The organism is Klebsiella sp. 1SOBk5mer (assembly GCF_046603115.1).
GTDB lineage: Bacteria > Pseudomonadota > Gammaproteobacteria > Enterobacterales > Enterobacteriaceae > Klebsiella > Klebsiella quasipneumoniae.
Genome location: NZ_JBKIUU010000004.1, coordinates 1 through 54,714, shown reverse-complemented (window position 1 = coordinate 54,714; position 54,714 = coordinate 1). Strand labels below are relative to the sequence as shown.

General features: G+C 60.1%; 56 protein-coding genes (1 of these 56 only partly in view). 26 read left to right on the top strand and 30 right to left on the bottom strand.

Annotated features, from left to right (window positions below; all coding sequences use genetic code 11):
• On the top strand, positions 1-2,596 hold the 3' portion of the coding sequence (sbcC, locus tag ACLH1U_RS11270) for an exonuclease subunit SbcC (RefSeq protein WP_411299249.1). It extends 542 nt beyond the left edge of the window; 2,596 of the gene's 3,138 nt are visible here — the last part of the coding sequence; its start codon lies beyond the left edge, outside the window; the stop codon is at positions 2,594-2,596.
• Between the two features lie 74 nt (positions 2,597-2,670).
• On the opposite strand, the gene mak is transcribed toward sbcC, so the two are convergent.
• Complete coding sequence (mak, locus tag ACLH1U_RS11265; protein WP_411299248.1) at positions 2,671-3,585, bottom strand: fructokinase; 915 nt, start codon at positions 3,583-3,585, stop codon at positions 2,671-2,673.
• 91 nt (positions 3,586-3,676) lie between these two features.
• Here mak and rdgC point away from each other — a divergent pair, with 91 nt between their 5' ends.
• On the top strand, positions 3,677-4,588 hold the full coding sequence (gene rdgC / locus ACLH1U_RS11260) for a recombination-associated protein RdgC (RefSeq protein WP_002890285.1): 912 nt from the start codon (positions 3,677-3,679) through the stop codon (positions 4,586-4,588).
• A gap of 72 nt (positions 4,589-4,660) precedes the next feature.
• Here the strand turns inward: rdgC and ppnP are convergent, their stop codons facing one another.
• The 4 genes from ppnP to aroL all read right to left on the bottom strand — a co-directional run bounded on the left by ppnP (position 4,661) and on the right by aroL (position 6,749).
• Positions 4,661-4,945 carry a pyrimidine/purine nucleoside phosphorylase gene (ppnP, locus tag ACLH1U_RS11255; protein ID WP_002890284.1) on the bottom strand — a complete coding sequence of 95 codons (285 nt, stop codon included), beginning with the start codon at positions 4,943-4,945 and terminating at the stop codon, positions 4,661-4,663.
• 77 nt (positions 4,946-5,022) lie between these two features.
• Positions 5,023-5,703: an AroM family protein gene (locus ACLH1U_RS11250; RefSeq protein ID WP_072096489.1), complete on the bottom strand. Its 681-nt coding sequence runs from the start codon at positions 5,701-5,703 to the stop codon at positions 5,023-5,025.
• 249 nt (positions 5,704-5,952) lie between these two features.
• Positions 5,953-6,144: a YaiA family protein gene (locus ACLH1U_RS11245; protein WP_008805350.1), complete on the bottom strand. Its 192-nt coding sequence runs from the start codon at positions 6,142-6,144 to the stop codon at positions 5,953-5,955.
• A 71-nt stretch (positions 6,145-6,215) separates the two neighbouring features.
• Entirely contained in the window at positions 6,216-6,749 is a 534-nt protein-coding gene (aroL, locus tag ACLH1U_RS11240) for a shikimate kinase AroL (protein ID WP_023288577.1), read from the bottom strand.
• 328 nt (positions 6,750-7,077) lie between these two features.
• On the opposite strand from aroL, the gene ACLH1U_RS11235 reads away from it, so the two are divergent.
• Positions 7,078-7,767: a DUF2076 domain-containing protein gene (locus tag ACLH1U_RS11235; RefSeq protein ID WP_102003404.1), complete on the top strand. Its 690-nt coding sequence runs from the start codon at positions 7,078-7,080 to the stop codon at positions 7,765-7,767.
• On the opposite strand, the gene ACLH1U_RS11230 is transcribed toward ACLH1U_RS11235, so the two are convergent.
• Positions 7,764-8,222 carry a YaiI/YqxD family protein gene (locus ACLH1U_RS11230; protein WP_004204870.1) on the bottom strand — a complete coding sequence of 153 codons (459 nt, stop codon included), beginning with the start codon at positions 8,220-8,222 and terminating at the stop codon, positions 7,764-7,766. The two genes, ACLH1U_RS11235 and ACLH1U_RS11230, sit on opposite strands and share 4 nt — an antisense overlap.
• A 116-nt stretch (positions 8,223-8,338) precedes the next feature.
• Between ACLH1U_RS11230 and proC the strand changes: the two genes are divergently transcribed.
• Positions 8,339-9,148: a pyrroline-5-carboxylate reductase gene (proC, locus tag ACLH1U_RS11225; RefSeq protein ID WP_023288574.1), complete on the top strand. Its 810-nt coding sequence runs from the start codon at positions 8,339-8,341 to the stop codon at positions 9,146-9,148.
• A 67-nt stretch (positions 9,149-9,215) separates the two neighbouring features.
• Here proC and psiF read toward each other — a convergent pair whose 3' ends face one another.
• From psiF to ACLH1U_RS11200, 5 genes are all read right to left on the bottom strand, one after another.
• A complete protein-coding gene (psiF, locus tag ACLH1U_RS11220) occupies positions 9,216-9,533 on the bottom strand; it encodes a phosphate starvation-inducible protein PsiF (RefSeq protein ID WP_023288573.1) in 318 nt (105 codons plus the stop codon).
• A gap of 91 nt (positions 9,534-9,624) precedes the next feature.
• Positions 9,625-11,055: an alkaline phosphatase gene (gene phoA / locus ACLH1U_RS11215; RefSeq protein ID WP_032428614.1), complete on the bottom strand. Its 1,431-nt coding sequence runs from the start codon at positions 11,053-11,055 to the stop codon at positions 9,625-9,627.
• An 89-nt stretch (positions 11,056-11,144) separates the two neighbouring features.
• A complete protein-coding gene (iraP, locus tag ACLH1U_RS11210) occupies positions 11,145-11,405 on the bottom strand; it encodes an anti-adapter protein IraP (protein ID WP_004204875.1) in 261 nt (86 codons plus the stop codon).
• A 301-nt stretch (positions 11,406-11,706) separates the two neighbouring features.
• Complete coding sequence (locus tag ACLH1U_RS11205; protein ID WP_411299247.1) at positions 11,707-12,906, bottom strand: multidrug efflux MFS transporter; 1,200 nt, start codon at positions 12,904-12,906, stop codon at positions 11,707-11,709.
• 169 nt (positions 12,907-13,075) lie between these two features.
• The gene (locus ACLH1U_RS11200; protein WP_023288570.1) at positions 13,076-13,759 is read right to left on the bottom strand and encodes an extensin family protein; all 684 of its coding nucleotides are present in this window, start codon (positions 13,757-13,759) and stop codon (positions 13,076-13,078) included.
• Positions 13,760-13,858: 99 nt separating this feature from the next.
• Here ACLH1U_RS11200 and ddlA point away from each other — a divergent pair, with 99 nt between their 5' ends.
• Positions 13,859-14,956, top strand: a complete 1,098-nt coding sequence (gene ddlA / locus ACLH1U_RS11195; protein ID WP_023288569.1) for a D-alanine--D-alanine ligase — start codon at positions 13,859-13,861, stop codon at positions 14,954-14,956.
• Between the two features lie 31 nt (positions 14,957-14,987).
• Here ddlA and ACLH1U_RS11190 read toward each other — a convergent pair whose 3' ends face one another.
• Complete coding sequence (locus tag ACLH1U_RS11190; protein ID WP_004204881.1) at positions 14,988-15,191, bottom strand: DUF2754 family protein; 204 nt, start codon at positions 15,189-15,191, stop codon at positions 14,988-14,990.
• A gap of 252 nt (positions 15,192-15,443) precedes the next feature.
• On the opposite strand from ACLH1U_RS11190, the gene ACLH1U_RS11185 reads away from it, so the two are divergent.
• Positions 15,444-15,746 carry a YaiY family protein gene (locus ACLH1U_RS11185; RefSeq protein WP_023288568.1) on the top strand — a complete coding sequence of 101 codons (303 nt, stop codon included), beginning with the start codon at positions 15,444-15,446 and terminating at the stop codon, positions 15,744-15,746.
• Here the strand turns inward: ACLH1U_RS11185 and ACLH1U_RS11180 are convergent.
• From ACLH1U_RS11180 to ACLH1U_RS11170, 3 genes are all read right to left on the bottom strand, one after another.
• Positions 15,743-16,849, bottom strand: coding sequence for a DUF1615 domain-containing protein (locus ACLH1U_RS11180; protein ID WP_102002767.1), 1,107 nt, complete (start codon positions 16,847-16,849; stop codon positions 15,743-15,745). The genes ACLH1U_RS11185 and ACLH1U_RS11180 overlap by 4 nt on opposite strands.
• 18 nt (positions 16,850-16,867) lie before the next feature.
• Positions 16,868-18,088, bottom strand: coding sequence for a peptide antibiotic transporter SbmA (gene sbmA, locus ACLH1U_RS11175; protein WP_032453450.1), 1,221 nt, complete (start codon positions 18,086-18,088; stop codon positions 16,868-16,870).
• 117 nt (positions 18,089-18,205) lie between these two features.
• Complete coding sequence (locus ACLH1U_RS11170) at positions 18,206-18,718, bottom strand: isochorismatase family protein (protein ID WP_072096510.1); 513 nt, start codon at positions 18,716-18,718, stop codon at positions 18,206-18,208.
• A 219-nt stretch (positions 18,719-18,937) separates the two neighbouring features.
• Between ACLH1U_RS11170 and ampH the strand changes: the two genes are divergently transcribed.
• From ampH to ACLH1U_RS11150, 4 genes are all read left to right on the top strand, one after another.
• Entirely contained in the window at positions 18,938-20,098 is a 1,161-nt protein-coding gene (gene ampH, locus ACLH1U_RS11165) for a D-alanyl-D-alanine-carboxypeptidase/endopeptidase AmpH (protein WP_044521218.1), read from the top strand.
• A gap of 106 nt (positions 20,099-20,204) precedes the next feature.
• Positions 20,205-21,179: a porphobilinogen synthase gene (gene hemB, locus ACLH1U_RS11160; protein WP_002890201.1), complete on the top strand. Its 975-nt coding sequence runs from the start codon at positions 20,205-20,207 to the stop codon at positions 21,177-21,179.
• Positions 21,180-21,434: 255 nt separating this feature from the next.
• Entirely contained in the window at positions 21,435-21,926 is a 492-nt protein-coding gene (locus ACLH1U_RS11155; RefSeq protein ID WP_072013399.1) for an REP-associated tyrosine transposase, read from the top strand.
• A gap of 178 nt (positions 21,927-22,104) precedes the next feature.
• Positions 22,105-23,823 (top strand): lysophospholipid acyltransferase family protein, encoded by a 1,719-nt coding sequence (locus tag ACLH1U_RS11150; RefSeq protein WP_085551226.1) that lies wholly within the window; start codon positions 22,105-22,107, stop codon positions 23,821-23,823.
• Between the two features lie 161 nt (positions 23,824-23,984).
• Here the strand turns inward: ACLH1U_RS11150 and tauD are convergent, their stop codons facing one another.
• From tauD to ACLH1U_RS11115, 7 genes are all read right to left on the bottom strand, one after another.
• Positions 23,985-24,836 carry a taurine dioxygenase gene (gene tauD, locus ACLH1U_RS11145; protein ID WP_023288563.1) on the bottom strand — a complete coding sequence of 284 codons (852 nt, stop codon included), beginning with the start codon at positions 24,834-24,836 and terminating at the stop codon, positions 23,985-23,987.
• Complete coding sequence (gene tauC / locus ACLH1U_RS11140; RefSeq protein ID WP_032453385.1) at positions 24,833-25,660, bottom strand: taurine ABC transporter permease TauC; 828 nt, start codon at positions 25,658-25,660, stop codon at positions 24,833-24,835. The genes tauD and tauC overlap by 4 nt, the downstream gene beginning before the upstream one ends.
• Positions 25,657-26,424 carry a taurine ABC transporter ATP-binding subunit gene (tauB, locus tag ACLH1U_RS11135; protein WP_023288561.1) on the bottom strand — a complete coding sequence of 256 codons (768 nt, stop codon included), beginning with the start codon at positions 26,422-26,424 and terminating at the stop codon, positions 25,657-25,659. Before tauB ends, tauC begins: the two co-directional genes overlap by 4 nt.
• A gap of 11 nt (positions 26,425-26,435) precedes the next feature.
• The gene (gene tauA / locus ACLH1U_RS11130) at positions 26,436-27,398 is read right to left on the bottom strand and encodes a taurine ABC transporter substrate-binding protein (RefSeq protein ID WP_285203250.1); all 963 of its coding nucleotides are present in this window, start codon (positions 27,396-27,398) and stop codon (positions 26,436-26,438) included.
• 240 nt (positions 27,399-27,638) lie between these two features.
• Positions 27,639-28,571 carry a homocysteine S-methyltransferase gene (gene mmuM / locus ACLH1U_RS11125; protein WP_411299246.1) on the bottom strand — a complete coding sequence of 311 codons (933 nt, stop codon included), beginning with the start codon at positions 28,569-28,571 and terminating at the stop codon, positions 27,639-27,641.
• Positions 28,558-29,967: an S-methylmethionine permease gene (gene mmuP / locus ACLH1U_RS11120; RefSeq protein ID WP_004204899.1), complete on the bottom strand. Its 1,410-nt coding sequence runs from the start codon at positions 29,965-29,967 to the stop codon at positions 28,558-28,560. The genes mmuM and mmuP overlap by 14 nt, the downstream gene beginning before the upstream one ends.
• Before the next feature lie 82 nt (positions 29,968-30,049).
• Positions 30,050-30,178: a hypothetical protein gene (locus ACLH1U_RS11115; protein ID WP_176694371.1), complete on the bottom strand. Its 129-nt coding sequence runs from the start codon at positions 30,176-30,178 to the stop codon at positions 30,050-30,052.
• Between the two features lie 62 nt (positions 30,179-30,240).
• Here ACLH1U_RS11115 and eat point away from each other — a divergent pair, with 62 nt between their 5' ends.
• Genes eat through eutC form a run of 3 tightly spaced genes read left to right on the top strand, consistent with a single transcriptional unit; the run spans position 30,241 to position 33,791 of the window.
• Positions 30,241-31,620: an ethanolamine permease gene (eat, locus tag ACLH1U_RS11110; protein ID WP_032453381.1), complete on the top strand. Its 1,380-nt coding sequence runs from the start codon at positions 30,241-30,243 to the stop codon at positions 31,618-31,620.
• Positions 31,621-31,629: 9 nt separating this feature from the next.
• Positions 31,630-33,018 (top strand): ethanolamine ammonia-lyase subunit EutB, encoded by a 1,389-nt coding sequence (locus ACLH1U_RS11105; RefSeq protein ID WP_023288556.1) that lies wholly within the window; start codon positions 31,630-31,632, stop codon positions 33,016-33,018.
• Entirely contained in the window at positions 33,015-33,791 is a 777-nt protein-coding gene (gene eutC / locus ACLH1U_RS11100) for an ethanolamine ammonia-lyase subunit EutC (protein ID WP_275256641.1), read from the top strand. Before ACLH1U_RS11105 ends, eutC begins: the two co-directional genes overlap by 4 nt.
• Positions 33,792-34,230: 439 nt before the next feature.
• Here the strand turns inward: eutC and ACLH1U_RS11095 are convergent, their stop codons facing one another.
• On the bottom strand, positions 34,231-34,374 hold the full coding sequence (locus ACLH1U_RS11095; protein WP_032428606.1) for a hypothetical protein: 144 nt from the start codon (positions 34,372-34,374) through the stop codon (positions 34,231-34,233).
• Here ACLH1U_RS11095 and ACLH1U_RS11090 point away from each other — a divergent pair.
• Genes ACLH1U_RS11090 through ACLH1U_RS11070 form a run of 5 tightly spaced genes read left to right on the top strand, consistent with a single transcriptional unit; the run spans position 34,367 to position 38,898 of the window.
• On the top strand, positions 34,367-35,473 hold the full coding sequence (locus tag ACLH1U_RS11090) for an ABC transporter substrate-binding protein (RefSeq protein ID WP_072096492.1): 1,107 nt from the start codon (positions 34,367-34,369) through the stop codon (positions 35,471-35,473). The genes ACLH1U_RS11095 and ACLH1U_RS11090 overlap by 8 nt on opposite strands.
• Positions 35,474-35,492: 19 nt before the next feature.
• The gene (locus tag ACLH1U_RS11085; RefSeq protein ID WP_002890128.1) at positions 35,493-36,392 is read left to right on the top strand and encodes a branched-chain amino acid ABC transporter permease; all 900 of its coding nucleotides are present in this window, start codon (positions 35,493-35,495) and stop codon (positions 36,390-36,392) included.
• Positions 36,392-37,441, top strand: a complete 1,050-nt coding sequence (locus tag ACLH1U_RS11080) for a branched-chain amino acid ABC transporter permease (protein WP_008805324.1) — start codon at positions 36,392-36,394, stop codon at positions 37,439-37,441. Before ACLH1U_RS11085 ends, ACLH1U_RS11080 begins: the two co-directional genes overlap by 1 nt.
• Entirely contained in the window at positions 37,428-38,210 is a 783-nt protein-coding gene (locus ACLH1U_RS11075) for an ABC transporter ATP-binding protein (protein WP_023288553.1), read from the top strand. The genes ACLH1U_RS11080 and ACLH1U_RS11075 overlap by 14 nt, the downstream gene beginning before the upstream one ends.
• Positions 38,203-38,898 carry an ABC transporter ATP-binding protein gene (locus ACLH1U_RS11070; protein WP_032453291.1) on the top strand — a complete coding sequence of 232 codons (696 nt, stop codon included), beginning with the start codon at positions 38,203-38,205 and terminating at the stop codon, positions 38,896-38,898. The genes ACLH1U_RS11075 and ACLH1U_RS11070 overlap by 8 nt, the downstream gene beginning before the upstream one ends.
• 116 nt (positions 38,899-39,014) lie before the next feature.
• Here ACLH1U_RS11070 and ACLH1U_RS11065 read toward each other — a convergent pair whose 3' ends face one another.
• Positions 39,015-39,185, bottom strand: coding sequence for a hypothetical protein (locus ACLH1U_RS11065; RefSeq protein WP_002890108.1), 171 nt, complete (start codon positions 39,183-39,185; stop codon positions 39,015-39,017).
• Between the two features lie 329 nt (positions 39,186-39,514).
• Between ACLH1U_RS11065 and ACLH1U_RS11060 the strand changes: the two genes are divergently transcribed.
• Genes ACLH1U_RS11060 through ACLH1U_RS11045 form a run of 4 tightly spaced genes read left to right on the top strand, consistent with a single transcriptional unit; the run spans position 39,515 to position 42,572 of the window.
• Complete coding sequence (locus tag ACLH1U_RS11060) at positions 39,515-40,324, top strand: ABC transporter substrate-binding protein (RefSeq protein ID WP_002890106.1); 810 nt, start codon at positions 39,515-39,517, stop codon at positions 40,322-40,324.
• A 1-nt stretch (position 40,325) separates the two neighbouring features.
• A complete protein-coding gene (locus tag ACLH1U_RS11055) occupies positions 40,326-41,144 on the top strand; it encodes an amino acid ABC transporter ATP-binding protein (protein WP_023288551.1) in 819 nt (272 codons plus the stop codon).
• The gene (locus ACLH1U_RS11050; protein WP_044521207.1) at positions 41,141-41,893 is read left to right on the top strand and encodes an amino acid ABC transporter permease; all 753 of its coding nucleotides are present in this window, start codon (positions 41,141-41,143) and stop codon (positions 41,891-41,893) included. The genes ACLH1U_RS11055 and ACLH1U_RS11050 overlap by 4 nt, the downstream gene beginning before the upstream one ends.
• Positions 41,883-42,572, top strand: coding sequence for an amino acid ABC transporter permease (locus tag ACLH1U_RS11045; RefSeq protein ID WP_044521205.1), 690 nt, complete (start codon positions 41,883-41,885; stop codon positions 42,570-42,572). The genes ACLH1U_RS11050 and ACLH1U_RS11045 overlap by 11 nt, the downstream gene beginning before the upstream one ends.
• 3 nt (positions 42,573-42,575) lie before the next feature.
• Here ACLH1U_RS11045 and ACLH1U_RS11040 read toward each other — a convergent pair whose 3' ends face one another.
• The 6 genes from ACLH1U_RS11040 to ACLH1U_RS11015 form a co-directional block, all read right to left on the bottom strand.
• Entirely contained in the window at positions 42,576-43,286 is a 711-nt protein-coding gene (locus ACLH1U_RS11040; RefSeq protein WP_023288549.1) for a fimbria/pilus periplasmic chaperone, read from the bottom strand.
• On the bottom strand, positions 43,255-44,898 hold the full coding sequence (gene ecpD, locus ACLH1U_RS11035) for a fimbrial adhesin EcpD (RefSeq protein WP_194859298.1): 1,644 nt from the start codon (positions 44,896-44,898) through the stop codon (positions 43,255-43,257). The genes ACLH1U_RS11040 and ecpD overlap by 32 nt, the downstream gene beginning before the upstream one ends.
• The gene (locus ACLH1U_RS11030) at positions 44,888-47,413 is read right to left on the bottom strand and encodes a fimbrial biogenesis outer membrane usher protein (RefSeq protein ID WP_023288547.1); all 2,526 of its coding nucleotides are present in this window, start codon (positions 47,411-47,413) and stop codon (positions 44,888-44,890) included. Before ACLH1U_RS11030 ends, ecpD begins: the two co-directional genes overlap by 11 nt.
• A 25-nt stretch (positions 47,414-47,438) precedes the next feature.
• On the bottom strand, positions 47,439-48,107 hold the full coding sequence (locus tag ACLH1U_RS11025) for a hypothetical protein (protein ID WP_032453210.1): 669 nt from the start codon (positions 48,105-48,107) through the stop codon (positions 47,439-47,441).
• Positions 48,108-48,165: 58 nt separating this feature from the next.
• Positions 48,166-48,753 (bottom strand): common pilus major fimbrillin subunit EcpA, encoded by a 588-nt coding sequence (ecpA, locus tag ACLH1U_RS11020; RefSeq protein ID WP_023288545.1) that lies wholly within the window; start codon positions 48,751-48,753, stop codon positions 48,166-48,168.
• A gap of 73 nt (positions 48,754-48,826) precedes the next feature.
• Positions 48,827-49,369 (bottom strand): ECP biosynthesis operon DNA-binding transcriptional regulator EcpR, encoded by a 543-nt coding sequence (locus ACLH1U_RS11015; RefSeq protein ID WP_023288544.1) that lies wholly within the window; start codon positions 49,367-49,369, stop codon positions 48,827-48,829.
• 842 nt (positions 49,370-50,211) lie between these two features.
• Between ACLH1U_RS11015 and phnC the strand changes: the two genes are divergently transcribed.
• From phnC to phnE (ACLH1U_RS10995), 4 genes are all read left to right on the top strand, one after another.
• Positions 50,212-51,054 (top strand): phosphonate ABC transporter ATP-binding protein, encoded by an 843-nt coding sequence (phnC, locus tag ACLH1U_RS11010; protein WP_049013819.1) that lies wholly within the window; start codon positions 50,212-50,214, stop codon positions 51,052-51,054.
• 22 nt (positions 51,055-51,076) lie between these two features.
• The gene (phnD, locus tag ACLH1U_RS11005) at positions 51,077-52,015 is read left to right on the top strand and encodes a phosphonate ABC transporter substrate-binding protein (protein ID WP_032428601.1); all 939 of its coding nucleotides are present in this window, start codon (positions 51,077-51,079) and stop codon (positions 52,013-52,015) included.
• A 66-nt stretch (positions 52,016-52,081) separates the two neighbouring features.
• Positions 52,082-52,954 carry a phosphonate ABC transporter, permease protein PhnE gene (gene phnE, locus ACLH1U_RS11000; RefSeq protein ID WP_032453208.1) on the top strand — a complete coding sequence of 291 codons (873 nt, stop codon included), beginning with the start codon at positions 52,082-52,084 and terminating at the stop codon, positions 52,952-52,954.
• Positions 52,951-53,835, top strand: coding sequence for a phosphonate ABC transporter, permease protein PhnE (gene phnE, locus ACLH1U_RS10995; protein ID WP_086076573.1), 885 nt, complete (start codon positions 52,951-52,953; stop codon positions 53,833-53,835). The genes phnE (ACLH1U_RS11000) and phnE (ACLH1U_RS10995) overlap by 4 nt, the downstream gene beginning before the upstream one ends.
• Positions 53,836-54,714: the final 879 nt, after the last annotated feature.

Below are 54,714 nucleotides of genomic sequence, written 5' to 3'. Positions count from 1 at the left end.
CTACGGTCAGATTTCGGCGATGGTCTATGAGCAGCACAAAGCCGCTCGCCATACGCTGGAGAAGTTCGAAGCCCAGGCGGCGGGCATCGTCCTGCTGACGGAGGCCCAGCAGCAGGCGCTGCAGGAAAGTTTGCAGGTACTTACTGACGAAGAGAAAGCCCTGCTGGCGCAGCAGCAAAACCAGCAGCAGCAGCTTCAGTGGCTAACGCGTCGCGATGAGCTGGCGCAGCAGCAGCAGCAGGCGGTCAGCGGCCAGCAGCAGGCCCGTCAGGCGCTGGCCGACGCCGCGCCGGCGCTGGCCAGGCTTGAGCTGGCCCAGCCCGCCGCCCAGTTGCGCCCCTTATGGGAGCGGCAACAGGAGCACGCGGCAGGCCTGGCGCAAACCCGCCAGCGAATCAATGAAGTGAATGCTCGCTTACTTACCAGCACGGCGCTGCGCGCGCGCATTCGCCGTAGCGCCGTGCATGCCCAGCGGCAGCGTCAGGCTGAACTGGCCGACCTGGCGCAGTGGCTGGCGGCCCATGAGCGATTTCGCTTATGGGGCCAGGAGATCGCCGGCTGGCGGGCGCAATTTTCGCAGCTGACTCGGGATAAACAGCAGCTGACGGCCCAGACCACCCGCCTGGCCGCGCTGCGCCAGAAGCTGGCCGATCTGCCGGCCAGCCCTCTGTCGCTGACCGCCGATGACGTTGCGGCGGCGATGGCGCAGCAAACCCAGTCGCGACCGCTGCGCCAGCGGCTGCTCTCCCTTCATGAACAGCATCAGCTGCTGCGCAAGCGTCTGCGCCAGAACGCCGAAAGCGTACAGCAGGCGCAGGCGGAGCAGGCAAAACTCAACGCCACCCTGGCGCAGCGCCGGGAGCAGTACAAAGACAAAAACCAGCACTATCTCGACCTGAAGGCGCTCTGCCAGCGGGAAGAAACGATTAAAGATCTGGAGGGTTACCGCGCCCGGCTTGAGGCCGGTAAGCCCTGCCCGCTGTGCGGCTCCTGTGAACACCCGGCGATTGAACAATACGCCTCGCTGACGGTCACGGATAACCAGCGCCGCCGCGATGCGCTGGAAAAAGAGGTCGCCGCGCTGAAAGAAGAAGGTCTGCTGATCCTCGGGCAGGTCAACGCCCTGACGCAGCAGCTCCAGCGTGAAACCGAAGCGGCCGGGCGGCTCGCTGAGGAAGAGCAAGCGCTCACTAAAGCGTGGCAGGAAACCTGCGCCTCTCTTCAGGTCACGCGGGATATTGCGCAAGAGATAAACGACTGGATACAGGAGCAGGAGCGCTACGAGCAACAGCTCTACCAGCTCAGCCAGCGCCTGATGCTGCAGAGCCAGCTTAACGATCAGGAGGCGCTGGCGCGCCAGGCTCAGCAGCAGCTGACGGCCACGCGCCAGGGGCTGGAGAGCGCCCTGCAGACCCTGACGCTCAACCTGCCGGAAGAAGGGACAGAAGCCGCCTGGCTGAACGCTCGCGAAAGCGAATTTGCCCAGTGGCAGGCGCAACAGACCCGGCATGGCGCCATTCAGGAGCAGATTGCCGCCCTGCAGCCGCTGCTGGAGACGCTGCCAGCCAGCGACGAGGCAGAGGCTGAAGCTGAGCCGGTGGTTCCCGACAACTGGCGCGCTATCCATGAGGAGTGCCTGGCGTTGCACAGCCAGCTTGTCGCCCAGCAGCAGCTGGAGACCGAAGAGAAGGCGCGCCTGGACCAGTCGCAGGCGCAATTTACCGCCGCCCTGGCCGCCAGCCGCTTTAGCGATCGGCAGGCGTTTCTCGCCGCGCTGCTGGATGACGAGACCGTCCAGCGGCTGACGCGGTTAAAACAGACGCTGGAGCAGCAGCGCCAGCAGGCGACGGCGCTCTGCGAGCAGGCGACCCGTCAGCAGCAGGCGCACCTGGCGCTGCGTCCGCAAGGGACGGACGCGGACATCCCCGCCCTGCAAACCCAGCTGCAGGCCCTGGCGCAGCGGCTGCGGGACAACACCACCCGCCAGGGCGAGATCCGCCAGCAGCTCAGGCAGGACACAGAGAGCCGTCAACATCAGCAGGCGCTGGGGCGACAGATTGCAGAGGCGGCGCAGCGGGCGGATGACTGGGGCTATCTCAATTCGCTGATCGGCTCCAGCACCGGCGACCGGTTCCGCAAATTCGCCCAGGGGCTGACGCTGGATAATCTGGTCTGGCTGGCAAACCAGCAGCTTAACCGCCTGCACGGGCGCTATCTGCTGCAGCGCAAAGCCAGCGAAGCGCTGGAGCTGGAGGTTGTCGATACCTGGCAGGCCGACGCCGTGCGCGACACCCGCACCCTCTCCGGTGGCGAAAGTTTCCTCGTCAGCCTGGCGCTGGCCCTGGCGCTGTCAGATCTGGTGAGCCATAAGACGCGGATTGATTCCCTGTTTCTTGATGAAGGCTTCGGCACCCTCGACAGCGAAACGCTGGACACGGCGCTGGACGCGCTGGACGCGCTTAACGCCAGCGGCAAGATCATCGGGGTGATCAGCCACGTGGAGGCGATGAAAGATCGCATTCCGGTGCAGATCAAAGTGAAGAAGATCAATGGTCTGGGCTACAGTCGGCTGGACAGAGCGTTTGCGGTGGAGTGAGGTTTGAATCATTGCGATGTCCCCTCACCCTAACCCTCTTCCGGAGCGAGAGGGTCGGGGTGAAGGGGAGCGGTTCAGGTCCCCTGGAGCGGCCACAGCCATGCCGCGCCGCGTACTCCGCTGGAGTCGCCGTGCATCGCTTTGCGGATCGGCGTTTCACACTCGCCGCCGAAGACCCACTGTTTCACCAGGTCCGGCACCGTCTGATACAGCCGCTCGACGTTGCTCATCCCGCCGCCCAACACGATAACGTCCGGGTCGAGGAGATTCACCACGTGGGCCAGCGATTTCGCCAGCCGCTGCTCGTAGCGGCTCAGCGCCAGTTCGGCTTTTTCGTCACCTTCCCCCACCAGGCGCATAATCTCGCTGCCGGTTAACCCCTTGCCGCTCAGCCGCTGGTAGTCAGTGGCAAAGCCGGTGCCGGAGATAAAGGTTTCGATACATCCCTGTTTACCGCAGTAGCAAGGCACTTCCGCACGGTAGCGCAACTCATCGTCGTTCATCCACGGCAATGGGTTATGTCCCCACTCGCCGGCGTTACCATTGCCGCCGATATGCGCCCGCCCGTTGAGCGCCACGCCCGCGCCGCAGCCGGTGCCGATAATCACCGCGAACACCGTGTGCGCCCCCGCCGCCGCGCCGTCCACCGCTTCCGACACCGCCAGACAGTTGGCGTCGTTAGCCAGCCGCACTTCACGGTCGAGGCGCAGGCTGAGGTCCTTATCAAAGGGCTGGCCGTTGAGCCAGGTCGAGTTGGCGTTTTTCACCACCCCGGTATAGGGCGAAATCGTGCCCGGGATCCCCATCCCCACGGTGCCACGCTGTCCGGTCGCCTGCTCGGCCATCGCCACCAGGGTGGCGATAGTCTCGATGGTTTGCCGGTAATCCTCCCGCGGCGTGGGTAACCGATGGCGAAACAGCTGCTCTCCCTGGTCGCTCAGGGCTATCACTTCGGTTTTTGTGCCACCTAAATCAATACCAATACGCACGCTCAGCTCCTCACCCCGATTAACAATGCAAGCATAGCGACAATTCGCTATCATGCCCGCCTGATTTAACGACAAAGCCGTGGAAATTATCATGCTGTGGTTCAAAAATTTAATGGTTTACCGTCTCAGCCGCGATATCGAATTGCGCGCCGAGGAGATGGAAAAACAGCTGGCCGAGCTGACATTTACCCCTTGTGGCAGCCAGGATATGGCGAAAACCGGTTGGGTATCGCCGATGGGATCGCACAGCGACGCGCTGACGCATACGGCGAACGGCCAGATCATTATCTGCGCGCGTAAAGAAGAAAAGATCCTGCCGTCGCCGGTGATCAAGCAGGCGCTGGAGGCGAAGATCCAGAAGCTGGAAGCCGATCAGGGGCGCAAGCTGAAGAAAACTGAGAAAGATTCCCTGAAAGATGAAGTGCTGCACTCGCTGCTGCCGCGCGCCTTCAGCCGCTTCAGCCAGACGATGATGTGGATCGACACCGTCAACGGCCTGATCATGGTGGACTGCGCCAGCGCGAAGAAAGCGGAAGATACCCTGGCCCTGCTGCGTAAAACCCTCGGCTCGCTGCCGGTGGTGCCGCTGACCCTGGAGAATCCGATTGAGCTGACGCTGACCGAGTGGGTCCGCTCCGGCACCGTGGCGCAGGGCTTCCAGCTGCTGGACGAAGCCGAGCTGAAAGCGATGCTGGAAGATGGCGGCGTGATCCGCGCCAAGAAGCAGGATCTGGTGAGCGACGAAATCGCTGTGCATATTGAGGCCGGGAAGGTCGTCACCAAGCTGGCGCTGGACTGGCAGCAGCGTATTCAGTTTGTGATCTGCGACGACGCGTCAATTAAGCGCCTCAAGTTCTGCGATGAATTACGCGACCAAAACGAAGATATCGATCGGGAAGATTTCGCCCAGCGCTTTGACGCCGACTTTATCTTAATGACCGGCGAACTGGCTGCCCTGATCCAAAGCCTGGTGGAAGGGCTCGGCGGCGAAGCACAGCGCTAAGCGCCGCTTTCCTTCCTGCCTGGCAGGAAGGTAAAATACAACCCGGCGGCAAGCGCCGGGCGTTACGCTGGCTTACAGATAGCGGCACAGATAAGAGGTTGGCTCAGCCACCTGCAGATGGAATTCGCTGTTGCCTGGCACATTGAAGACTTCGCCGGCGGCGTAAACTTTCCACTCAGTCTCACCCGGCAGCAGGACATTCAGCGCCCCGCTGACCACCGTCATCTCTTCCGGCTGCGCCGTACCAAAGGTGTATTCCCCTTCCGCCATCACGCCAACGCTGGCGCGACCGGTACTGCTGCTGGTGAAGCCAATGGATTTCACTTTTCCGTCAAAGTATTCATTGCTTTGAAGCATAAACAAGCCCTTCTGATCGTCGTTGAAAGGCTCAATATAGGGGGCGCTCCTTGCCCCTGTCACGTGAAATTAACACATTAGACTAATAGTTCTGCCGCCAGTCGGGAAACCAGCACATTCGACAGCAAAACCGGGACATCAAGGGCTTTTTGTAACACATCGCGATGATGCTGATAGTAACCAAGACAGTCGAGGACCAGCACGTCGGCGCCCTGCTCCAGCAGCGCTTTACCGGCGGTTAACAGCTCGCTGTCGCTACCGGTAAACGGGTTGGCCAGCGCGTAGTACGGCGACTTCTCCAGTGAATGCCACTTTTGTCGCTGCATGGGCATGATCTCTTCCACCGGCACGATCACCCCGACCTGGTGCCCATCAACGATCGACGCCACCAGCGGCGGAATGATCCGCTGCGGCTCGAGGAGGATCGCGTGGTGGGTGGTAAAACCGGTCAGCTGTTCGGAGCTGAGCAGCAGGATCACATCAAAATGCTGTCGATCCAGCATGGCGATCACGCTGCGAACATCACGTTCAATTTTTTGTCGCGACACCATCACCAGCTGGTTATCGCTGAGCAGGGTCAAGAGACCCTGTTCGCCGTCACCCACGGCGTACTCTGCCATCACGTCATCACGCGTCATCTCGCCCAGCAGGCTGATGTGAGCGATCTGTTCTTCCCTGATATGTTCGGTCAGGAGCGGTAATACTCCCGCCAGCGGCACAACGCCGATGGTCAAAATTGCCATCGTTGCACTACTCATATCATGTACCTTTTCACTACCACTGCTTCAACACAGGCTTACCACACACAGCATTCGCCCCCCTGGTGAGTAAAAATCAACCGTCGAGAAGCGTAGCAGCTCCACGCCGCAGTAGAATGTAAAGATTGCCCGGCGGCGGCGGCGCGCCTGAAAAATCCGTGTGTTAGATATTCATTAGTACGACTGATAAATAAAAAGTGTGAGGTATGCCCGATATTGCCCGCAGAGCAGGCAATCCGGGCTCAGGGGTTACGACTTGTCAGGATCTTCGTAGCGCCGCTTGGCATCCACGGCTTCCTGCTCGGTAGGATGTTCGCTGATCAGCGAATTGGGTTCAGGATAGTCCGCGCGAAGTTGATACCAGGTGACCGTCTGACCCTGCGGGCCTTTCTCTACCGCAACCACGCGCGCTTCTCTCGGATATGGGGGCCTGTTTGGCATAGTTCTTCCTTCTTCTGGTATCAGAACTATCAAGTATAGGCGCCCCTCGCCGCCTTAATGTAAGTAAATTCTTAACTTACCGGGGTGGCCGCCGCGCCGCACAGCATGGTCATAATCTGTTCCACCACCCGATCCGGGGCGGCCGTAGCATCGACAATATGATGGGCAGCGTCACGGTATAACGCTTCACGCTGCGCCAGCACCTCGCCCACTTCCTCACGCACCGGTTTCCCGGTGAGCGTCGGCCGCTGTTCGGCTTTCGGGTAGGCTTCCAGACGGTCAATCAGCGCCGATACCGACGCCTGCAGATAGATCACCACGCCGTTCTCCCGCATAAACTGACGGTTACATTCCGCAAGGATGATGCCGCCGCCGGTGGCGATCACCGTATTCGGCAGGGTTACGGCCTTCAGCGACAGGGTCTCCAGCTCGCGAAAGCGCGCCCATCCTTCCGCCTGCACGATCTCCGCCACCGTCCGCTGCTCATGGGCCTGCAGCCGATGATCGGTATCGGAGAACTGAAAATGCCGCGCTCGCGCCAGCGCATGGCCGACGGTGGTTTTACCGCAGCCGCGTGGCCCGATGAGAAAGATTGGCTGTGTCATAACCGAAGACCCCCTGGTTCCGTCTGTCGCAAAAAAAGGAAAACGAAAGAACGTATTATCGCTGTCTGTTCCGCAACGCATACGTAAAGAAAACGTTACACAACTTCTTTACACCCCATCACCACAGTGAGACAAGGGGTTCTTGATGTAAACTTATCATTGCATGTACTGTTTAACCAGCTTTACTTTCTGCCGGGCGTTATTTTTTATCCGCTGCTGGCGTAAACGGTAACACATTTATGCATAGCTTTACGAAGCAACATATTTACAACATCGTGTTTCAGACGCACCCTGATGCCTATTCGACAGTGTGACAGAGGAATGTAACATGCAATCTGAAGAACAACGCCTTATTGATGGACTGTTTTCCCGGCTGAAAGAGGCTGAGGCGCACAGTGCATCGCGCGATGCCAGCGCCGAGGAGCGGATTGCCCAACACGTGAGCGCGCAGCCGGCGGCCCCCTACTATATGGCGCAAACCATTCTTATCCAGGAAGCCGCGATTAAACAGCTCAACGATCGCATCCAGGCGCTGGAGAGCCAGGTCAGCCAGCTGCAGGCGGCGAAGCCCAGCAGCGGCGGATTCCTCTCCGGCCTGTTTGGCGGCGGCTCGTCACGCGGTTCTGACCCGATCCCGGGCGCGGAGCAATACGGTCGCCCGCAGGCCAGCGCGCAGCCGCAGTATGCCCCACAGCAGCAGCAGAGCTATGCCCCGCAGGCTGCCGCACGCGGCGGCGGCTTTATGGCAGGCGCGCTGCAAACGGCCGCAGGCGTAGCGGGCGGCGTGGTGCTGGGCAATATGCTGACCAATATGTTCAGCGGCTCGCACCCGCAGGAGATTGTTAATATCATCGAAGAGAAGCCGCAGCCTGATGCGGCCGCGCAGGACGCCGCCGCAGGTGACGATCCGTTCCGTCAGGGAGACGATCAGTTCCTTGCCGACAACACCTGGAACGACGACTTCGACGCCGGCTTTGGCGATGATGATATCGGCAGCGATGACGACAGCTGGGTTTAACCCTGCTGACGTTTAACCGCCAGCAACCACTTCTCCAGCTCGGCGGCAAACTGTTGCCGATCGCGCTGCGATAAACTATCCGGGCCGCCGGTCTGAACGCCGCTGGCCCGTAATGTCTCCATAAAATCCCGCATCGTCAGCCGCTCGCGGATCGTCGCCTCGCTGTAGCGCTCTCCGCGCGGATTGAGCGCCGCCCCGCCCTTCGCCAGCACCTCCGCCGCCAGCGGAATATCGGCGGTGATCACTAAATCCCCCGCCGCGCACTGACGGACGATTTCGTTATCCGCCACGTCAAAACCCTGCTCAACCCGCAGGGTGCGGATGAAACGCGACGGCGGTACGCGCAGCGGCTGGTTCGCCACCAGCGTCAGCGGCGTCTGGGTCCGCTCTGCCGCGCGGAACAATATCTCTTTAATCACGTTCGGACACGCGTCTGCATCCACCCAAATGGCCATGCCAGCTCCTGTTACCTGCAATAAGTGCCGCCAATGTTACCTGCTTTTCTCCCCTATGAAAGCGCCAGGATGATAAGCTAATCAGATCGTAACGAAAAAAGCAGAGGGGAATGGTGATGGATAAGAAAATTGGCTTTATCGGCTGCGGCAATATGGGTAAGGCCATTCTGGGTGGACTGATCGCCAGCGGCCAGGTACAGCCGGGACAAATCTGGGTCTACACCCCGTCGCCGGACAAGGTTGCGGCTCTGCGCGACCAGTACGGCATCAACGCCGCCGATAGCGCCCAGGAAGTGGCGCAGATTGCCGATATCGTCTTCGGCGCGGTGAAGCCGGGGATCATGACCAAAGTGCTGGGCGATATCGCCTCCAGCCTGAATAAAGAGTCTCTGGTGGTCTCTATCGCCGCCGGCGTCACGCTTGATCAGCTGGCGCGCGCGCTCGGCCACGATCGCAAAATTATTCGCGCGATGCCCAATACGCCGTCGCTGGTTAACGCCGGCATGACCTCCGTTACGCCAAATGCGCTGGTGAGCAGCGAAGATGTAGCGGAAGTGCTGACCATTTTCCGCTGCTTTGGCCAGGCGGAGCAAATTGCCGAACCGATGATCCATCCGGTGGTCGGCGTTAGCGGCTCCGCGCCGGCCTATGTCTTTATGTTTATCGAAGCGATGGCCGATGCCGCCGTGCTCGGCGGAATGCCGCGCGCTCAGGCTTACAAATTCGCCGCTCAGGCGGTGATGGGCTCCGCCAAAATGGTGCTGGAGAGCGGTGAGCATCCGGGGGCGCTGAAAGATATGGTCTGCTCTCCTGGCGGGACCACCATCGAAGCCGTGCGCGTGCTGGAAGAGAAAGGCTTCCGCTCCGCGGTGATCGAAGCCATCACCCAGTGCATGGAAAAATCAGAGAAACTGAGCCGCTCCTGAAGCTGAGCAGGCGGGCTGCAAGCCCTGAGAGGTCAAAGAACAAGGGAGCGCGAGCGCTCCCTTTTTTTCAGGCTTTCTTCAGGCAGCTACTCATGAAGGTGTTGCGTTCATCGCCCTTCAGTGATTTTGCCGAAGCCGCTTTGTTGCAGTCGCTCATCTTCTGCTGCTGAGGCGTGAGGGTCTTTCCTTGCGGCGTGGTGGTCTCTTTTTTCAGGCACTGGCTCATAAAGGTTTTGCGCTCATCCCCCTTCAGCGCCTTGGCTGACGCTTGCTGATTGCAGTCCGTCATCTTTTGCTGCTGGGGAGTAGGCGTTTTTTCTGCCGCGCCAACCGCGCTGATAAAGATCAAGCCAAACAGTAGGGTCATCAGTAAGGTTATTTTCATCGCACCATCCTTCTGTGAGTGGAACGTTGTAAGTCTGGACGCAGATAGAAAAAAAACCAGCCGGTGACGCGAATTCGCCACCGGCAGCGACTTATTTGAGACTCAGGGCCGCTTTCATGGTCGAGAAGAGGTCGGTCTGGTCGGTCAGGCCGACGACGTTAGCCGCATGCGGACCGTAGGCCGCAATGCGCAGCTGGGTGCCGGTGTGCTCCATCGACTCTTCCTCGGAGTTACCGTAACTCATCACCATCACCGCGCCATCGTGCGTGTTCAGGGCCTGGGTCAGCCCCGGGGCTTTGCTATCCGCCGGGATAATCTGGCTGGCGTGCGCATGGTCGGCGGTGACGATCACCAGGGTATTGCCGTCTTTTTTGGCAAATTCCAGCGCCTTCTGCACCGCCTCGTCGAGGTCCACGGTTTCGCCGATCTGGCCGCACGGATTCGCCGCATGATCCTGCTTATCGATGGAGGCGCCTTCCACCTGCAGGAAGAAGCCTTTCTCGTTGCGGCTCAGCAGGTCAATCGCTTTCTCCGTCATCTGCGCCAGCGTCGGCACCGAGGCGTCGCGTTTCGGGTTTGGCGTACAGGTCACCGGCGGCTTATCGATATTACCGTGATAAGACGCCTTCGGCCCTTCCCAGCGTACCGGCATATTGCCGTCGGCGAAGAGTCCCAGCAGCGGTTTATCCTGGCTGGCTGCCGTCGCGGCGGCAAGAGAGGCCGCGTCGGTCACAATCTGGTAGCCGCGCGCTTCCGCCTGCTCGCGCAGGGTTTTGCCCTGCCACTCGCCCGCCGTCGCCGTTTCGGCAAAGGTCTTCGCGCCGCCGCCCAGGGTGACATCCGGCCGGGCGTTCAGCAGCTGTTCGGTAATGGAGCCTTTGCCCCCTTTCTCCAGCGCATTGCTGGGGCATTTTTCGCTGGTGACCGTGGGGCCGTAGCATTTACGCGATGTCACATGCGCCACCAGCGCCGCAGGGGTGGCGTCCTGCAGCTCGGCGGTAGAAACGTTGCCGGTGGCCAGGCCCGCCGCTTTCGCCAGCTCGAGGATGGTCTGATGCGCGTTCTCATGAATATCGACGCCCAGCGCGCCGTTATAGGTCTTCACGCCGGTGGTCCAGGCGGTGGCGGAGGCCGCCGAGTCGGTGACGTAGTCCGGTTTACCGGTTTTTTTATCCAGCGAATAGTGCGTGTACTGCCCGGTTAACGGCAGGGCGTCAATGCCTTTAAAGAAACCGCCCGCCCCTTCCGCATAATTTCGCGCAGCGGTAATTTCAGAATCACCCATGCCATCGCCAATCAGCAAAATAACGTTTTTGGCCGGCTTATTGATTATCGAGGCGCGCAGCGCTTCGGTTTGATCGCCCGTTAAACGACGCGCGCCGCCGGGAGTGGTGATATCTCCCTGGGCAGCGCGATTTTCCAGAACCGGCGCGGCAGTAGTTTCCGCATGAATAACCGGCGAGCCCAGCAGAGGCAGCAGGGCAATAAACAGGGCGCTTAATTTCACTTTTGTCATCTCCATGTAAAAAATACTTAAAAAAACAAAACGTGGGAGACTTTATAAAAGGGAGATGACAGAAAAATGACGGCATCCTTGTCGCGTCGCAAAGATTAGCTACGAGGATGCCGCAACAGCTTCTTTAGATATTGCTGCAGCAGGATGGCATCCTGGTCGTTGACCGGCGGACAGGGCGTCACCTGGTCTATCGCCTGCTCAATATCCTGAATCAATGCCTGCTGGGCATCATGCTCCATATGGCGCAATAATGCGGTGACCACGATCTCCAGCGCTTCAACCTGCACCGTCAGTTCCTTTGCTTCTTCTTCCTTTTGCGCCAGTTTAACCAGTAACTCAGCAATGAGATTCTTCATAGCACCAGTTCCTTATGCGAGGTCTGTTTTTCGATTGAGATGTCGTACCCGATGACGGACCTCAGAATTACTTAAAATAAGAATCGTCGCAACACCCAATATACAGCGAAACGTTTTACCACAACAAAATACCACTATAAATAGTATTGTTTAATCATGAGCGGCGCTGTTTATAACCAAAGTGCGTCGGAAATAATAAAACGGAATAGCGCTCACGCCATGGCGATAACAAAAAGTAATGATAAATCTACTGTCGGTGAAAAACGCTGACGGTATGGCGTTAAATACCGTCAGCCGAGGTTCAGGCCTTCGCCCGGCGGGTGCGGCGCAGCATCCATGCCAGCTGCCAGAGGTTGATGAAGACGATAATGGCGGTGGCAATAAATACCCAGCGGAAGCCGGCCATCGCCGATACGGAGGCGCCAATCAGCGGCCCGGCGACGTTGCCCAGATACATAAACGACTGGTTATAGCCAAAGATGCGCCCGGTGACGCTGTCGCTGCTGTATTTCAGCAGCAGGGTCTGCACCGCCGGAAGCATCGCGCCATCGGCAAAGCCGAGCAGAAAACGTAGCGTCCCCAGCTGCAGCGGGGTGGTGACAAAGGACATGGCGAAGAACATCACCACCGCGCAACAGAGCGTCGCCAGCAGGATCCGCGAGGTGCCGATGCGGTCACCAAGCTTACCCAGCCGTGGGGCAGAGATCAGCGCCGACACCCCGGGCACCGCGGCGATCATCCCGGCCAGAAAAGCGATATTGTTGCTGTCCGACGCCATAGACTTGATAAACAGCGCCAGGATCGGGCCAATTGAGCCGTTGCACAACTGGATCACCAGGGTGGTGAAAAAGAGGCTGATCACCAGCCCCGGATAGGGCAAGGAGGCAAAGACCTGTTTCCCGGTGAGACGATCGGTTTTGCTGACCGGCGGGCGGCCCCCCTCTTTGATCAGAAACAGGGTGACCAGAAAACTGATGGTCAGCAGGATCGCCGTAATAAAAAAGACCATCCGCAGCCCGACGTGGTCCGCCAGGAAACCGCCCAGCAGCGGGCCGCCGATCACCCCGCTGATTTGCGCCGTCGACAGGGTGCTCAGCGCCCAGCCGCTACGCTCGCGCGGCACCTGGGAGGCCACCAGCGCCATGGCGTTGGGGATATAACCGGAGGTTAAGCCCATGATCGCCCGCAGGATAAACAGCTGCCAGACATTGGTGGCGAAGGCCTGAAGTAAAATGGCGATCGCCATTCCCAGCGAGGCGCGCAGCAGCATCAGCTTGCGGCCTTTGCGGTCCGCGAGGCTCCCCCACATCGGCGAGACGATCGCCGAGACCAGGAAGGTGACGCTGAAGGTCAGTCCCGACCACATCGACAGCGCTTCATGCGAGGTGACGCCCAGCTGGGAGACGTAGAGGGGTAAAAAGGGGAGAATTTGACTGATCGCCAGGCCGGTAAAAAAGCACCCAAACCAGACGGAGATGAGATTAACCTTCCAGGATTCCATAACTACGCGTATTCATTAATGATTTGCCAATTATTACCTAGCTTAGCAATTTCATTCCACTGGTGTACTACCATAGATGCGCTGGCGGTGAGTTTGGTGTTTTATGAATGCGCATGAGAGGCTGACGAAGCATTTTCTGGTTATTCAGGCTGCTCACAGGGCTTTATGCTCAAAAGCAGAAGCCCTGCCCGCGCATGCCAAAGTGAAAATGGTTGGCGTGCGCCGCGTTGTACTCCGGCCCCAGCGCGTTGCCGAAGTAAGGGCAGCTGTTGCTCAACAGCGCCGCCAGCCAGGGGTGAGAGCGCTCGCTGCGCCAGCCCTGCAGGACGCTGATGCGTCTGCCGTCCGTCAGGCGGAAGCCGCTGACATCAAGGGCATCCGCCGTCGCGTGTTCACTGCGCCGCGCCTGTTCCCGATGGTAGATATTACGGCAGGCGAAGCTGCCGAGATGATCGATCTGGCGCAGATCGCTGGCCATCAGCTGACGGGTCAGCGGCTTCGCCTGCTGTTCGACGTACAGCGCGCTGCTGAGCGCCAGCGGGCAGCTGGCGAGGAAACTGCTGCTCAGCTGCACCGAGCCAAAATTAGCCACCCGCACCACGTTACGCAGCGGGCAGGCGCCCTCGCTGTCGGCCACCGGCTGGCTGGCGATGAGCCGCCGGCGGTTGGCCTCCGCCAGCAGAGAGGCGCACTGGTCGGCCGTCAGGCTGCGCAACTTGAACGACGTCAGCCAGCCCGGGGGATCGTCAAGGGCCAGCGGCGCCAGCGGATTCAGGTGTGGCGGCAGATAGCGATATCCCACCAGGCCCGCGCCGAGCAGCCCGGCCAGCACCAGCAGCGTCTTTCCTCTCACGCCCGCTCCCGTCAATTGATCAGGTAAATATTATGGCAGGCAGGCGGCGGTTTCACATGGTATGTTATGCCCTTTGATGTAATCTGGATGGAAGTTGAAATGGCAAAGATGAGGGTTGGGATCGTTTTTGGCGGTAAGTCGGCAGAGCATGAAGTGTCGCTGCAGTCAGCGAAGAATATCGTGGAAGCGATTGATAAATCACGCTTCGATGTGGTTCTGTTGGGGATTGATAAACAGGGGCTATGGCACATCAACGACGCCGGCAACTACCTGCTCAATGCTCAGGATCCTGCCCGCATCGCCCTGCGCCCTTCAACGGTGACTCTGGCGCAGATCCCGGGCCGTGAAGCGCAGCAGCTGATTAACGCCGAAAGCGGCCAGCCGCTGGCGGCCATCGATGTGATTTTCCCCATCGTCCACGGCACGCTGGGCGAAGACGGCTCCCTGCAGGGGATGCTGCGCATGGCCAATCTGCCTTTCGTCGGATCCGATGTGCTGGGCTCTGCGGCCTGTATGGACAAAGATGTGACCAAACGCCTGCTGCGCGACGCCGGGCTCGCCGTCGCCCCGTTTATCACCCTGACCCGCGCCAACCGCGCGCAGTTTAGCTTTGCCGATGTCGAAGCGAAGCTGGGCCTGCCGCTGTTCGTTAAGCCGGCCAACCAGGGATCGTCGGTTGGCGTCAGCAAAGTTAAAAACGAAGAGCAGTACCATCAGGCGGTGGCCCTGGCCTTTGAATTTGACCATAAAGTGGTGGTAGAGCAAGGCATTCAAGGCCGGGAAATTGAGTGTGCGGTGCTGGGTAACGACCACCCGCAGGCCAGTACCTGCGGCGAAATTGTCCTCAACAGCGAGTTTTACGCTTACGACACCAAATATATCGACGACCAGGGCGCGCAGGTGGTGGTCCCCGCCGCTATCGCCCCGGAGATCAACGACAAGATCCGCGCTATCGCGGTGCAGGCTTACCAGGCCCTGGGCTGCAGCGGCATGGCCCGCGTCGACGTCTTCCTCACCGCCGACAACGAGGTGGTGATCAACGAGATCAACACCCTGCCGGGCTTCACCAACATCAGCATGTATCCGAAGCTGTGGCAGGCCAGCGGCCTCGATTACACCAGTCTGATCACTCGCCTGATTGAGCTGGCGCTGGAGCGCCATGCCGCGGACCGGGCGCTGAAAACCTCCATGAACTAAAACGCGTTTACCCCGCCTGGCAGCGGCGGCCTCAGGCCTCTTCTGCCGGGCGGCGGCGGATCACAAAGCCCGCGATCCAGAAGCTTATCACCCAGGTGACCAGACCGACGGCGTAAGATTGCCAGCCCTGCGTCTCAAACCCCAGCAGCCCCACCACGCCATTTAGAATAAAAATTAACCCCAGCGCCACCGCGTAGTAGTGCCAGTCGCGGCGAATTTTATCAGTGAGCTTCATGCGGCCTCCAACAGCAAAAAACGCATCTTCGCATAGCCGCCCGCGGCGGTCTGTAGCGATATGGAGAATGTTGCTGGATTGCGACGCCGGTCTCCCTTTTCCCTTCCTGTGGCGCGGTTAACACAACGGCGAAAACAGGATTATTCCTGGAGGGCAATTACCAGCAATCTGATACTGGCGACGGCGTCGCACTGCCAGAATACCTGCCATAGAGCTGGAGAAAAAACCAGCAGTACAGAGGTGGGAGGGCCTATGGCTGAATTCAGTTTTTCAAAATCGCTTTTGGGAAATAAAAAAAGAGGGGCGCTGACCGGCAGCCATGTCGCTTACGGACTGTTCGTCCTGATCTGCTGCTGGGCCGGCGCGCAGATGCTCAGCATGCTGATCCACGCCCCGGGAGTCTTTGAGCGCCTGATGCAGGCCCAGGACGCCAGCCGTCCACAGGTCGACATCAGCCTCGCCGTTGGCACCCTCTTTGGCCTGATCCCTTTTCTGATCGGCTGCTCGTTCATCGGGCTGCTGGCGCTCATTGTGCGCTGGCGTCGGCGCCGTTAACGCCGCGCCATACAGCTTGCCCGCCGCTCATCGACCCGTTTCGCAAACCACGCCGTCGTCAGATTACGGGTGATTTTCGGACTCTCAAGCTGGATCCCCGGCAACATCTCCCGCGGCAGGGTTTTGCCCGCTTTTTTATCCGCGAGGCGGAAAACCTGTTGATAGAGGTCAGTCTTCTCAAACGCCAGGCTGTCGCCCTTTTTCAGCTGGCTATGGATCTCGCTGTCGCTCATCCCCAGCTGGCCCGCCAGGCGGCGCACCGCCAGCTCGGTGCTGCCCGGCTCATCGCTGTCATAGCGGATAAGGTCTCCGTCGAGCGCCAGTTTCACCCCGCTGGCTTTCACCACCGCGTTCTGGAAGGCGGCGTTACGGCTGGCATACCAGCCGGCGTTAAAGTCGGCAAAACGGTACAGCGGCACGCTGTAGCTGGCCGGGTAGTTCAGCAGATGATAGGTGCCAAACCACAGGCCGCCGCGCAGGCTGAAGACCTCCTGGCGCACCGTACCGTTCATTTTCCACGGGTAGCCGGAGGTGTGCTGCTCGGCAAAGGCGATGCTGACCTGCATTGGGCCGCCGGTGTGCACCGGGTTCAGGGAGCCGAACAGCTTCTGCCCCATCGGCACCATCCCGATAAAGTCATCAAAAATAGCGCTCAGCTGCTTTTCCGTCTTCACGTTGTCCAGACGGTCGCTGTAGCTTTTGCCGTTTGGCGAGGTGATCTTCAGCGTGGTATGGACCAGAAACAGCGGAATGTGCATTTTTTCCGCCCGGCGGTCGATCTCCTGCCAGGCGATTTTATTCAGCCCCGGCACCACCGGGTCGGACTGATAATTGGACTCCTGCTGCGCGACCGCCAGCACCGAGCAGACGTTCTCTTCCGTCGGCGCCAGCTTCTGGCTGTCAAAGGCGGTGGCGATGGCTTGCGCCCAGGCCTCCCGATCCTTCACGCTGGCGGGCATTTTCTGCCGCACCACCGACGCCACGTCAACGGGCTTCTCGCCCTCTTTCAACACCGGCGCCTGTTGGCTGGTACAGGCGCTTAGCACCACGGCCGCCAGCAGCGTCAATGAACCGGGTATAATGCGCGATAAACGTGCGGCCATCCTGCTTCCTTGTCTTGATTAACGTAATGTCGGGATCGCTTCCTGCAGCGGCTTGCCGTCCAGTTCGCGCTCAAAGCTGCGCAGACGTTTGTAGATGGACATCAGTTCCACCAGCGTCGTCCACGAGCTGATCAGGTACTGGAACGAACCGCGCACCTGGCCGAAAACGTTGGTAATTTGCGTCATCAGCCCGAGGGTAATCGTACCGGCAACGATCGACGGAAACAGCAGGAAAAGGCCGAAAACGTTATCCACCTGCAGATAGAGAATGCGGGCGATATTGAAATACATATAGTGGAAATAGAGACGGAAATAGTTGCGACGCACCGCGCTGAACAGCTCGCGCACCGTCGGCGGCGTGGCGCGGGTTTCATCGTCCTCGCCGTAGACCAGCTCTTTACGATAGGCCGCTTCCACGCGCTGGTTTTTAAACTCCAGACCCGGCAGCTTAATCCCCACCACCGCCAGCAGGCCGGTCCCCATCAGCGACCAGACGATCGCGGCAATCACCAGGCCATACGGCAAGTGACCGACGATGGGCAGGTCGGGAACGTGTTGCGAGAGCGTCACCAGCACAGGCAGGAAGGCGATCAGGGTCATCACCGCGTTGATAAAGCTCACGCCCATATCCTCCAGGGTGGAGGCAAAGCGCATGGTGTCTTCCTGCACACGCTGCGCGGCGCCTTCGATATGGCGCAGATGCTGCCAGTGGGCCATGTAGTGTTCGTTCATCGCCGTGCGCCAGCGGAAGACGTAGTGGCTGACGAAAAAGTTGTTCATCACGCCGATGATCACCGCGATGAGCGCGATGCCGAGAAAGATGCCGATCTCATGATAAAACTGGTTGATGCTGACCTTATGCGGGGTGGCCAGCGCGCTCTGGATCAGGTCATAGAACGGCGCATACCAGGCGTTGATCGCCACCCCCACTTCCACCAGAAACCAGGTGACGAAGATGATGAGCGACGTGCCGAGAATCGACCAGTACTGCCAGCGATGTGGGCAGTAGACAAACCAGAACAGCGCAAACACGCCGACGCAAAACAGATAGTAAGCGTAGAACACCAGATAGTTGAGCGACCAGAAGCGCGCCGCGCTGATCGCCACATCCTGCGATGCCCCGGTGACCCGCAGCAGCCAGTCGCCGCCGCCCGCCTGCCAAAAGATCACCGCCAGCAGCGACCAGATAAAGGCAGAAATAAAAAACGGCCCCGGTTTGGGGAAAAAAGATTTAAACATCATTGTCTCCTGCTAACTTCTTATCGTTCTGCTATTGCTGTATACGACGCATACGTCGGCCGCCGCGTGAAAGCGTTCTCGCGGGGCAGACGGATGATAAGACCGGATATCAACAGCTTAGTTCTGCTGCCAGGCGTGCAGAATTGTTTCTGTGGGTTTCACCTGTAAAGGATTGCCAGGAACGGTCAGCGTACGCCACACTTCATTGTAGTGGGCGATGAGCGTCGCGGCCTGCGCGGCGGGGCGGTTGGCGGTGGTGTGGGCATCCTCCGCGATAACAATACCGTATCCGCGGCTGGCGCCGTTTTTAATGGTGGTGTCGAGGCAGTAGTCGGTGGCGCAACCGCAGATGACAAACTGCTGAATGTCGTGTTCCCGCAGCACCTGCTCCAGCGAGGTGTGGTAGAAGGCGTCGCAGGCGGTTTTAGTGACATAGAGCGCGCCGGCCGGCTGCTCCAGCTCAGGGAGCAGGGCGAAGCCTTCGCTGCCGGCTTCGAGGCCGCCGGCCTCATCATGTTGAATAAAAATAACCTTATCCGCCGCGCGCACCAGACGATTAATTTGCGCGACGCAGCGCTCGCGCGCCAGACGCGGCGTGGCGAACACGCCGTTTTGCATATCCACGACCATCACTACCCGTTGAGCCGCCATTGTTTTCTCCCGCGAACCTTCAGCCAAACGGTCATCATACGCGCCGGCGAAAAAAGCCGATATCCGAAAGCGTAAAAAAGTCTTTTTTACGCACCGTTACCTTTTTCCTGCAGGAATGTCGTGAATCCCGCTTTGTTCTGCGCCACTTCGTAGTATAAATACCCTCTTCTCTTTTATTTATTTAATGGATGATTTCCGTTGAAACGTAGTTTGCTCATTTTTGCTGCGCTGTGCGCGGCGTCGTGGACCTCGGCGCAGGCCGCACAGCCCACCGTTGACCCGGTTTTCGCCTCGGATGTGGTCGATCGTTACGCCAATCATATCTACTACGGCAGCGGCGCCACCGGCATGGCGCTGGTGGTGATCGATGGCAATCAGCGTGTGTTTCGCAGCTTTGGCGAAACCCGCCCCGGGAATAATCAGCACCCGCAGCTCGACTCGGTGATCCGTATCGCCTCCCTCAGCAAACTGATGACCAGCGAGATGCTGGTGAAGCTGCTCGACCAGGGGGTGGTGAAACTCGACGATCCGCTGAGCAAATACGCCCCGCCGGGCGCCCGGGTGCCTGACTGGCAGGGAAAACCGATCACCCTGGTGAATCTCGCGACCCATACCAGCGCCCTGCCGCGCGAACAGCCTGGCGGCGCCGCCCATCGCCCGGTGTTTGTCTGGCCGACCCGCCAGCAGCGCTGGAGCTGGCTCTCTACCGCGACCCTGAAGACCGCGCCGGGCTCGCAGGCGGCCTACTCCAACCTGGCCTTCGATTTGCTGGCGGACGCGCTCTCCACCGCCGCCGGCAAACCTTATCCGCAGCTATTTGAAGAGCAGATCACCCGACCGCTGGGGATGAAGGACACCACCTTTACCCCGTCGCCGGACCAGTGCCAGCGGCTGATGATCCCGGAAAAAGGCGCCAGCCCGTGCAACAACACCCTGGCGGCGATCGGCAGCGGCGGAGTCTACTCGACGCCGGGGGATATGATGCGCTGGATGCAGCAGTTCCTGTCATCCGATTTCTATACCCGCGGCCAGCAGGCCGACCGGATGCAGACGCTGATTTATCAGCGTAACCAGCTGACCCGGGTGATCGGTATGGACGTGCCGGGCCGCGCCGACGCGCTGGGGCTTGGCTGGGTGTATATGAAGCCGAAGAATGGCCATCCGGGGATTATTCAGAAAACCGGCGGCGGCGGCGGGTTTATCACCTATATGGCGATGAATCCGCAGGCTAACGTCGGCGCTTTTGTGGTGGTGACCCGCTCGCCGTTAACCCGCTTCAACAATATGAGCGATGGCATCAACGACCTGGTCAGCGAGCTGAGCGGCGCGCAGCCCAACATGCAGACGGCCAGCCAGTAAGCCCGGGGGAGGTTTCGCCGATGCGACATAACGATCGTTTTGGCGAAACATCCCGCTGCCATTTCAGTTACACTACCGTCTTTCATTTCACAAAATCAGGCAAACCATGACAGATTTAATCACTCGCCCCCGCCGCCTGCGTCAATCCGCTGCGCTGCGCGCCCTGTTTGAAGAGACAACACTGAGTTTGAACGACCTGGTGTTGCCGATCTTTGTTGAAGAAGAAATTGATGATTACAAAGCGATCGAGGCTATGCCCGGCGTGATGCGTATTCCGGAAAAATATCTGGCGCGTGAGATCGAACGCATCGCCAATGCCGGCATTCGCTCGGTGATGACCTTTGGCATTTCTCATCACACCGACGCCACCGGCAGCGATACCTGGAATGAAAATGGTCTGGTGGCGCGTATGTCGCGGATCTGTAAGTCCACGGTGCCGGAGATGATCGTCATGTCCGATACCTGCTTCTGCGAATACACCTCCCACGGCCACTGTGGCGTGCTGTGCGACCACGGGGTGGACAACGACGCGACCCTGGAAAACCTCGGCAAACAGGCCGTTGTCGCCGCCGCCGCCGGCGCGGACTTCATCGCCCCTTCCGCCGCGATGGATGGTCAGGTGCAGGCGATTCGCCGCTCGCTGGACGCTGCCGGCTTCACCAATACGGCGATCATGTCCTACTCGACCAAGTTCGCGTCTTCCTTCTACGGCCCGTTCCGCGAAGCGGCCGGTACCGCGCTGAAGGGCGATCGTAAAACCTATCAGATGAGCCCGATGAACCGCCGGGAAGCCATTCGCGAGTCGCTGCTCGATGAAGCCCAGGGCGCCGACTGCCTGATGGTGAAACCGGCCGGCGCCTACCTGGATATTCTGCGCGATATCCGCGAGCGCAGCGATCTGCCGCTCGGCGCGTATCAGGTCAGCGGGGAGTACGCGATGATCAAATTCGCCGCCCAGGCGGGCGCTATCGATGAAGAGAAAGTGGTTCTGGAAAGCCTTGGCGCGATCAAACGCGCGGGCGCCGACCTGATCTTCAGCTATTTCGCCCTCGACCTGGCCGAGAAAAAAATCCTCCGTTAAGCCTCCCTCTCCCCGGTGGCGCTGCGCTTACCGGGGCGACCAAACCTCATCCCCGGTGCGCTGTATTTATCGCGACCACCACACCGTAGCCCGGATAAGGCGCTTGCGCCGCTATCCGGGGACAGGCGCTAACCAATATCTGTAGCTAAAACTTTGCGCGCCGCTTTCCACCTTCTGCGCCTTCTCCTTGGCGTACCGGATTTCGCCTTCTAACGTGTTAAACCACATCATAAATACCGAATTCCAGGAGATCCTGTGGTGGCTTATCGACGTTATTACATTAAGGGGGGAACCTGGTTCTTCACTGTTAACCTTAAAGACCGTAGAAGCATGCACCTAACTGAAAACATAGAATTATTGCGCTACTCTGTCGCCGTTGTTAAACAACATCGCCCCTTTATTATTGATGCCTGGGTGGTGTTGCCTGAACATCTGCATTGCATCTGGACACTACCTCATAATGATGACGATTTTTCTTCACGCTGGAGAGATATCAAAGGCTGTTTTACCAGAACGTTAAAACGACAACCCCTCTGGCAACCGCGCTTCTGGGAGCATGCCATACGCGATGAAGATGATTACCGCCGACACGTTGATTACATCCATATCAATCCACTTAAGCATGGCTGGGTCACCCGGGTGATCGATTGGCCATTTTCAACCTTTCATCGCGATGTCCAGCGCGGGCTATATCCCCCAAATTGGGCTGGCGATAGCTTTGATCTTAGCTGCGGTGAACGCCGATAGCCTCTCCCCGGTGGCGCTGACGCTTACCGGGGCTACAAATCGGCGCCAACCGTAGCCCGGATGAGGCGTTAGCCGCTATCCGGGAAACCTCCCCCGCTGCGAGCGAAACTTCACCCAACTGTAATCTGAACGACATCTCTACCTTCTACTGTCTGGGCAGGACGGAGGAGGAGCCACTATGTTTAGTCTCGACAACGTACTCGATGACCTGTGGCCTCAGGCGAGGCCCGCCCCCTGGCAAAAGAAACTGTTAAAAAAGCTATTTTATGAGGAAGAGTTTCAACAATTTGCCGACCGTCACCGCCACCTGAAGGGGCTTGATACGGTCGAACAGGTGCTGGAATACCTCAATATCCGCTGCGCTATCCCGGCGCACGATCTCGAACAAATCCCCGAATATGGCCCGCTGGTCATTATCGCCAACCACCCCACCGGCACCCTCGACGGCCTGGCGCTCCTGTATGCGGTATCCCGCGTGCGCCGCGATGTCAAAGTGGTCACCAACCGCATGCTCACCCATCTTGAGCCCCTGAGCTCGCTGTTTATCCCGGTGGATAATATTCATGGCCGCACCGCTAAAACGGCGCTGCAGCAGATGGACCAGCAGCTGCAGGCCGGCGGGGTGCTGATCTTCTTCCCGGCGGGGGAAGTCTCCCGCCTCACCCGTCGCGGCATCCGCGATAAAAAATGGCACTCGGGCTTTATTAAGCTGGCGGCAAAATATCGCGCCCCACTGCTGCCGGCGTGGATTAACGCCCACAACAGCGCCCTGTTTTACGCCAGCACCCTGGTCTCCGACAACCTGCCGCTGCTCCTGCTGATGCAACAGATGTTTCGCCGGCGCAACAGCAGCCTGCCGGTGCGTATCGGCCAGCAGATCCCCTGGTCGAGCTGGTTCGATGCCCAGTCCAGCGCTCGCGAACTTACCGGCCGCTGCTATCAGCACCTTGACCAGTTGCGCAAAGGGCTGCCGGGGCGGTTTAAAACCGAAAGCGCCATCGCCCGTCCGGAAGACCGGGCGCGGCTTAAACGCGAACTGCACAAGGCCGAATGCCTGGGCCGCACCGCCGACGGCAAAGTGATTTACCTCTGGCAGCGCAACGGCCAGGAGGAGGCGCCGCTGCTGCGCGAGCTGGGACGCCTGCGGGAAATCGCCTTCCGCGCGGTCGGGGAAGGCAGCGGCAAACGGCGGGATATCGACCGGTATGACGACGACTATCTGCATCTGATCCTGTGGGATGAAGAAGATTTGGAAATCGTCGGCGCTTACCGCTTTATGCCGACGGCTATACAGCTGGCAAAGCGCGGCCTGGAGGGGATCTACAGCTCCAGTCTCTTCCACTACGACGGGCGGATGGACGACATCCTGCAGCACGGCATTGAGCTGGGGCGCAGCTTTATCCAGCCGCGCTACTGGGGTCGACGCGGGCTGGACTATCTGTGGTCCGGCATCGGCGCTTATCTGGCGCGCTATCCACACTATCGCTATCTGTTTGGCCCGGTGTCGATTTCTGGCGGGCTGCCGCCCGCCGCTCGCGATCTGCTGGTGGCGTTCTACCGGCTGTGGTTCCCGGCGACGCATCCGCTGGCGGAGTCGCGTCGCCCTTATCCGGCCTCGCTGCCCGACGTGCTGGCGCAGTTTGGCGGGGAGGATTACAACGACGACCTGGCCCGGCTGAAGTCCCTGCTCGGCAATCTCGGCAGCGCGATCCCGCCGCTGTATAAGCAGTACTCGGAAGTGTGCGAGCCGGGCGGAGTGCAGTTTATCGATTTCGGCAGCGATCCGGATTTCAATAACTGCGTGGATGGTCTGGTGCTGGTGGATCTCACCTACCTGAAGGCGAATCGCTATCAGCGCTATATTGGCGCGCATCTGGGTGCGCAAAAATCGGCATAAACGCTTTTTCCCGGCTTGCGGCGCGTTGCGCCTTAGCCGGGCTACGGTTCACCGTTTCCGACGGTTCGGTCGCCCGGAAAAGCCGCGTCAGGCACCGCCTCCGGGAAGCAGCGGGCAATGCAGCATCCGCTTTTCTCCGCGGCTCGCGGCTAATACAAGCCTTACCCCGCCCGGTAATACGGCTTATCGCCAAGGATCGTCGCCCGGTGCATGATCCGCCGCTGCGGCAGATAGTCGGCGTTGGCGTAATGCTGGGTTACCCGGTTATCCCAGATAGCGACATCGTTCGGCTGCCAGCGCCAGCGCACCTGAAACTCCGGTTTGGTGATATGGGCAAACAGGAAGCTCAGCAGCGCCGCGCTCTCTTTCTCGGTCACGTCAACAATCCGCGTGGTAAAGCCTTCGTTAACGAACAGCGCCTGCTTGCCGGTCACCGGGTGGGTACGCACCACCGGGTGCAGCAGCGGCGGATGCTTCGCCACCGCCTCCTGCCAGCGCCGATGCTCGGCTTCCGTGTGGTTGTACTTATACTCCTGGAACGATTTACGGAAATCGTGTTCCGCATGCAGGCCACTCAGCAGCTGCCGGAAGGGCTCTGACAGCGCCTCCCAGGCGGCAATGCCGCTGGTCCACAGAGTGTCCCCGCCGGTCGTCGGCAACTCTTTCGCCGCCAGAATAGCGCCGGCGGGCGGCGTGTCGATAAAGGTGACATCGGTATGCCAGTTGTCATTATCCGGCGGATTATCGTTGTGGGTATCGAGGACGATAATCTCCTCGACGCCTGGGGCGTGAGGGTAGACCGGATGAATATGCAGGTCGCCAAACCGCAGCGCCAGGTCGCGCTGTTGCGCCGGGGTGATATTTTGCTCGCGCAGGAATACCACCTGATGACGCAGCACCGCGTGATACAGCTGCTCAAACTGGTTGTCGCTCAGCGGACGGGTTAAATCCGCCCCGGTCACCTGCGCGCCAATATACGGCCCCAGCGGGGTAATGCTCAGACGTTCACTCATTGTACTTCTCCATGCCAGGGCGTCAGGCGCCGCTGCAGCGCGCGCAGACCCAGTTCCAGTAAAAAGGCGATAATGGCAATCACCGCGATCCCCGCCAGCACCACATCGGTGGCGAGAAACTCGCCGGCGGACTGCACCATAAATCCTAACCCGCGGGTGGCGGCGATCAGCTCAGCGGCCACCAGCGTTGACCAACCGACGCCAAGACCAATGCGCAGCCCGGTGAGGATCTCCGGCAGCGCGCCGGGCAGGATCACCAGCCACAGCACCTGCGCCCGGCTGGCGCCCAGCGAACGGGCGGCGCGAATCCGCACCTGCTGCGCGCTTTTTACCCCCGCCAGCGCCGACATCGCTACCGGGGCGAAAATCGCCAGGTAGATCAGCAGGATCTTCGACGTTTCACCGATGCCAAACCAGATCACCATCAGCGGTAAGTAGGCCAGCGGCGGCACCGGACGATAAAGCTCGATCAGCGGATCGAGGATCCCGCGCACCGTTGAGTTGAGCCCCATAGCGATCCCGACCGGCACGCCGATCAGCACCGCCGCCAGCAGAGCGATAACGATCCGCGTCAGGCTCGCCGCCAGGTGCTGCCAGAGCGTCGCATCCATAAAGCCCTGCGGCCCGGCGATAGTGATAAGCTTCTGCAGCACCTGGCCCGGCGGCGGCAGAAATAGCGGGCTAATCAGCTGCAGCGCCGCGACCGCCCACCAGACGGCCAGCAACACCGCCAGGGTCGCCACGCTGAGGGTGAGCTGACGGGAGAGCGGCCAGCGCCACTTCAGCGTCAGTTGACGCGGTTTGTCGTTCAGTACCACGCTCATGAGAAAGCCTCCCGTTGGTCAAACACCCGGCTCAGAATGTATTCCCGCTGTTCAATAAACCGCGGGTCGGATTTGATGCTGCGGCAGGGTTCGCCCGCGACAAAGCGGCGGCTGAAATCCAGCGGCAACCGCTCCACCACCCGCCCCGGCCCCGGCGACAGCAGCACCAGCTCGGTCGCCATAAAGATGGCCTCTTCAATGTCATGGGTGATGAGCAGCACCTGTTTGCCGGTCTCATGCCAGAGCGTCAGCAGCAGCGTTTGCATCTGCTCGCGGGTAAAGGCGTCAAGCGCGCCGAAGGGCTCATCCAGCAGCAACAGCTGCGGATTCGCCGCCAGCGCCCGGGCGATGCCTACCCGCTGGCGTTGACCGCCGGACAGCTGCCAGATAAAGCGCTTTTCCGCCCCTTCGAGGCCGACCTTTTTCAGCATCTGCGCCGCCGCTTGCCGCCGCTGCGCTTTATCCACGCCCGCCAGCTGCAGCCCCAGCGCCACGTTATCCTGCACATTGCGCCATGGCAGCAGGCCTTCGTTCTGGAAGACCACGCCGCGCTCTGCGCCCGGCCCGGTCACCCGCTGACCTTCGAGGGTGATGCTGCCGTGCTGATAGGGCACGAATCCGGCAATCAGGTTCAGCAGGGTAGTTTTACCGCAGCCCGAAGGCCCCAGCACCACCAGCAGCTCCCCACTCTCCAGCGTCAGGTTGATATCCGCCAGCGCCGGTTTACCGCCGTAGTCGGCGGAAAGATGCGAGATTTGCAGCATCGCCGCCTCCTTTACTTCACGAAACGGTCAGTAACGTACTGACGATAATCGGTTCCCGCCGCGGGCACTTTGCCCTGCTCTTTCAGAAAGCGCGCGGTATCGACGATGGCCTGACTGACCGGCCCGTTCAGCGCCTGCGCCTGCTCAGCGGCGGTCAGGTAGGTGTTCCCCTTCACCAGCCCGGGGACATCGGCTTCCGGCACGCCGCTCAGGCGCGCCAGCTTGCTGATGTTGTCCGGCTGTTTCAGCCATGCCTCCGGGTTGGCGATGTAGGGCTGCTGGGCGTCGATGGCGCTTTTAGCAAACGCTTTGACGATCTCCGGATGCTGCTCGGCGAAGTCCTTACGGACCACCCAGACGTCGAGGGTCGGTGCACCCCACTCCCCGACCTGCGCGGAATCGGTCAGCACCTTGCCCTCTTTTTCCAGTTCGTTAACCGCTGGCGCCCAGACGTAAGCCCCGTCGATATCCCCGCGCTGCCATGCGGCGATAATCGCCGGCGGCTGCAGGTTAATAATCTGCACCTGGCCCGGCTTGATGCCCCAGTGTTTGAGCGCCGACAGCAGGCTGTAGTGGGTGGTGGAGATAAACGGCACGGCAATGCGTTTGCCGATCAGATCTTCCGGTTTGGTGATGCTTTTCTTCACCACCAGCGCTTCGGAGTTGCCGAGCTTTGAAGCGAGCAGGAACACTTCAATCGGCACCTGCTGGCTGGCGGCCACCGCCAGCGGGCTGGAGCCGATATTGCCGATCTGCACATCGCCGGAGGCCAGGGCGCGCACCACGCTGGCGCCGCTGTCAAATTTCCGCCAGTCGACGGTCGCCCCGCTGGTTTTGGCGAAGGTGTTGTCCGCCTGGGCGACTTTCGCCGGCTCAGCGGAGGTTTGATACGCCACGGTCACATTGACCGCCTGCGCCTGGAAGGCGGCGACGGCCAGCGCCGCCAGAAGAGTAATTCGCGATGTGAATGCCATAATGTCTGCTTCCCCTGAGTTGTTATAGGTGCAGTATTTCCGGCATCAGGATGGAGATGAAGTAATTAAAAATTCTGGCTAATAGCGAATCGTTTTTAGAACAAAAGCGGGAAAGGATAGTTGATTTTGCGCGGCGGATTGGCGGCAGAGGGTTGGCGCCGGGTGGCGGCTACGCCTTGCCCGGCCTACAGATCGCGCCATATGTAGGCCGGGTAAGCGCAACGCCACCCGGCACAAAACTCAGCGCTTCGCGTTAAGCTCAGCGATATCCTTCGGCGTGGTGCGGCAGCAGCCCCCGATCAGCCTCGCCCCGGCCGCCAGCCACTGCGGCAGATAATCCGTCAGGCTGGCGCAGGCTTCGCCATGATGGTGCCAGGTCTTGCTCACCGCATCATAATGTTCGCCGGAGTTAGGATAGACCACCAGCGGCAGCGCCGTCAGGCTGTGCAGATGCGCCAGCGCCGCGGGCGTATTTTCCAGCGCGATACAGTTGATGCCCACCGCCACCACCTGCGGGTTATCCGCCAGGGCGGCCATCACCTCGCGCAGCGGCGTGCCATCACTGAGATGTTCGGCATCGCGCAGCGTGAAGGAGTACCAGGCGCGGGCGCGGGGATACTCCTGCAGCAGGGCTGTCAGGGCCTGGATCTCGGCGAATGACGGCAGGGTTTCACAGGCCAGCAGGTCGGCGCCCGCATCCAGCAGCGCTTCGACGCGCGGGCGGTGGAAGGCCTGGAACTCTGCCACACTGCGCTGATAATCGCCGCGATACTCCGAGCCGTCGGCGAGAAAGGCGCCATACGGCCCCACCGAACCGGCGACCAGCAGCGTGCCGGCGTGTGGATTCTCGGCGAGGTACGCCTCGCGCGCTTTGCGCGCCAGCTCGACGCTTTTGCCGATCAGCGCCCGGGACTGCGCATCATCCAGGCCGCGCGCGGCAAAGCCGGCGGGAGTGGCCTGATAGCTGGCGGTGATCGCCACCTGCGCTCCGGCGCGAAAGTAGTCGAGATGCACATCGCGGATCAGCTGCGGGTTCTCCAGCAGCACTTTCGCCGACCACAGGCTGTCAGCCAGATCGCAGCCGCGGGCCTCCAGCTCGGTGGCCATGGCGCCGTCCAGCAGCACAAAAGGCTGGGCGGCAAGCAGGGCGGTAAACGGATTAGTCTGCGACATGTTGTGGCTCCTGAGTCATTTTCCGTGAACGAGTAAGATACCAGGCACCATAGCACAGGGCCACAAAGGGGATCCCGCACCACAGCGCAATTCTCTGGCTCGGGTCAAAAGCGAGGCCCACGCAGGCCACCAGGCACAGCACAAAGCCCAGAATCGGCACCACCGGATACCAGGGGGCGCGATACTGCAGATCGCTCAGCGCCTTACCCTGCTGCAGATGGCGGCGGCGGAACATAAAGTGCGAGGCGCAGATGCTCAACCACACCGCCACCACCGCAAAGCCGGAGATCGCCGACAGCGCCACAAACACCGTATCGGGCGCCACCACGCTGGAGAACAGCGCCAGCACGCCGCCCAGCATACTCACCGACAGCGCGGTCACCGGCACGCCCCGTTTATTGACTTTGGCAAAGCAGGCCGGCAGCGTCTTCTCGTTCGACAGCGACCACAGCATCCGCCCGGAAGCGTACAGGCCGGAGTTGGCCGCCGAGAGGATCGCCGTCAGGATCACGAAGTTGAAAATATCCGCCGCGTAAGGGATGCCCACCTTTTCAAACACCAGCACGAAGGGGCTTTTCTCCACCCCCGCCTGCTGCATTGGGATCAGCGCCGCCAGCACAAACACGGTGCCGATAAAGAAAATAATCAGCCGGGCGATGGTGGTGCGAATGGCGACCGGAATGACCTTATGCGGGTTTTCCGTCTCTCCGGCGGCAATGCCGATAAGCTCCGTCCCGGAGAAGGCGAAGTTCACCGCCACCATGGTCATCAGGATCGGCAGGCCGCCGTGCGGGAACCAGCCTTCGGCGGTGATATTGCGCAGGCCCGGCGCCGGGGAGCCATCCTGCATCGGAATGATGCCGAAAATGGCCGCGCCGCCGAGAATAATAAACGCGATGATGGTGATCACTTTCACCAGCGAGAACCAGAACTCGCCTTCGGCGAAGAAGCGGGTCGAAATGATGTTAAGACCGAAAATCACCGCGCAAAACACCACGCACCAGATCCAGACCGGCACCTGCGGGAACCAGTACTGCATACAGAAGCCGGCGGCGGTGAAGCTCGAACCCAGCGCCACCGTCCACGTCAGCCAGTAGAGCCACGCCACGGTATAGCCCGTCGCCGGGCCAAGGTAGCGCGCCGCGTAGACGTGGAAGGCGCCGGTCTCCGGCATCGCCACCGACAGTTCGCCGAGGCACTGCATCACCAGCCAGACCACCAGGGCGCCAATCAGATACGCCAGCAGCGTTCCGGCTGCGCCGGTGGTGGAGATGATATAGCCGGTATTAAAGAACAGGCCGGTGCCAATCACGCCGCCGAGCGACAGCATGATCAGATGGCGCGTTTTCATGGTGCGCTTCAGTTGCCCACCTTGTTGTTGTGTTGTGCTTTGCATTTTATTTTCTCACGCCAGCCCGCTTGCCCGGGCCATGATGCGTATAAACGTATAGACATCTAAACATCCAAAAGAAGAAGTGTTATACCGTGCCACCGCGGAAAAAGCAAAGCCGCTGCACCAGGTCGCGCGCCGACAGCGTGCAGCCTGCCCCATTTTTGCGCAGCGCCGATGAGCGCGCCACGGGCTGGCGCCTCATCGCGGCGGACAACGTTCTGGCACTCTCTTTGCAGCCTGTCGTTCAGAACCTTTCTATCTGGCGAGGCAACACGTATGACAGAGCACACCACCACCTTAAAAAGAACGCTCGGCAGTTTTCGTTTATGGGGGATCGCCGTCGGACTGGTGATATCCGGGGAGTACTTCGGCTGGAGCTACGGCTGGTCGCAGGCGGGCACGATGGGGTTTATGGTCGTCGCCCTGGCGGTCGCCGCCATGTACTGCGCCTTTATTTTCAGCTTTACCGAGCTGACCACCGCCATCCCGCACGCTGGCGGCCCTTTCGCCTACGCCTACCGCGCCTTCGGGCCCACCGGCGGCTTTATCGCCGGTTTTGCCACCCTGATTGAATTCGTCTTCGCCCCGCCGGCCATCGCCATGGCCATCGGCGCCTACCTCAACGTGCAGTTTCCGGCGCTGGATCCGAAATGGGTCGCCTGCGGCGCTTACGTGATCTTTATGACGCTCAATATCCTCGGCGTCGGCATCGCCGCCACCTTCGAGCTGATCGTCACCCTGCTGGCCATCTTCGAGCTGCTGGTGTTTATGGGCGTGGTCGCCCCCGGCTTCTCCTGGAGCCACTTCACCGCCAACGGCTGGGCGGGCGCGGAAAGCTTTAGCGGCCTGGCGCTGCCGGGGATGTTCGCCGCCATTCCGTTCGCTATCTGGTTTTTTCTCGCCATTGAGGGGGCTTCCATGGCCGCCGAAGAGGCCAAAGATCCGCAGCGCACCATTCCGCGCGCCCTGGGCGGCGGCATTCTGACGCTGACGGTGCTGGCGATCGGCGTGATGGTCTTCGCCGGCGGCGTCGGCGACTGGCGCGCGCTGTCCAATATCAACGACCCGCTGCCTCAGGCGATGAAGACGGTGGTGGGCAACGGCAGCGGCTGGCTGCATATGCTGGTGTGGCTGGGGCTGTTTGGCCTCGTCGCCTCCTTCCACGGCATCATTATGGGCTACTCGCGGCAGATCTACTCCCTCGCCCGCGCCGGCTATCTGCCCGCCGGGCTGGCCTCCCTCAACCGCCGCACCCGCACCCCGCATCTGGCAATCCTCGCCGGCGGCGTGGTGGGTATCGCCGCGATCTTCTCCGACTCGCTGATCACCATCAGCGGCATGCCGTTGACCGCCTGCATCGTCACCATGTCGGTATTTGGGGCTATTGTTATGTATATCACTTCCATGGCGGCGTTGTTCAAACTGCGCCGTAGCGAGCCGAAGCTGATCCGTCCGTTCCGCGCGCCGCTCTACCCGCTGGCGCCGGCCTTTGCCCTCGGCATGGCGGTGATCTGCCTGGTGGCGATGGTCTGGTATAACCTGCTGCTGGCGCTGATTTTCGCGGCGATGATGCTCGGCGGCTACCTGTGGTTCCGCAAAACCGCAGCGGCCCGTGAACGGGCGCCAGTGGATCCTCAACTGCGCACGGTCTCCTGAGGAGGCGGCATGTATAAAACCACGCTATCGGGCCAGGTATGGCGCTTTGATAGTCTGAAAACGCTGATGGCGAAAGCGTCGCCGGCCCGCTCCGGCGACGCCCTGGCGGGCGTTATCGCCCACTCGGCCGAAGAGCGGATGGCGGCGAAAATGACCCTCGCCGAGGTGCCGCTGACCGACATTCTCGACAACCCGCTTATCCCCTACGAGCAGGACGAAGTGACCCGCCTGATCCTCGACACCCATGATGCGCAGGGCTTTGCCGCCCTGCGTCACCTGACGGTCGGCGATTTCCGCGACTGGCTGCTGGACGATGCCACCGATACCGCCACGCTGCAGCGGGTCGCCCGCGCTATCACCCCGGAGATGGCGGCGGCGGTAAGCAAGCTGATGCGCAATCAGGATCTGATCCTCGCCGCCAGCAAGTGTCAGGTGGTGACGCGCTTCCGCAACACCATCGGCCTGCCCGGCCACCTCAGCGTGCGCCTGCAGCCCAATCATCCCACCGATGACCTGAAAGGCATCGCCGCCAGTATGCTCGACGGACTGCTGTACGGCGCCGGGGATGCGGTGATCGGCATCAACCCGGCCAGCGACAGCTTACCGGTGCTGGCGCAGCTGAACGTGATGCTGGACGATATTATCCAGCGCTTCGCCATTCCCACCCAGTCCTGCATTCTGACCCACGTCACCAATACGCTGCAGCTGATTGAGCGCGGCGCGCCGGTGGATCTGGTGTTTCAGTCGGTGGCGGGAACCGAAGCGGCCAACAGCGGCTTCGGCATCAACCTTGCCATGCTGCAGGAGGCCCGCGAGGCGGCCCTCAGCCTCGGTCGCGGCACCCTCGGCAACAATGTAATGTATTTTGAGACCGGCCAGGGGAGCTGCCTGTCGGCCAACGCCCACCACGGCGTCGACCAGCAGACCTGCGAGGCGCGGGCCTACGCCGTCGCCCGCCACTTTGAACCGCTGCTGGTCAATACGGTGGTCGGCTTTATCGGTCCGGAGTATCTCTACGACGGCAAGCAGATTATTCGCGCCGGGCTGGAGGATCACTTCTGCGGCAAGCTGATGGGCCTGCCGATCGGCTGCGACGTCTGCTATACCAACCACGCGGAAGCGGATCAGGATGATATGGACACCCTGCTGACCCTGCTGTGCGCCGCCGGGCTCACCTTCCTGATCGGCGTGCCAGGGGCGGACGATATCATGCTTAATTACCAGAGCACCTCGTTCCATGACGCGCTCTACGCCCGTCGTCTGCTGGGCTTAAAGCATGCCCCGGAGTTCGCCGACTGGCTGGCGAAGATGCAAATTATCGATCCGCACGGCGCGCTGCGGCTCACCGACGCCCGCCATCCGCTGCTGTCCGTTCTGCCGCAAGGAGCCCCCGTATGAACCGTCCCGACGCCTGGAACCCGCTGCGTGAATTTACCGATGCGCGGATCGCCCTGGGCCGCAGCGGCGCCAGCCTGCCGACCCGCGAAGTCCTTAACTTTGGTCTGGCCCACGCCAGAGCGCGGGACGCCATTCATCAGCCGTTCGCCAGCCAGCAGCTGGTGGCGCCGCTGGCGGCGCTCGGCCTCGACACCCTGACGGTGCACAGCGCCGCGCCGGACCGTCATACCTATCTGCGACGCCCGGATCTCGGGCGGCAGCTCGCCGACGAGAGTCGCGCCGACCTCGCCGCCAGCGGCGTCCGCCCCGCCGACCTGCTGCTGGTGATCGGCGACGGCCTCTCTTCCTGGGCGGTAGAGCGCCAGGCGGTGCCGTTGATCCGCGCCCTGCTGCCCTGGCTGCAGACGCTGGGGCTCGGCCTCGCGCCGGTGGTGCTGGCCCATCAGTCGCGGGTGGCGCTGGGGGATGATATTGGCGAAACCCTGAAAGCCCGCGCGGTGGCGATCCTGATTGGCGAACGACCGGGCCTCTCCTCGCCGGACAGCCTCGGCGTCTACCTCACCTGGCAGCCCCATCGGCAGCGGCTGGAGTCAGAGCGCAACTGTATCTCCAATATTCGCCCGGAAGGGCTGAGCCATGACGCCGCCGCCTTTAAACTGGCCTGGCTGCTGGAGCAGGCTTTTTTACGACGGCTTACCGGCGTGCGCCTGAAAGATGAAAGCGATAATCCGGCGCTGCATGGAAAAATAAAACCATTGCCCCCTTTAAAATAATAAGTCACGCGAGCCGAAGAATAGATTTTTAATATTACCTGGCGCACCTGAATATTATATTCGGGTGCGCTGAAATCGCCCGGCGGCGCTTCGCTGGCGCGAGCCTGTGGAAACCGTCCAACCGGTTTATATTGCTTTTTTTCCAGGCCGGATAAGGCGCCAGTCGCCACCTGGGAAAATACGTTCAGCGTATCAAAAGCCGTGTTGTCACCAGCCTTATGCCCTTGCCTGCAGGTAATAAGAATATTGCATGAGTAAAAACGAAACGGACGTTGTAAGGTAATTCAGCGCCTTAAAAATACCCGTCATACTTTAAGTTGCATGTGCGTTGGCTGCGTTCTCTCCCCCCAGTCACTGACTTCTGCAAGCGTCTGGGGACTCGCTCACATGCCGCCTTCATGCGACTCGAATTATTTAGGGTATATATCTCGTTATCTATTCAACATAACAGCCAATAATTCGCCAGATACGCTGGCGAATTATTCCTCAATGTTATGCAGTCATTGATGGTTAAAGATAAATAATCGACCGACGGAGAAATACCAATGAAATCGTTTTCCGGGAAAGCGTCTTTAATGGCCACGCTGGTAGCCGCGCTGGCCGGCGCGAGCAGCGCGCAGGCAGCGGAAATTAAAATCGGGGTGGTATTACCCCTGAGCGGCGCCCTCAGCGGCTATGGTCAGCCGTCGCAGAAAGGGCTGGACATTATTCAGACCATCACCCCGACGTTAAAAAATGGCGATACCATCAAGCTTATCGTTATCGATGATAAAAGCGACAAAGTCGAAGCGGCCAACGCCATGCAGCGGCTGGTCTCCAGCGATAAAGTGGATGCCGTGATCGGGGAAGTTACCTCCTCCAACACCCTGGCGATGACCAAGATCGCCGACGACAGCAAAACGCCGCTGGTCTCCTCCACCGCCACCAACGACCGCGTCACCCGCAACCATCCGTACGTCAGCCGGGTCTGCTTCTCGGACAGCTTCCAGGGGGTGGTCGGGGCCAATCTGGCCTCCCGCGATCTGAAAGCCAAAACCGCCGCCATCGTGTTTGACAGTAGCAACGATTACTCCGTCGGCCTGGCGAAAGCGTTCCGCACCCAATTCCTGAAAAACGGCGGCACCATTCCCATCGAGGTACAGGCCCCGGGCGGCAGCAAGGACTTTAAAGCCCAGCTGGCGAGCGTCAAGGCGAAGAATGTCGACATGATTTATATGCCGATCTACTACACCGAAGGGGCGCTGATTGCCGTCCAGTCAAAACAGCTGGGGCTCAACAAACCGGTGGTGGGCGGCGACGGTCTGGCCGCGGATCAGGTCTTCTTCGATGTGGGTAAAGACGCGGTCAACGGCTATATGACCACCGATTACTACTCGCCGAACGCCAAAGAGCAGACCCCGGCCGGGGAAACCTTCATCAAAGCCTGGGAAGCCAAATACCAGCAGCCGACCCATACCTGGGGCGCTATGGCGGCGGACGCCTATAACGTTATCGTCAACGCCATGAACCAGTGCAGCGATCCCCACGATCGGGTCTGCGTGAATGAAAAAATCCGCGCCACCAAAGATTTCCAGGGCGTGACCGGCACGCTGACGTTACAGAACGGCGACGCCATTCGCAGCGCGGTCATCAACGAAGTGAAAGATGGCAAGCTGGCGTTTCGTACCGTGGTTAACCCTTAAGTTGTGACGAGGCTACAAAATGGACGGCGCCATTTTTCTCCAGCAAGTGGTCAATGGAATGAGTCTTGGGGGCATGTACGCCCTGATTGCCATCGGTTATACGATGGTTTATGGCGTGCTAAGGCTGATCAACTTCGCCCATGCGGACGTGATGATGGTCGGCGCGTTTAGTACGCTGTTTTTATTTTCTTCGGTTGGGCTACCCTTCGGGGTAGCCGTTTTCCTGACTCTCGGGCTGTGCGGCCTGTTTGGCATGCTGATTGACCGGGTCGCCTATCGTCCGCTGCGCCAGGCCTCGAAAATTTCCATGCTGATCACCGCCATCGGCGTCAGCTTCTTCCTCGAAAACCTGTTTAACGTGCTGTTTGGCGGCAGCTCGCGCTTCTTCTCCGCCCCTGACTTTTTCAACCAGACCCGGGCCTTCGGCAGCGTCATCATTACCAACGTGGCGTGGATTGTGCCGCTGATCACCGTCCTGCTGCTGCTGGCGATCCTCTGGCTGCTGTACCGCACCCGCTATGGAATGGCGATCCGCGCGGTAGCCTTTGACGTCAACACCGTGCGTCTGATGGGCATTGACGCCAACCGGATCATCTCCCTGGTCTTCGCCCTCGGCAGCAGCCTCGCGGCGCTCGGCGGCGTGTTCTACTCCATCAGCTACCCGACGATCGATCCCCTGATGGGCGTGCTTATCGGCCTGAAGGCCTTCGCCGCCGCCGTGCTGGGCGGGATCGGCAGCGTCACCGGCGCGGTGCTGGGCGGCTTTATCCTCGGTTTTACCGAGGTGGTCGCGGTGGCGATCTTCCCCGAACTGGGCGGCTATAAAGACGCTTTCGCCTTCCTGTTCTTGATTCTGGTCCTCTTGTTCCGCCCGGTCGGCATTATGGGCGACGAACGTCTGGAAAGGAGCCGTTTCTGATGCTCAACGCGACGACCACCGCCGGGGCGCAGCTGCGCAACCTGGCCATTATTGTCATCTGTATCGCGCTGCTGGCCGGAATCAACGTGGTTTTCAATGACTACATTGTTCGCGTCATCAGCACCATTTTTATCTTTATGATCCTCGCGGTCAGCTACAACCTGATCAACGGCGTGACCGGCCAGCTGTCGCTGGAGCCGAACGGCTTCGTGGCGGTGGGCGCCTACGTCACCGCCCTGCTGATCCTCTCCAGCGACAGCAAGGTAGACATGTTTGAAATGGCCGCCCCCAGCCCGTGGATCCTCAGCCTGCACGCGGGCTTCCTCCCCGCCCTGCTGATAAGCGGCCTGTGCGCGGCGGCGCTGGCGGTGTGCCTCGCCGTGCCGGTCTTCCGGGTGCGCGGCGACTACCTGGCCATCGTCACCCTCGGCTTCGGGTTTATCATCAAGATCCTCGCCATTAACAACCCGCAAATCACCAACGGCGCCATCGGGCTGAACGATATTCCGCAGCAGCCGCATCTCCTGTTCTGGTGCGGCCTGTTCGCCCTGCTGGCTACCGGCATGATCCTCCAGCTGGTGTGGTCGAAGTATGGCCGGATGATGAAAGCCATTCGCGACGATGAAGATGCGGCGATCGCCATGGGGGTCAACACCTTCCGCATTAAAACCTGCGCCTTCGCCACCAGCGCCTTCTTCGAAGGGATCGGCGGCGGTCTGCTGGCTTCGCTGCTGACCACCATTTCCCCGGGGCTGTTCGACTTTATGCTCACCTTCCAGCTGCTGATTATTATCGTCCTCGGCGGGCTCGGCAGCACCACCGGCGCCCTGCTCGGCACCGTGCTGGTGGTCGGCAGCGGCGAGTGGCTGCGCTTTCTCGACCAGCCGCTGCAGTTCTTCGGTCATGATCTCGGCGCCTATCCGGGCCTGAGAATGGTGGTCTTCTCCCTGCTGCTGCTGATCATCATGCTTTTCGCCCGCGAAGGGCTGCTGGGGAAAAAAGAGATTTGGCAGATGGGAAGAAGGAACAGCAGCTATGGCGGAAAATAAAATCATCCTGCAGGTGCAGGACGTCACCATGCAGTTTGGCGGCCTGCGGGCCATCGACAACGTCAGCTTCCATGTTGACGAAGCGGAGATCTTTGGCCTTATCGGCCCGAACGGCGCGGGCAAAACGACCCTGTTTAACGTCATCACCGCCAACTATAAGCCCACCAGCGGCAGCGTCACCCTCGCGGGCGCCTCGCTGAAGGGGCTAAAGCCCAACCAGGTGGTCAACGCCGGGATCGCCCGCACCTTCCAGAATATCCGGCTGTTTAACTCGATGACGGTGCTGGAGAACGTGATGGTTGGACTCGACCGCGCCAGCCGCTACTCGCTGCTGGAGGCGGCCCTGCACATTGGCCGCTATTTTCCGGCCGAGCGGGCGGCGAAGGCCAAAGCGATGGCCATTCTGGAAGACATCGGCATCGCCCACTTCGCCCATATGCAGGCCACGAACCTGAGCTATGGCAACCAGCGCAAAGTGGAGATCGCCCGCGCGCTGGCCACCTCGCCGAAGCTGCTGCTGCTCGATGAGCCGGCCGCCGGGATGAACCCGAAGGAGACCGAGGATCTGGCGGAGCTGATCTTCCGCATGCGCCATGACTATCAGCTCAGCGTCCTGTTAATCGAGCACGATATGCCCTTCGTCAACCGTCTGTGCGAACGGGTGATGGTCCTGGAGTATGGTAAGCCATTGTTCAGCGGCCTGATGGCCGAGGCGATCCAGCATCCGGACGTCATTTCCGCTTATCTGGGAGAAGCCAATTATGCTTAACGCCAGAGAACTGAAGGTCTTTTACGGCGTGATCCAGGGGTTGAAAGGCGTCGATATCGATGTTTATGACCGGGAGATCGTCACCCTGATCGGCAGCAATGGCGCCGGTAAAACCTCTACCCTCAATGGGATCGTCAACCTGGTGCGCTCCAGCGGGCGCGTCAGCTTCCTCAACGACGATATCTCGCGCAGCCAGACCCACCAGATCGTACGTCGCGGGCTGGCGCTGGTGCCGGAGGGACGCCGGGTCTTTACCAACCTGACCATCGAAGAGAACCTGCGCATGGGCGCTTACAATAATCTCGCCGGCTACACCCGCCTGCGCGATCGTATGTACGCCCTCTTTCCACGGCTCAAGGAGCGGCGCCATCAGATGGCGGGCACCATGAGCGGCGGCGAGCAGCAGATGCTGGCCATCGCCCGGGCGCTGATGAGCGAGCCGGTGTTATTGATGCTGGATGAACCAAGCCTCGGGCTGGCGCCGAAAATTGTCGGCGAGCTGTTCGGCATCATTAAGCAACTGCGCGATGAGAATATGACGGTGCTGCTGGTGGAGCAGAATGCGACGGCCGCGCTGGCGATCGCCGATCGGGCGTATGTCCTGGAGAATGGCCGGATCACCTTGTCAGGCGCGGCGCGGGAGATGCTGACTAACCCGGAAATTAAGCGGATGTATCTGGGGGGATAAGGGTGGTTAAAACTGCCTGGGCTGCGGCGGCGCCTCCTGCGATGCCGCAACCTCAGGCAGTCTCTTGCTACACAAAGCACACCTCGTTCCAGTAGGCTTCTCGCGTCCTGCGTCGCTCAGTATGTCTTATCATGACGGAACCACCGGGTTTCCACGTTGCCAATGTCCACGCCGTAGAGGCTGGCCACCGGCAGGATCGCCTCCATGACGCGTTGAGTATCTTGCTGTCCGGCTTCACCGTTGGACAAAAAAGCCAGCCAGCCCGTTAACCGTTGCCACAATGCCACTTTCGTTTTCTCCTCTGTCGGGAAGCGAATCGCCTGGGTCTATTTCAACCACAGTTGGCCGGGCGCGGGAAATATTAATTCCGAATTTGCAATCCTGGCTGGCGCATATTACGCCCGGTCCTGTCACCCTCACCCTCTCTCCGGAGGGAAAGAGGACCGCCCGGCACTCGTGACTGTGCCGGTAAAACGCTACCAGCGCATAAAGAATACCCACAGGTTTGTTAAGTTCTTTTTCGTTATAGATAAGAATTTTTTCTTCTTTGCCGCCGACGGGGAATGTGTGGGAGCGTGATGTCCACAAAACAAAACAGGGATTCAGGGGAAAAAATATGCGCAACAAAACCACAAAAATCGCACTGGCGCTGGGTATGCTGCTGCTCGCCTCGCAGGCGCAGGCCGACCAGCTGGCTGACATCAAAGCCGCCGGCGTCGTGAAAGTCGCCACCTTTGACGCCAATCCGCCGTTCGGCTCCGTGGACGCCAAAACCCACCATATCGTCGGCTACGACGTCGACTTTGCCCAGGCGCTGGCGAAAGCGCTCGGCGTCAAACTCGAACTGGTGGCCACTAATCCGGCCAACCGTATTCCGCTGCTGCAGTCCGGCAAAGCCGACCTGATCGTCGCCGACATTACCATCACCCCGGAGCGGGCCCAGGTTATTGATTTCTCAACGCCGTATTTCGTCACCGGCCAGCAGTTCCTCGTGCCGGCCGGCTCTCCGGATAAGCTTGATGAGTACAGCAAAGCGCGCATCGGAGCGGTGAAAGGCACCACCGGCGAACAGGCGCTGCACCAGCGTTTCCCGCAGGCTCGCGTCCTCTCCTATGACGATATTCCGCTGGCCCTGACCGCCCTGCGCAACGGCAACGTGCAGGCCATCACCCAGGACAGCACCATCCTTGCCGGTCTGCTGGCGGAAGCGCCGGATAAAGCCAAGTTTAAAATTCTGCCCGACCTGCTCAGCAAAGAAGAGATTGGCGTGGGGGTGAAGAAAGGCGAACCGGCCCTGCTGAAGGCCGTCAACGATGAGCTGGTGAAGCTGGAGAAAACCGGCGAAGCCGCGAAAATTTACGATGTCTGGTTTGGCCCTGCCACTAAAACGCCGCAGCCGCGCGCCTTTACCATAGAAGCGAAATAATATGTTCTCGGGTTTATTCTCCCACTCCGCGGCTCCGGCCGCGGATTTTTCACGTCTGCAGCGCGCCAGCATTACCTTTCGTGAGGTGGCCAAGCGCTACGGCGATCATCAGGTGCTTAACGCCATCAACCTGCAGGTCGATCCCGGCGAAGTAGTGGCGATCCTCGGCCCTTCCGGATCGGGAAAATCGACGCTGATCCGCCTGATCAACCAGCTCGAATCCTTAAGCGGCGGCGAGATCCTGATCGACGGCAAACCCACCAGCCGGCTGAGCGGCAGCGCCTTGCGCCAGCTGCGCAGCCGTGTCGGCTTTGTCTTCCAGCAGTTCAACCTTTACGCCCACCTGACGGCGCAGGAGAACATCACGCTGGCGCTGGAGCGCGTCCACGGCTGGGGAAAAAGCGCGGCACAGGAGCGGGCGCTGGCGCTGCTGCGTCAGGTCGGGCTGGAGGAGAAAGCGCAGCAGATGCCGGCGCAGCTCTCCGGCGGCCAGCAGCAGCGGGTGGCGATCGCCCGCGCCCTGGCCTCCTCGCCGCAGATTATCCTGTTCGATGAGCCCACTTCGGCGCTCGACCCGGAGATGATCGGCGAAGTGCTGCAGGTGATGAAAAACCTCGCCCACAGCGGGATCACCATGCTGGTGGTGACCCACGAGATGCAGTTTGCCCGCGAAATTGCCGACCGGGTGGTGTTTATCGACGGCGGCGACATTCTCGAGGTCGCCCCGCCGGCTGAGTTTTTCGCCCATCCGCAGCATGCCCGCGCGCGGCGTTTTCTGCAGAAGGTGCTGGATCCGCTGCACCAGGAGAGCCTCGAGTGACGCCGATGCTTGACTGGCACGGCGTCCTGAGCGGACAGCCGTTGCAATGGATTATCTCTGGTTTTCTCACCACCGTCTGGGTCAGCGTCGCCGGGATCCTGCTCGCCACTGCGCTGGCGGTTCTGCTGCTGGCCCTGCGTCTCGGCGGCGGCCGCGCGGGGCGCGGGCTGGTGGCCGCGTGGGTCTCGCTGTTTCGCAACACCCCGCTGCTGGTCCAGCTGCTGTTCTGGTACTTTGCCGCCTGGAACCTGCTGCCGCTGGCGGTGAAGAACGTGGTGAACGACGAGCACGCCTGGTCCATTCTGCCGGGCAACGTCTGGTGGCTGACGCCGGAGTTCCTCTGCTCAATGTGGGGGCTGGGGGTCTTTACCTCCGCCTTTCTGGTGGAAGAGATCGCCTCCGGACTGCGCGCCGTCAGCCACGGGCAGCGGGAAGCCGCGCTGTCGCAGGGCTTTACGCCGTGGCAGGAGCTGCGCTTTATCCTTCTGCCGCAGGGGCTGGCCAACGCCTGGCAGCCGATTGTCGGCCAGTATCTCAACCTGATGAAACTCTCATCGCTGGCCAGCGGCATCGGCTTTGCGGAACTGACCTATCAGGTGCGGCAGATTGAGAGCTATAACGCGCACGCCCTGGAGGCTTTTGCCGTCGGCACCGCGCTGTACCTGGCGCTGGGGGTGGCGATGGGCGTGGCGCTAACGCGTCTCGGCCCGGGAAGAAAACTGCAACGGAGCGCCCAACATGAACGCTAATCTGGCGGTGATCGCCGATAACCTTGATTACCTGCTGTGGGGCCGGCTGGCGGAGGGCCAGCCCGGCGGCGTGGCCCTGACCCTACTGATGGCTATCGGCGCCACGCTGCTGGCGCTGCCGGGAGGCATTGCGCTGGCGGGCCTGGCCTGGCGCTACGGCGGGCTGACACGGCGTCTGCTGTTTCTGTGGGCGGAAATTATCCGCGGCATCCCGCTGATATTTGTCATCTTCTGGCTGTGGTATCTGCTGCCGATGCTGACCGGCGGCGATCTGCCCGGCGCGGTGACCGTGACCCTGGCGCTGGCATGGTTTACCGCCGCCTCGGTGATGCACTCGGTGCTGGCCGGGCTACAGTCGCTGCCGAAAGGTCAGTATGAGGCGGCGCTGACCCAGGGCTTCGCCCCCGGGCAAACGCTGCGCCTGGTGCTGCTCCCGCAGGCGCTGCGCAACGTTCAGCCGTCGCTGGTGGGGATCTTTATCGGCCTGCTGAAGGACACTTCGCTGGCGTTTATCGTCAACGTCCCGGAGCTGACCACCGTGGCCGGCCAGGTCAACAACCGGGTGCAGATCTATCCCCTGGCGATCTTCGTCTTCACCGGCGCGGTGTACTACCTGCTGTGCTGCGGTCTGAGCCTGCTGGCCAGCCGGCGCTTTACCCGCCGCGCGGCCGCCGGGTAAGGTTCACTCCGCGGGGCGGGGCTTCAGCGGGCAGGTATCGCTGATCTTAATAAATTTGTCGTTATAGACCAGATAGTGGTTCCCCGGCTGGCGCAGCGCCGGCTGGCGAACCACGTCCCCGGGACGCAGATACCACGCGTCCCCCTCCTCTTCGGTCGAATCGCATCCTGGCTTAATCAGCAGCTTAAACCAGGTATTGCCGGTGTTGCTCACCGTCCCGGCCACTTTATCGAAAGACCATTTAAACTGCACCTCGCGCGGGCGCACCACCAGAATGGTATCCATCACCACCACCGGCTCCATGCTGACCTCGCCGCCGGTCGGGCTGCGCCTCGTCAGGTTGCGGGTGGGGATTTCGCGAAACGAGACCCGATAATAGCGCTCGCGGTTGTCCCGCGGGCCATGATAGTAAAATTTGAAGTATTCGCTCTCCCCGGCCTGCAGCGCCAGCTGACGGGGGGCGAACAGCAGCTCGCCATCCACCGGCCGGGAGCGCACTTCGCTGCCGCCCGGGCGATCGATGGCGCTGACGGCGATGCGGTACAGCCGCGCGCTTTTATTGTTGTTGACCACCCGTTTGCTGGCGAAATCCGCTTCAGCCGGCAGGGAAAAGGTCAGGTTGCCGACCGAGATAGCCTGCGCCAGCGGAGCCACCAGCAGGCAGCCCACCGTCAGCAGGGCCTTAGTTAATGTTGCGCCACGTCGCCTGGACATGAATCTCTCCTGAAGCGCTGACTTCGCCAAACCAGCCGTTATCGTCTACCGTCCGCAGCGAAATGGCGTTATCCATCGGAATCGAGAATTTCACCGTGGTCTTATCCATCTGCCCCACTTCGCCGGAGATATCGGTCCACGGCGTGGTCAGCCACAGCGCATCGGTCATATCCCGCCAGCTGTCATCGCACCCGGCGTCGTAGGTCTGCGTCGCGCCGCTGCGGGTGATAAAAGAGAGCGTCGCCGGGAACGGCACTTTCGCCGTACCGTCATCGGAGCTAAAGAGACAGTAGGAGCGCCCGCCAATCACCTGCGCCGGTCCGGTCACTTTGATCAGCACTTCATCGGCGGCCGTTTTACCGCTGGTGGTGACGATGTAGCCGAAATCGAGCGCCGGTTCGCCGCTGCCGACATACCCCTCCCGCGACGGCGCCGAGGTATATTCGTCGGAGATAATGCTGATGCTGAAATCACGAGGCTTGATAATCAGCGTATTGGAGGTGGAAAACTCATACCAGCCTGACTCCGGCGAGGTGGTGTTCTGGAAGCGAAAGTTGAACAGATCCTTGGTATTGATATCGCTGATCCCGAGATTCACCATCTGCTTAAAAAAGTTGCTGGAGAAGAACACATAGATCGCGTCTGAGCTCTTCATCTCGTTGAAGGTGTAGTAATAGGCGGTATTGCTCACCGGCTTCCATGAGCTGCCGTTGAGGCTGAACTGCATATCGTACGCCCCGACGGCCGAGGCCAGCGACGAGTTGGCGATCGCCGGGAAAATATGGATCGAGGTGTTGCTTAACCCATTGGTCTGCAAGGTATAGTTGACCATCTTACAGCTTAATCCTGAGCGGCTGCCGATGGTCTGCGTCCGGCAGTCGGCGTTCCCTTCCCCGAGGGTCGGCACGCCATCGCTGTTGATAAACACCTCCGCCAGCGAGTGGGTGTTTATCAACCGCAGGCTCGCGGCTTTGGTGTGGGTGACGTTGCGCACATACCAGTTGCCGGAGGCCTGATCCTTACAGCGCGCGCCGCTGCTGGCGTCGTAGTTCACCGAGGTCTGGCAGGCATTGATGGTCATCGTGAAGCTGCCGCCGACCGGCATCTGCTGCAGATACTGATAGAAGGCGTCCGACATCATACCGTGCATCCACTTCGCGCCGCCGCTGGTCACCGTCGCGCCATAGAACCCGCTGGCGTCGGTGGTTTGCGGCAGGATCAGGCTGGTGGCCATATCGCACCCGGCGTACCAGTTGATGCAGCGCAGGCCGGTTAAGGGGTGCGAAACCGGCGAGTTTTCCAGCCACATATCAAACTTCCAGTTGGCATTGAGCCCGGTGTTGTAGCCGTTATCGATATAGCCGAGACTCTGCTGATAGATGGTCCCGGAGCCGGTGTATTTTAAGCCGGTCCAGCGGTTGGCGCCGGTCATGCGCGGATCCAGCGCCCCGCCGGGGGTGACGAAAAAGTTGTCGTCGGCGTTGTTTTCCACAAACACAAACTCGCGCGCCGGCGCATCCGACCAGGTGGTCTTCGACACCGCCGCCCTGAGCGCGGCCGCCGGCCAGAGCAGCGCGAGGATCGCCAGGGCGATTAAAGGGTTAACTTTCATTCTCTTCTCCTGTCTGCTGCGCCGCCGCCCACGACGAGAGGCCGCTGCAAACCACATCCCCCACCCAGACGGCGCCGCGCGCCTGGCTGAGCTCCAGCGCCACTTCGCAGGTTTTATTGCCGCCGTAGCTGAAATCGATCGTGGGGTATTTCTTATCCACATCCATGACGAACTCGCCGTTTTCATCGGTGCGGGTACGGCCGATATGGTTGTTAATCCGCGCATTCGCCAGCAGCGTGCCGTCTTCCGCCCGAATACGACCGGAGACGGTGACCATCTGCTTCACCTCAGGCTCAATCACCGCCACGTTGCCGGGATAGAGGGTCAGATGACTCTTACGCCCGCTGACGATGTCGTAACTGTCGAGCGAGTTTTTGCTGTTTTGCAGCTCCACCTCATAGCGGCCATAGGGAGAGAGCGGCAGATAGTTACGCTTGCCGCTGAGCGGGAAGATTCGCCCGTTGACCCTGGCGCTGATCTGACCGTCATCCTCCAGCCCGGTGTTGAAGATCACCCCGGCGTTACCGTCGGTTCGTCCGCTGGCGGCGATGTTTTTGCCCTGCCAGCCGACGCTGCCGCTGGCGGTGAGGTTGGTGTTGACGTAGCCGTCCGCCGCGCTGTTGACGTTCAGCGTGCCGCTGGCGTAGCGGGCGTCGAACTGGGCATACGCCCCGCCGCTGAGGGTTTTGTCATCCCCGGTATCGCCGGAGATGGCCCGCGACAGATTGGCGCCGATGGTGCGAATGGTGCCTTCATCAAACTGCTTGCGCGCTGAGAGGTTAGCCATGGTGTAGCCGTTCTGATGGGTCATCCCGGCGCTGAACCAGTTGCCCAGCGGCAGCGACAGATCGAGGGCGATATACTTCCCGGTGTTGGCGCTGCTGTCGCCATTGTTATAGCGCTGGATCCCTGCCCGCAGGCCGAGCGATCCAAAGGCGCCGCTGTAGACCGTCTGATAGTAATCCGCGGTGTAGTAATGACTGTTGTAGCGACGGTCATCGTTGTAGCTGACGCTGAACGTCCCCAGCTTCGACCACAGCGCGTTGAGGTTGAGGGTGCCGCCGATCGCCCGGTTGTCGGCATCGCTGCGCCGCAACTGATCGCCAATGCGGGTTCTCTCCTGGTTGACCCACACTGAACTAAAGCCCCCCGGCAGCGTGGCGCTGATGCTGCCGACGCTGCTCCACGAGCTGTCGCTGGCCAGCATATTTTGCAGGTTAACGTTGATCGACTCGCCCAGCGGCAGCGTCAGGCGGGTTTCTCCCACCGCCTGGTTGTCGTAGCCATAGCCCGTTGCCGCCCAGCTCAGGGTGCTGAGCGACCCGGAGGCCGAGAGGCCCGCCAGCCAGCTCTCTTTCGCCGGCCGGGTCTTTTTCCCGCTCTCCGACCAGCGATCCATATGAAAACTGCCGCCCCACACCTGCCACGCCAGCGGCGCGCCGGCGCCGCGTCCCCGGCTGAACAGCTTATTGACCCGCTGGGTGCGTTTGCTGACCACCCGCCCGTTGACGATCACCTCCACCTCCACGTCGTAAATACCGTACGGCAGGCCGCGGGTATCCACTTCATGGTTCCCCATGGCGAAGTTCTGGACGCTCAGCAACCGGCCGTCACGAGTGAGATGCACCTCGCCCGCCGCCGGCAGAAAGGCGATCACCGGCGTGGCGGACTGGCTGTTGTCGAAGACGGTGGAGCTGGCCTGGTTCCCCCAGGAAAGTCCGTAAATCTTGCCCGCCGAAATAGCGGTCATCGGCCCCAGGGACTGCAGGTTCCAGGTGTCAAGCATCCCGCCGGCAAAGCGGTGGCCGGCGAAATCGCGTTCATACATGGCCTTATATAATTCACTGTCCTGCTGACCGCTGCCGATCCCGTACAGCGAGCCGTCGAGCACCACATGATGCTCACGCAGCGCCGTGACGTTGTTCAGCGACAGATAGCTGGAGGTGTTGCTCCCGCCATTGCGCATCTGGTTGTTATAGACGCCGAGGTTATAGCTCAGATTGCTGCTAAGGGCGTTGACGCTCGACTGGCCGATGTCTTCGCTGCGCGAGCGCAGCACGGTGCCCAGCGCCTCGCGCTTGACCACCAGCTGCAGCAGCAGCTGGCGCAGGCTGAGATCCAGCTGCGCGCTGTCGGTCAGCGTGATGGTGAGCGCCTCGCTGAACGGGGCGTTGGCGAGGCCAGTCAGCTGCTGGCGGGTCTGTTCGCTGACGCTGGCGTTACCCTCATTGTCCTCCAGCCGGATCTGCCGAACGCGCAGCTGGCCGCCGTCCAGCCAGATAAAGGCGCTGCCGATCCGCTGATCGTCCCGGGTGTCCTGGCTGCCGGCAAGATGAATATAGAGAGGAACGCTCATGCCGTCCTGCAGCGCCTGGCTGAAGGCCTGCGGAATAATCACCCCGCCAATCTGCTGCGCCCCTGGGGCAGCCGCGCTGGCGTCGGGCTGAACGAACAAAAAAAACATGCCGAAGGCAAGCCGTGTTTTCAGTCCTGGGGAAATCCGTTGAAGAGGCATCGTCGTTATCCATCTGCACAGCTGTCTATTTCACGGGAACAAACTGCTCACCCTGCCAAAGCGCAACCCGTCCTTTTTTATCCGCCGTGTCCACGCGCGTAAAACGGCGTGATTTACCCGGCATCAGGTAGTAGTTCTCTTTACACTCCTTACCCTCGTCGGCCTTCAGGCAAGGGCCGTAGGCGAGGATCCGCAGCGTCGCGTTCCCGGTGTTGGTCAGGGAGCCGTTGGCGTACTGAAAGCGGTAGTTCACCTGCCGGGGCGCCACCACCAGGATGGTGCCGATGCGGGCGGAAGCGGTGGCCACCGCGCTGCGGGTGGCGTTATCGCGCTGGGCATCGCTGAGCGCCTGGTCGAACCAGACAATGCGGTAGTAGCGCTCTTTGTCATCCGCCGGGCCTTTGTAGAAGAAGCGGATCACATCGCTGGCCTGGGCGGGTAACAGCAGGCTGGCGGGAGTGAGCAGCACCTCATCCGGTTTATCCATCGGGATAACCTGTCCGTCATCCAGCGGGGAAGAGAGCCGTTCGAGATGGATATTGATCAGCCGGCCGCTGTCGGTGCTGTTCTTGATCGTTTTGCTCAGCGTGCTGCTGCCGCTGTTCATAAAAGATGAGATATCGCCGACATCCAGCGCCTGCGCCGGCGATACTCCGGCAAGCAGCAGCCCGAGGGCCAGAAGGTGCTTTTTCATAACAATTCCGTCCGTGAAAAAAGCAGGGGGAGCCCCCCCTGCTGGTGCATCAGAAGGATCAGCTGGTCCAGGTGGCGTCGAACTGGACGCTAACGTCGCCGCTCCAGATCCCTTCCGGCAGGGTGCTGTAATCGGTCACGGCGGTGGTGCCGTCAGTGGTGCCGCTGATGATAGAGAAGGTGAAACCATCCTGCGCGGTGGTGCGACCGCTGGCGTTGTAGCCATTAGCCAGCGCGCTGAGGTTGCCGCCCAGAATGTTGTTGGCGGTATCGATCATCACGGTATCACCGGTTTTTTCCACCGCTGCGCCGTTATAATCCACGCCCACGCTCAGCGTGGAGCCGGAGGTATCCAGCTGGGTTAAGGTGTTGGTGATAAGACGCGAGGTCAGCTTAAAGGCGGTCGCCGTTGCGTCACCCTCAATTGCCACGTCAAACAGACCTTTCTGTGAGTTAAAACCTTTCACGCCTTCGGCATACTGGAACGCCAGGCTGCCGAGCGGGGTGACGACCAGTTTGCTGGTGGTGTCTTTTTTGGCGGTCGCAGACCAGGTCGCTACAGCCTGAGCCGTTACGTCAGCAGCCTGCGCCACACCCATACCGGTAAACGCCGTTACCAGAGCTATTGCCAGAACCTTTTTTTTCATCGCTTTTTCTTCCTGAGTTGAATTAAGGACATGATGTCCCGGTGAACCATTCAAAAATTAACTTGCCTGGGTGTTACTGAACTAACTTATATATTTTGGAATACAGCTTGGCCTCAGCATTGCGCCGATGGGTATACACTGTCTTCACGCTACAATTTTCAATTCTGGCGATCGATTTCGGCTGCATGCCCTGGGCGGTCATGCGGATAATTTTCATTTCCCGGTCTGTAATTTTATCTTTCTTAATATCTTTACGGAGAAACCTGCCATTAATCACATAGGCCAGCTCTTTTCGAATATCGCGACTCAGGCCAACATATACCACGCCGCGAATATCGCTATTGTAATACCAGTAATTCGCTAAGGCCTCTGACTTTCTGGCCGCAATTAATACGACCTGTTTCCCCTTTACCGCGGATAGCCATTCGCTGTCGCGCCTGATAAATTCGTTTAACGAAGCCGTATTGAGATTGATAAACACGAAATCTCTTCTGATTTTCTCTAGCGACAGATAAATTAATTCGTCGATATCAACAATCAGTTCGGATAATCCTTTATAGAAGTAGGAGTCATGGGCAGACCAAATATACTTATCGGAACAGCTTTTATATTCCATATAGTTTTTAACCTCATAGTCCTTGAAGTAATCATTTTTACAACGTCACTGCTTGCCAGGCCTATAAAGTTAACTGGCGTATTCCATTCCTTTAATAAATCGCCATTAAATAAGACACGCATCACCTATCAATATTGGATAAGCGGGGTTAAACTATAATTATTTTCTGCTTGGCGTTGAATTTAAGTTTTTTCCTATAGAGTGTCAACATGCGGAAAGGCAATGAATTTCGCGCCCAGGTCAATATTTACAAAAACTGAAAATATCGTTTTTTTGAGGGAAGAAAAAAGACATTTATTTTCATAAGGTTATTGGCAATATTACTGTCGATTCTTAGCTGAATTTTATATTACCCAGGATCTTCACCCTATTATGTTAGGAATATTCTTAATGGAGGGCAGAATGAAGTTGTCGAATAAACCAAATTTATTAAAAAATAAAGAATATAAATCCAAAAAGAAGCAACAACCAGGATGATTCACCAACGCATAAGACTCATGAATAGATTAACCTGCCGCACAAAATAGTTATGTATATGTTAATACCTGGGGAATGTTGAATGCTAAACAAAGGCAGACGCATTATCTATTCGATATAACAGTTCTCATCAGCAAGATTAAGCGAAGATTGACGAGGGTTCCTGCCGTCAAGGGGCACCTGTCTCCGCGCCCCCGAAAGCATAGCCGCTTTTCGGCGCTTCGCCAGCGCGCCACGCGCGCGCGGGTGGACCGCTCACCGCCGCCCTTTCCCGCCTGTTCACGGTTTGTTCGCAATACCGTCATCGAAATTTCACATAAAGACCTATTAATAGTGGCCAGTTAATGACGAACCTGGACACTCTTATGAACAGCTCTCTTGCCGCGGTGGCCGAAACTGATTTCCAGCCGTTCACCGATCTCAATGCCGGCCGGCAGCGGAAGGTCTTAAGCGTGCGTAACCTGAGTAAAGCCTACGAGGCTCAGCACAAGGTGCTGGACAGCATCAGCTTTGATCTGCACGCCGGTGAAATGGTCGGGGTTATTGGTCGCTCCGGCGCCGGTAAATCGACGCTCCTGCATGTTCTCAATGGCACCCACAGCGCCAGCGGCGGCGAAATTCTTAGCTACCCGGAAGTCGGTACCCCGCACGATGTCTCCCGGCTGAAAGGCCGCGCGCTCAACGCCTGGCGCAGCCACTGCGGGATGATCTTTCAGGACTTCTGCCTGGTGCCGCGCCTCGACGTGCTCACCAACGTTCTGCTGGGCCGCCTCAGCCAGACTTCAACCCTGAAATCGCTGTTTAAAATTTTTCCAGCAGCCGACCGGGCGCGCGCCATTGCGCTGCTTGAATGGATGAACATGCTGCCGCACGCGCTGCAGCGGGCGGAGAACCTCTCCGGCGGGCAGATGCAGCGGGTGGCGATCTGCCGGGCGCTGATGCAAAACCCCGGGATCTTGCTGGCCGACGAGCCTGTCGCCTCGCTGGATCCGAAAAACACTCAGCGCATCATGGATGTGCTGCGCGAGATTAGCGAGCAGGGCATCAGCGTGATGGTCAACCTGCATTCGGTGGAGCTGGTCAGGACCTACTGCACCCGGGTTATCGGCGTCGCCAGCGGACAGCTTATTTTTGACGATCACCCCGCCCGGCTGACGCAGGATGTACTGCAGCAGCTGTACGGCGATGACGTTAGCCAATTGCATTAATTTCACTCACACGGGCAACATAATGAAAAAATATATGACTGGCGCAGTTCGTTTATCCGCAATGGTCGCGGGCATGATGATGGCATGGCAGGCAGCGGCGGCGCAGCCGAAAGAGCTGAATCTGGGCATTCTCGGCGGCCAGAACGCCACCCAGCAAATCGGCGATAACCAGTGCGTGAAGACCTTCCTCGATAAAGAGCTGAACGTGGATACCAAACTGCGTAACTCTTCCGACTATTCCGGGGTGATTCAGGGTCTGCTGGGGGGTAAAGTCGACGTGGTGCTGAGCATGTCCCCCTCCTCTTACGCCTCGGTTTATCTCAATAACCCGAAAGCGGTGGATATCGTCGGCATCGCCGTGGACGACAAAGATCAGTCTCGCGGCTATCACTCGGTGGTGATTGTCAAAGCCGACTCCCCGTATAAAACGCTGGACGATTTAAAAGGCAAAGCCTTTGGCTTCGCCGACCCGGATTCCACTTCCGGGTATCTGATCCCTAACCATGCGTTTAAAGAAAAATTTGGCGGCAACGCCGACAACAAATACAACAACACCTTCTCCAGCGTCACCTTCTCCGGTGGCCACGAGCAGGACATCCTCGGCGTGCTGAATGGCCAGTTCGCGGGGGCGGTGACCTGGGCCTCGATGGTTGGCGATTACAACACCGGCTACACCACCGGCGCGTTCAACCGCCTGATTCGCATGGATCATCCGGATCTGATGAAGCAGATCCGCATTATCTGGCAATCGCCGCTGATCCCGAACGGCCCGATCCTGGTGAGCAATGCGCTGCCGGCGGACTTTAAGGCGAAGGTCGTGGCGGCGGTGAAAAAACTGGATACCGAGGATCACGCCTGCTTTATCAAAGCGATGGGCGGTACGCAGCACATCGGCCCGGGCAGCGTGGCTGATTTCCAGCAGATTATCGATATGAAACGCGAGCTGGTGAGCGCGCGTTAATCCTGCCTCAACGCCGCCGGCTTGCCCCGAGGTGAGCGGCGGCGCTACGTTGAAGATCCCCGACGCATGAAGACGACCCACATCGAATTTGAACGCTATTACCAGCAGATACGCTCGCGGCAAAAACGCGATGCCGTCTGCTGGTCCCTGCTGTTGCTGGCGCTCTATTTTGCCGCCGGCAGCGCCGCGGAATTTAATCTGCTGACTATCTGGCACTCGCTGCCCCACTTCCTGGACTATATGGCAGAGACTATTCCGCCCCTGAGCGCCGGCAACCTGTTCGCCGACGTGCAGACCAAAGGGTCGCTGGCCTGGTGGGGCTATCGCCTGCCGATCCAGCTGCCGCTGATCTGGGAAACCCTGCAGCTGGCGCTGGCCTCAACCCTGGTGGCGGTCGCCATTGCCACGGTTTTCGCGTTTCTCGCCGCCAATAACGCCTGGTCCCCGGCGCCGGTGCGCTTTGCCATTCGCGTGCTGGTGGCGTTTTTGCGCACCATGCCCGAGCTAGCGTGGGCGGTGATCTTTGTGATGGCGTTCGGCATCGGCGCGATCCCGGGCTTTCTGGCGCTCATGCTGCATACCGTCGGCAGTCTGACCAAACTGTTCTACGAGGCGGTGGAAAGCGCGCAAAACAAACCGGTACGCGGCCTGGCGGCCTGCGGCGCATCGCCGCTGCAGAAAATTCGCTTCGCCCTGTGGCCGCAGGTGAAACCGCTGTTTCTCTCCTACGGCTTTATGCGGCTTGAAATCAACTTCCGCTCGTCGACCATTCTCGGGCTGGTGGGCGCGGGCGGCATCGGCCAGGAGCTGATGACCAACATCAAGCTCGACCGTTACGATCAGGTGAGCATCACCCTGTTGCTGATCATTCTGGTGGTGTCGGCGCTGGACATGCTGTCCGGTCGTCTGCGCCTGTGGGTACTGGAGGGTAAGAAATGAGCGTCTGGCACATGCAACCGGATATCGCCGCCAGCCGTCGGCAGCATAAACAGCTCTATCAGGTCCAGGGGCGCTACCTGCGCTACGTCGGGCTGGTGGCGCTGGCCTGCGTGCTCTATTACGTCTGGTTTTTTCTGCAGTTCGGCATCAGCGGCGAACAGCTGACCACCGGCCTGCAGCAGATTGGCCGCTATCTGGCGCGGATGTTCGTCTGGCACGACTTCTGGAACTGGCCGTTTGGCTATTACTTCACGCAAATCGGCATTACCCTGGCTATCGTCTTCGCCGGGACGCTCACCGCCACGGTGCTGGCGCTGCTGCTCTCCTTCTTCGCCGCCCGCAACATCATGCGCGGCATGGTGCTGGGGACCCTCGCCCTGCTGATGCGCCGCCTGTTTGATGTGCTGCGCGGGATCGACATGGCTATCTGGGGGCTGATTTTCGTGCGCGCGGTAGGCCTCGGGCCGCTGGCCGGGGTGCTGGCGATCATCATGCAGGACACCGGTCTGCTGGGACGGTTGTACGCGGAAGGACACGAAGCCGTGGACCGCTCCCCCGGGCGCGGGCTGACCGCCGTGGGCGCGAACGGCCTGCAAAAGCATCGTTTTGGTATTTTTACCCAGTCGTTCCCGACCTTCCTCGCGCTGAGCCTGTACCAGATTGAATCCAACACCCGCTCCGCGGCGGTGCTGGGCTTCGTCGGCGCCGGCGGTATCGGGCTTATCTATGCCGAGAATATGCGCCTGTGGAACTGGGATGTGGTGATGTTTATCACGCTGCTGCTGGTGGCGGTGGTGATGATCATGGACACCCTCTCCGCCTGGCTGCGCCGTCGCTATATCGGCGGCGCCGTAGTGCCGCTGTATCAGGAGGAACGCTAGCGCGCCTTTGTGCCGGGTGGCGGCTGCGCCTTACCCGGCCTACGTTCTTACGACCTGTCGTTAATTTATTCATCATTGTTGCTGAAACTGCCGGTGCTGACGGCCTCAAAATCGCTGAGACGTTCCCGGAAGGCCGGGGCAGCCCGCATGGATGCGGGCTGAGGGCCGTGTTTTGCACGGACGCTGCCTCGGCCCGACCCGAAGCCTGCAGGGATAAGTCGAAGGCACCACGCAGTGGCGATTTTGCTGGCCGGAGCCCGGGGGTACAGGGGGCGGCGGCGACTGGCCGCCCCCTGTGCGCTCCCTGCGCCATAAGGGACATAACGCAGAAGACGAACCGGGAGCGCAAACTACGCTGAAGCCACAGATAACATAAACAACCACACGGCAATGCTTCCCCTCTCCAGGAAACAGTCCGGCTGGCGTTCAGGCCCGTGCAAGCGCAGCGCCGCCGGGCGAGACGCCAGGCGCAGTACCCGTGATGTTGCCGGGTGGCGGCCGCGCCTTACCCGGCCTACAAGTTCCTCTCACAGGCTCACACCCCGTAGGCCCGTGCAAGCGCAGCGCCGCCGGGCAATGACCGCCGGCACGAAGCCGCCTTTATGCCGGATGGCGGCTCACGCCTTATCCGGCCTACAACGACTGAACCCGCAGAAACATTTATCCGCTCCGCTATTCCAGCCGCCAGCTCAGTCTGTAGGCCCGCGCAAGCGCAGCGCCGCCGGGCAACGACCGCCGGCACGAAGCCGCCTTTATGCCGGATGGCGACTCACGCCTTATCCGGCCTACAACGACTGAACCCGCAGAAACATTTATCCGCTCCGCTATTCCAGCCGCCAGCTCAGTCTGTAGGCCCGCGCAAGCGCAGCGCCGCCGGGC

What these genes read in the sequence shown, in the direction of transcription:
- rdgC (WP_002890285.1), top strand. Translation starts at nt 3,677, where the DNA reads ATGCTGTGGTTCAAAAATTTAATGGTTTACCGTCTCAGCCGCGATATC.
- ppnP (WP_002890284.1), bottom strand. Translation starts at nt 4,945, where the DNA reads ATGCTTCAAAGCAATGAATACTTTGACGGAAAAGTGAAATCCATTGGC.
- ACLH1U_RS11250 (WP_072096489.1), bottom strand. Translation starts at nt 5,703, where the DNA reads ATGAGTAGTGCAACGATGGCAATTTTGACCATCGGCGTTGTGCCGCTG.
- ACLH1U_RS11245 (WP_008805350.1), bottom strand. Translation starts at nt 6,144, where the DNA reads ATGCCAAACAGGCCCCCATATCCGAGAGAAGCGCGCGTGGTTGCGGTA.
- aroL (WP_023288577.1), bottom strand. Translation starts at nt 6,749, where the DNA reads ATGACACAGCCAATCTTTCTCATCGGGCCACGCGGCTGCGGTAAAACC.
- ACLH1U_RS11235 (WP_102003404.1), top strand. Translation starts at nt 7,078, where the DNA reads ATGCAATCTGAAGAACAACGCCTTATTGATGGACTGTTTTCCCGGCTG.
- ACLH1U_RS11230 (WP_004204870.1), bottom strand. Translation starts at nt 8,222, where the DNA reads ATGGCCATTTGGGTGGATGCAGACGCGTGTCCGAACGTGATTAAAGAG.
- proC (WP_023288574.1), top strand. Translation starts at nt 8,339, where the DNA reads ATGGATAAGAAAATTGGCTTTATCGGCTGCGGCAATATGGGTAAGGCC.
- psiF (WP_023288573.1), bottom strand. Translation starts at nt 9,533, where the DNA reads ATGAAAATAACCTTACTGATGACCCTACTGTTTGGCTTGATCTTTATC.
- phoA (WP_032428614.1), bottom strand. Translation starts at nt 11,055, where the DNA reads ATGGAGATGACAAAAGTGAAATTAAGCGCCCTGTTTATTGCCCTGCTG.
- iraP (WP_004204875.1), bottom strand. Translation starts at nt 11,405, where the DNA reads ATGAAGAATCTCATTGCTGAGTTACTGGTTAAACTGGCGCAAAAGGAA.
- ACLH1U_RS11205 (WP_411299247.1), bottom strand. Translation starts at nt 12,906, where the DNA reads ATGGAATCCTGGAAGGTTAATCTCATCTCCGTCTGGTTTGGGTGCTTT.
- ddlA (WP_023288569.1), top strand. Translation starts at nt 13,859, where the DNA reads ATGGCAAAGATGAGGGTTGGGATCGTTTTTGGCGGTAAGTCGGCAGAG.
- ACLH1U_RS11190 (WP_004204881.1), bottom strand. Translation starts at nt 15,191, where the DNA reads ATGAAGCTCACTGATAAAATTCGCCGCGACTGGCACTACTACGCGGTG.
- ACLH1U_RS11185 (WP_023288568.1), top strand. Translation starts at nt 15,444, where the DNA reads ATGGCTGAATTCAGTTTTTCAAAATCGCTTTTGGGAAATAAAAAAAGA.
- ACLH1U_RS11180 (WP_102002767.1), bottom strand. Translation starts at nt 16,849, where the DNA reads ATGGCCGCACGTTTATCGCGCATTATACCCGGTTCATTGACGCTGCTG.
- sbmA (WP_032453450.1), bottom strand. Translation starts at nt 18,088, where the DNA reads ATGTTTAAATCTTTTTTCCCCAAACCGGGGCCGTTTTTTATTTCTGCC.
- ACLH1U_RS11170 (WP_072096510.1), bottom strand. Translation starts at nt 18,718, where the DNA reads ATGGTCGTGGATATGCAAAACGGCGTGTTCGCCACGCCGCGTCTGGCG.
- hemB (WP_002890201.1), top strand. Translation starts at nt 20,205, where the DNA reads ATGACAGATTTAATCACTCGCCCCCGCCGCCTGCGTCAATCCGCTGCG.
- ACLH1U_RS11150 (WP_085551226.1), top strand. Translation starts at nt 22,105, where the DNA reads ATGTTTAGTCTCGACAACGTACTCGATGACCTGTGGCCTCAGGCGAGG.
- tauD (WP_023288563.1), bottom strand. Translation starts at nt 24,836, where the DNA reads ATGAGTGAACGTCTGAGCATTACCCCGCTGGGGCCGTATATTGGCGCG.
- tauC (WP_032453385.1), bottom strand. Translation starts at nt 25,660, where the DNA reads ATGAGCGTGGTACTGAACGACAAACCGCGTCAACTGACGCTGAAGTGG.
- tauB (WP_023288561.1), bottom strand. Translation starts at nt 26,424, where the DNA reads ATGCTGCAAATCTCGCATCTTTCCGCCGACTACGGCGGTAAACCGGCG.
- tauA (WP_285203250.1), bottom strand. Translation starts at nt 27,398, where the DNA reads ATGGCATTCACATCGCGAATTACTCTTCTGGCGGCGCTGGCCGTCGCC.
- mmuM (WP_411299246.1), bottom strand. Translation starts at nt 28,571, where the DNA reads ATGTCGCAGACTAATCCGTTTACCGCCCTGCTTGCCGCCCAGCCTTTT.
- mmuP (WP_004204899.1), bottom strand. Translation starts at nt 29,967, where the DNA reads ATGCAAAGCACAACACAACAACAAGGTGGGCAACTGAAGCGCACCATG.
- eat (WP_032453381.1), top strand. Translation starts at nt 30,241, where the DNA reads ATGACAGAGCACACCACCACCTTAAAAAGAACGCTCGGCAGTTTTCGT.
- ACLH1U_RS11105 (WP_023288556.1), top strand. Translation starts at nt 31,630, where the DNA reads ATGTATAAAACCACGCTATCGGGCCAGGTATGGCGCTTTGATAGTCTG.
- eutC (WP_275256641.1), top strand. Translation starts at nt 33,015, where the DNA reads ATGAACCGTCCCGACGCCTGGAACCCGCTGCGTGAATTTACCGATGCG.
- ACLH1U_RS11090 (WP_072096492.1), top strand. Translation starts at nt 34,367, where the DNA reads ATGGCCACGCTGGTAGCCGCGCTGGCCGGCGCGAGCAGCGCGCAGGCA.
- ACLH1U_RS11085 (WP_002890128.1), top strand. Translation starts at nt 35,493, where the DNA reads ATGGACGGCGCCATTTTTCTCCAGCAAGTGGTCAATGGAATGAGTCTT.
- ACLH1U_RS11080 (WP_008805324.1), top strand. Translation starts at nt 36,392, where the DNA reads ATGCTCAACGCGACGACCACCGCCGGGGCGCAGCTGCGCAACCTGGCC.
- ACLH1U_RS11075 (WP_023288553.1), top strand. Translation starts at nt 37,428, where the DNA reads ATGGCGGAAAATAAAATCATCCTGCAGGTGCAGGACGTCACCATGCAG.
- ACLH1U_RS11070 (WP_032453291.1), top strand. Translation starts at nt 38,203, where the DNA reads ATGCTTAACGCCAGAGAACTGAAGGTCTTTTACGGCGTGATCCAGGGG.
- ACLH1U_RS11060 (WP_002890106.1), top strand. Translation starts at nt 39,515, where the DNA reads ATGCGCAACAAAACCACAAAAATCGCACTGGCGCTGGGTATGCTGCTG.
- ACLH1U_RS11055 (WP_023288551.1), top strand. Translation starts at nt 40,326, where the DNA reads ATGTTCTCGGGTTTATTCTCCCACTCCGCGGCTCCGGCCGCGGATTTT.
- ACLH1U_RS11045 (WP_044521205.1), top strand. Translation starts at nt 41,883, where the DNA reads ATGAACGCTAATCTGGCGGTGATCGCCGATAACCTTGATTACCTGCTG.
- ACLH1U_RS11040 (WP_023288549.1), bottom strand. Translation starts at nt 43,286, where the DNA reads ATGTCCAGGCGACGTGGCGCAACATTAACTAAGGCCCTGCTGACGGTG.
- ecpD (WP_194859298.1), bottom strand. Translation starts at nt 44,898, where the DNA reads ATGAAAGTTAACCCTTTAATCGCCCTGGCGATCCTCGCGCTGCTCTGG.
- ACLH1U_RS11030 (WP_023288547.1), bottom strand. Translation starts at nt 47,413, where the DNA reads ATGCCTCTTCAACGGATTTCCCCAGGACTGAAAACACGGCTTGCCTTC.
- ACLH1U_RS11025 (WP_032453210.1), bottom strand. Translation starts at nt 48,107, where the DNA reads ATGAAAAAGCACCTTCTGGCCCTCGGGCTGCTGCTTGCCGGAGTATCG.
- ecpA (WP_023288545.1), bottom strand. Translation starts at nt 48,753, where the DNA reads ATGAAAAAAAAGGTTCTGGCAATAGCTCTGGTAACGGCGTTTACCGGT.
- ACLH1U_RS11015 (WP_023288544.1), bottom strand. Translation starts at nt 49,369, where the DNA reads ATGGAATATAAAAGCTGTTCCGATAAGTATATTTGGTCTGCCCATGAC.
- phnC (WP_049013819.1), top strand. Translation starts at nt 50,212, where the DNA reads ATGAACAGCTCTCTTGCCGCGGTGGCCGAAACTGATTTCCAGCCGTTC.
- phnD (WP_032428601.1), top strand. Translation starts at nt 51,077, where the DNA reads ATGAAAAAATATATGACTGGCGCAGTTCGTTTATCCGCAATGGTCGCG.
- phnE (WP_032453208.1), top strand. Translation starts at nt 52,082, where the DNA reads ATGAAGACGACCCACATCGAATTTGAACGCTATTACCAGCAGATACGC.
- phnE (WP_086076573.1), top strand. Translation starts at nt 52,951, where the DNA reads ATGAGCGTCTGGCACATGCAACCGGATATCGCCGCCAGCCGTCGGCAG.